Genomic DNA, 57,671 nt, shown 5'->3' with positions numbered 1-57,671 from the left:
GGCCGTGTTCAGCGAGAAGGCGCGCTTGCACTCCTCCACGATCCGCTGCTTCTCCAGGTCGTCCGCGTTCACCGCGTCCAGCAGCTCGCGGTAACCCCGCTTGAAGGCGGCCGGGTTGGTGATCTCCTCGAAGACGTAGAACCGCACGCCGTCGCCCTTGCGCTCGAAGCCCCAGGTCTTCTCCGCCTTGTCGCGGATGATCTGGCCGCCGGAGAGGTCGCCGAGGTAACGGGTGTAGTGGTGCGCGATGTACCCGGCGGGCCAGGTGCGGGCGCACTCGGCGACCCGGGCGGCGTACGCGGCGGTGGCGGGCAGCGGCTCCAGGCCCTCGCGCCAGTCGGCCCCGCGCAGGTGCGCGAGGTCGCGCTCCAGCTCGGTGGAGCGCATCAGCTCGGGCTGTATGAAGGGCCCCGCGACCGGGTCGTTGCGCAGAGCCTCCGCGCCCTCCTCCAGCGCCCGGTACACGAACCACAGCTGCTCGGTGTAGCGCGTGTACGCGTCCACTCCCAGCCGCCCGCCCAGCAGGTCACTCATGAAGGTCGAGGTCTCGGCCTCGGTGTGCTGCTCGTGGGACGCGGTGCGGATCAGCGTGGAGAAGGGAGTGACGGTGGCGGTTGCGTCCAAGGCGGGCCTCCGGGGCCGAGGGGGACGGGAAGTCCAGAAAGAAACGGAAAAGAGTGAGGAAAGAGGCGAAAACACCGGCAGGCGACCGCCGCGGTGATGCGGGCGGCGCGCGCCGGTACGCCCGATCCTCCTACTTAGGCTTACCTAAGTCAACTGGTTCCCGACTGTCTGTCGGTAAAAAAATACGCCCCGAGGGCCCGAGGTGGGCGGTTAGGGATGATTAAGGGTGATTGATGACGAGGGGGCCGGTGACTACGGAAGGGTGAGGATCTCCGCCCCGGTCTCCGTCACGACCAGCGTCTCTTCGAACTGCGCCGTCCGCTTCCGGTCCTTCGTCACCACGGTCCAGCCGTCCTCCCACAGGTCGTACTCGTGGGTGCCCAGCGTCAGCATCGGCTCGATGGTGAACGTCATGCCCGGCTGCATCACCGTGGTCGCGTTGGGGCTGTCGTAGTGCGGGATGATCAGACCGGAGTGGAACGAGGAATTGATCCCGTGCCCGGTGAAGTCGCGCACGACCCCGTACCCGAACCGCTTCGCGTACGACTCGATGACCCGGCCGATGACGTTGATCTGCCGCCCGGGCTTCACCGCCTTGATGGCCCGGTTCAGCGACTCCCGGGTGCGCTCCACGAGCAGCCGGGACTCCTCGTCCACGTCGCCGCAGAGGTAGGTGGCGTTGTTGTCGCCGTGCACGCCGTTGATGTACGCGGTGACGTCGAGGTTCACGATGTCGCCGTCGCGCAGCACGGTGGAGTCCGGGATGCCGTGGCAGATGACCTCGTTGAGCGAGCTGCACAGCGACTTCGGGAAGCCCCGGTAGCCGAGGGTCGAGGGGTACGCGCCGTGGTCGATCATGAACTCGTGCGCGACCCGGTCGAGTTCGTCGGTGGTGACGCCCGGGGCGATGTGCTTGGCGGCCTCCTCCATCGCCTGAGCGGCGATACGGCCGGCGATCCGCATCCGCTCCACGGTGTCGGCGTCCTGGATCTCCGGGCCGGTGTACGGCTTCGGGGCCGGCTTCCCCACGTACTCGGGGCGCCGGATGTTTCCGGGTACGGAACGGACGGGAGTGATCTCCCCTGGTACGAGAAGCGACTGGCCAGACATGCTAGCGAGTCTAACCAGCGACCTCGGGGCACCATGGCGATAAGGAAAGGAGCCGTCGATGGCCCTGTTCAAGAAGCGCACGGTGGGCAAACCGGGCGAGTGGTACTACTGCCTGGAGCACAAGAAGGTCGAGGAGGGCCCCGAGTGCCCCGCCCAGAACCGGTTCGGCCCCTACACCTCCCGCGAGGCGGCACAACACGCGATGGACACGGCCCGCGACCGCAACCTGGAGTGGGACACGGACCCGAAGTGGCACGACGAGGACAAGGGCGACCGCCCCAACCGCCCGTCCGGCGGCACCTCCAGCCCGTCCGGCGATTGAGGACGCCTTTGAGCCGCGCCGCCGCTTGAGGCCGTACCTCCAGCCCCTTGGGCGCTTGAGGCCGCACCCCCAGCCCGTCCGGCGTTTGAGGCCGCACTCCAGCCCCTCCGGCGCTTGAGGAGCGGGGTACGGGGCGGAGCCCCGGGACCCGGGCCACCCGGCCCGCCCCGGGTCACCCCTCCACCCGGGCCTCCCGCCTCCGCACCGCGTCCTCATCCGTCTCCGAGTCATACCGCACCAACTTCGGCAACGCCGCCGTCAGCAGCACCACCGACGCCACACACGCCACCCCGCCCGTCCAGATCGCCGACCGGGTCCCCGTCCAGCCCGCCATCGCCCCGGCCCGCACCTGCCCCAGCTGCGGCCCCACGCTGTACGAGAGCACCTCGATGCCCGCCAGCCGCCCCCGCAGCTCCTCCGGAATGGTCTGGTTCCAGATGGTCGAGCGCCCCAGCCCGCTCAGCATGTCCCCCGCCCCCGCCACGCCCAGGCACAGCAGCACCACCCACACGCTGGAGAACCAGCCCGCCGCCGCGATCGCCAGCCCCCACACCGCCGCCCCGAACACCACGAACAGCCCGTGCCTGCGCACCCGGGACGTCCAGCCGCTGGTCAGCCCCAGCACCAGCGAGCCCACCGAGCCCGCCGCGTACATCAGCCCCAGCGACCACTGAGCGTCCAGCTCGTCCGCCAGGAACGGGAAGATGGTGTTCGGGAAGGCGAAGAACATCGCCGCCAGGTCGATCGCGTACGTCCCCAGCAGCACCGGCCGGCTCCAGGCGTACCGGGCCCCCTCCACGATCCCGCGCAGCGACGGCTTCGCCGCGTCCCTGGCGGGCGGCGCGGGGGAGAGCCGCAGACAGAGCAGCACGGAGGCGGCGAACGTGCACACCGTCACCGCGTACGCCGTGCCGTGACCCGCGTACGCCACCACCAGCCCGGCCAGCGCCGGGCCCGCGATCGCTCCGATCTGCCACCGCAGCGAGTTCAGGGCGGCCGCCGCCGTCTGCTGGGCGTGCGGCACGATCCGGGCCATCAGGGAGTCCAGCGCGGGCCGCTGGAGCCCGGCCAGGGCGGCGACCCCGCCGGCCACCACGTACAGCGGCCACAGCAGCGGCTCCGGCAGCAGGGCGTTCACCAGCAGGATCGCGGCGAGCACGCCGAGCCCGGCCTCGGTGAGCAGGATGACCCGCCGCCGGTCCACGGAATCGGCGAGCGCACCGCCGTAGAGACCGAAGAGCACCAGCGGCACCAGCTCCACCGCGCCCATCGCCCCGACCGCGAGCGGCGAGCCGGTGAGGTCCTTGATCTGGAGCGGCAGCGCGATGAGCGCCATGAAGCTGCCGAAGTACGTGATCAGCCCCTGGACCCACAGCAACCGGAAGTCGGGCGAGGAACGCCACGGCGAGAGGTCCGGCAGCAGGGCGCGGAACCGCGACGGGGGAGGGGCGGCGGGGGAGTCGGGAGAGCCAGGGGACCCGGGAGAGTCGGGAGAATCGGGAGAGGCAGGGGGAGCTTCGGTCACGAAGGGCCATGATCGGCACTACCGGGCGCTCCGGGCAAACCGATTTCGCCGGGCCCGCTCCGGACCGAGCCACCACGGGCCGGGGCACGGGCCCCCACGGACCAAGGGCCGAGGCAAAGGCCCCCGCCGACCACAGGCCGGGGCAGAGGCCCCGCCCCCGCCTCACCACCGCCCCGCCCTCGCCTCACCACCGCCCCGGCGGCGGCTCCGTCAGGCGGTCCGCGAGGCGGGAGAGCCGGTCCCGGAAGGTGTGGCCGCCGCGCGCCGCCGGCCTGCCGTTCTCCCCCGCCGCCGCGCTCACCAGGTGCTGCACGATGTCCAGGTCCACGTCGTCGTCCCCCGCGACCACCAGCGACTCGTGGGCCAGCCCGCCGACCTCGGGATCGCCGCCGCCCAGGGCCAGCACCCGCGCCCCGGCCCGCCGGGCGTCGTGCACCCGCTCCAGCAGCCCGCCGCCCGGCCGCTCCGGCGCGACCAGCAGCACCGTCTCCCCCCGCCCCGCCGCCTCGATCCGCCCCAGCCCGACCGCCAGATGCGCGGGATCGCCCGGCTCCACCCGGTGCCGTACCAGCGTGGGCGTCAGCTCCGGCAGCCCCGACCAGGTGGACTCGTCGGCCAGGTGGGCCGCCAGATGCCACGGCTCGTACGCCTCGGTCCCCACCAGCAGGAGCCCGCCGCCCCGGGTCCCCCGCCCCCGCGGACCGCGCCCCGGCGACCCGCCTCCCTCCGGTACGAGGGACGAGCGCAGCGCCAGCGCGAACCGGCGGGCGGCGGCCGGCCACTGGGTCCCGGCCAGTACGTCACGGAGCAGGGCGACACGTACGGCATCCATGGCCCGGCATCCTGCCCCCGCACCCCGCCCGGCGGGACGCCTGTCCCCTCGGCTCACCCGAAAGGGGGACCGCCGGAGAGCCGGCGGAGGACCGTACGGCGAGGGAGACCGCAGGCCCGCGGGACGGGATTCCGGGCGCTACCTGGCAGTAGGGTCGGCCCATGACTACACAGGACAGCGGCAGCGCGCCCAAGCCCCCCGCCAAGGACCCCTGGGACCTCCCCGACGTCTCCGGCCTGAGCGTCGGCGTACTCGGCGGCACCGGCCCCCAGGGGCGGGGCCTCGCCTACCGGCTCGCCCGCGCCGGACAGCGGGTCACCCTCGGCTCCCGGGACGCCGGACGCGCCGCCGCAGCGGCGGCGGAGCTCGGCCACGGCGTCGAGGGCGCGGACAACGCGGAGTGCGCCCGGCGCAGCGACATCGTGATCATCGCCGTGCCGTGGGACGGCCACGCCAAGACCCTGGAGTCCCTGCGCGAGGAGCTCGCGGGCAAGCTCGTCATCGACTGCGTCAACCCGCTCGGCTTCGACAAGAAGGGCGCCTACGCCCTCAAGCCGGAGGAGGGCAGCGCCGCCGAACAGGCCGCCGCCCTGCTGCCCGACTCGCGGGTCACCGCCGCCTTCCACCACCTCTCGGCGGTGCTGCTCCAGGACGAGTCGATCGAGGAGATCGACACCGACGTCCTGGTCCTCGGCGAGGCGCGGGCCGACACGGACGTCGTGCAGGCGCTGGCGGGCCGCATCCCCGGGATGCGCGGCATCTTCGCGGGCCGGCTGCGCAACGCCCACCAGGTCGAGTCGCTGGTGGCGAACCTGATCTCGGTCAACCGCCGCTACAAGGCCCACGCCGGACTGCGCACCACCGACGTCTGACCTGCCGCGCACCACGGAGAGCTCCCCGAGGCGGGGCACAACGGGGCATGGGGGACACTGGACGCGACCGCGACCGTTCCCCGACAGGAGCCGCCCCCCATGCCCCGCCTCGCTCTCTACGCCCTCGTCGTCTGCGCCCTCGCCGTCACGGCGGCCGTGGTCTCCTTCGTCCAGGGCAGCCTGCTCGGGATCATCTGGGTGCTGGTCGCGGGGCTCTCGTCGAACATGGTGTGGTTCTACGTGCGCAAGCAGCGCATGGAGGCGTCCGCCGACGCCGGCTGAACCCTCCCCGCCGCACCCTTCGTGGGCCCTCCGCCGTTCGGGTCGAGGGCCCTTCCCCGTGGGCGCGCCCCCGGAGACCGGACGCCGCCCGGGGCCGACCATGTGACGGCCGCGCCACGGCCGTGGCGCGGCCGACGAGGGAGGACCGCGTGGCAGACGCGAGGGACGACGGGGCCCGGGACAACGGGGCCCGGGACGAAGGGGCCCGGGGCGACGGGGCCCGGGGCGACGGGGCGCGGGGTGACGGTCGGGGGTCGACGGTACGGGCGGACACCGGGGCGAGGGGCTTCCTCGGGGAGGTGCGCGACGCCGTCTCCACCCGCTCCGCGCTCGTCATGCTCGGAGTGCTCCTGCTCCAGCTGGGCTTCGCCCTCTCCTACATGGGCGCCTTCCACGCGCCCAAGCCGCACCAGGTGCCGATCACCCTCGTCGCGCCGCCCGCCGTCGAGCGGGACCTTGTGGCCCGCCTCGACGCGCTGCCCGGCGACCCCCTCCACGTCACCCCCGTCGCCAACCGTGCCGAGGCCCGGGCGCGGCTGCTGGACCGGAGCACCGACGCCGCGCTCGTCGTGGACCCGGCAGGGCGCACCGACACCCTGATCGTCGCCTCGGCGGGCGGCCCTTCGGCCACCACGGCGGCCACGGAGATCCTTCAGGAGGTCGCCCGCGCGCAGGACCGCGCGATCGTCGTCCGGGACATCCGCCCACCCGCCGCCGGCGACTCGCGGGGCCTGTCGTCCTTCTACCTCGTCCTCAGCTGGACCATCGGCGGCTATCTCGCCGCATCGGCCCTGAACATGGCGGCCGGCTCCAAGAAGCCCACCCTGCGCCGCACCCTGGTCCGGCTGACGGCGATGCTGCCGTACGGCCTCGTCTCGGGCATCGGCGGCGCGATCATCGTGGGCCCGGTGCTGGACTGCCTGCCGGGCGCGTTCTGGGAGCTGGTCGGCATCGGCGCCCTGGTGGTGTTCGCCTCCGGGGCGGTGGGCGTCGCCCTCCAGTCGGTGGCGGGGACGGTCGGCCTGGGCCTGACCATCCTGATCTTCACGATCCTGGGCAACCCCAGCTCGGGAGGGGTGTACCCGTCCTCGCTGCTGCCGCCGTTCTGGAGCGCGATCGGCCAGGCCCTGCCGCCGGGAGCCGGTACCACGGTGGTCCGCAACACCGTCTACTTCGACGGCAACGCCACCACCGGGGCCCTGTGGATCCTCGGCGCGTGGGCGTTCGGCGGGGTGGCGGTGGCGATCCTGGCCGCCGCCCTGCGCGAGGGGCGGCGGTCAGGACCCCGTACGGAGCCCGCGACCGCCGCCGTGTGAGGGCGCGCCGCGGGCTCAGCCCACCGCGCACACCGGGTTCTGCTCGTCGAAGAACGCCCGCCAGAAGCGGTAGAGGTCATAGCCGCAGTACCGCTGAGCCCCGTCGACGCCCAGGCCGCGCAGCAGCGCGTCGATCCCGTCGAAGAACACGATGTTCACCCCGGGGATCCACAGGATGGCGAACACGGCGATGAGCCCGAACGGCGCGATCGGCTCCACCTGACGCCGGATCCGGTACGAGAGCCAGGGCTCGATCACGCCGTAGCCGTCCAGCCCCGGGATCGGCAGGGAGTTCAGGATCGCCGCCGTGACCTGGAGCATCGCCAGGAACGCCAGCGCGTACCGGAAGGCGAGCGGCACCCCGTCGAGCGCGTCCAGCCAGAACGGGGCCGTGCAGACGATCGCGAACGCCACGTTCGTCAGCGGGCCCGCCGCTGAGATCAGGCTGTGCTTCCAGCGGCCGTGGATCCGGCCCCGCTCGATGTAGACGGCCCCGCCGGGCAGCCCGATCCCGCCCATGATCACGAAGAGGACCGGCAGCACGACGCTCAGCAGCGCATGGGTGTACTTGAGGGGGTTGAGCGTCAGATAGCCCTTCGCCCCGACCGAGAGGTCCCCGCTGTGCAGCGCCGTGCGGGCGTGCGCGTACTCGTGGAGACAGAGCGAGACGATCCAGGCCCCGGTGACGAAGAGGAAGACCGCGAAGCCGGTGGCGCCCGCGAAGCCCGTCCATACGGCCCAGCCCGCGACGGCGGTGACGGCGGTGATCCCGAGGAAGACCGGGCTGATCCTCCGGTCCCCGCGGGTGGCTGCGGTGGTCATCGGCATGCAACTCCTGGGGCTGGGCTGGGCTGGGCTGGGCTGGGCTGGGCTGGGCGGGACGGCGACGGCGACGGCTGACGGTTGCGGATACGCCGGCACGGCGGGAACGACGACGGCCCGGCCGGGAGTTCCCCCGGTCAACCCCACGACCCTTCAGCACCGCGACGCGGCGACCCTTCAACGCGGCGGCCCGGCCACCACGGCGACCCTTCCACGCGGCTACCCTTCAGCACGGCGACGCCACCACCACGGGCGACCCGGCCCCCCTGCCCCGGCCACCCCCGAACCCCGGTCAACCCCGAACCCGGCCAACCCCGCACCCCTGTCAACACCGCGACCGCGCCCGTCGCGGACAATGGGCCCGTGCGCTACTGCATCCTCGGCACCACCCGGGCACTCCGCGACGACGGTACGGCCGTCGCCCTCGGCGGGGCGCGGCTGCGCGCCCTGCTCACCGTTCTCGCGCTGCACCCCGGGCGGGCCGTCCCGGCCGGGGTGCTCGTCGACGAGGTGTGGGACGGCGACCCGCCCGCCGACGCGGCCGGTGCGCTCCAGGCGCTGGTCGGGCGGCTGCGGCGGGCGCTCGGCCGCAGCGCCGTCGAGTCCGTGGAGAGCGGCTACCGGCTCGCCGCCGCGCCCGACGCCGTGGACCTGCACCGCTTCGAGCGGCTGGCGGGGGAGGGGAGCCGGGCGCTGGAGCAGGGCGAGGCGGACCGGGCCGTCGCCGTCCTGGACGAGGCCCTCGCGCTTTGGGACGGGCCGCCGCTCGCCGACCTGCCCGACCGTACGGCGTCCGCCTCCCGTCTGGAGTCCCGCAGGCTGGATGCCCGGCGGGCCCGGCTGGACGCGCTGCGCACCCTCGGCCGGGGCGAGGAGGCGCTGTGGGAGCTGGCCGCGCTCTGCGCCGCCCACCCGCTGGACGAACCGCTCCAGGCCCTGCGCGTCAGGGCCCTGCGGGACACCGGGCGTACGGCCGAGGCGCTGGCGGCGTACGACGAGGTCCGCACCGTACTCTCCGAACGCCTCGGCACCGACCCGGGGCCGGAACTGCGCGGCCTGTACGGGGAGCTCCTCCACCAGGAAGCCGGGCCCGGGCCCCTGAAGCCTTCCGCGCCGCGGCCCGCTCCCGGCGAGCCGCCCACCGCCCGCCCGGCCTCCCCGCCCGCGCGCCCGGCCTCCCCGCCCCCGCCCGGCAACCTCCGCGCCCGGCTCACCAGCTTCGTCGGCCGCGACCCCGACATCGCCGCCCTGCGCGAGGACCTGACCCGCACCCGCCTCGTCACCCTCCTCGGCCCCGGCGGCGCGGGCAAGACGCGGCTGTCGCAGGAGACGGCGGAGGCCGTCGCCGGAGACTGGCCCGACGGGGTCTGGCTGGCGGAACTGGCCCCCGTCGACGAACCCGACGCCGTGCCCGAGGCGGTCCTCAGCGCGCTCGGGGCCCGGGAGACCGTGCTGCGCGGGGCCGGGGCCGAGGAGCTGCGGGCCGTCGCCGAACACGACACCGGCGACCCCCTCGTACGGCTCACCGAGTACTGCTCCCGGCGGCGGCTGCTCCTCCTGCTGGACAACTGCGAGCACGTCATCGAGGCGGCCGCCGCCCTCACCGACCACCTCCTCGCCCACTGCCCCCAGCTCACCGTCCTCGCCACCAGCCGCGAACCCCTCGGCGTGCCGGGCGAGTTCGTCCGCCCCGTCGAACCGCTGCCCGACCCGATGGCGCTGCGGCTCCTCGCCGAGCGCGGGGCCGCCGCCCGGCCCGGGTTCCGCACCGACGCGGACGAGGAGACCGCCGCCGCCTGCGCCGAGATCTGCCGCCGGCTCGACGGGCTGCCGCTCGCCATCGAACTGGCCGCCGCCCGGCTGCGGATGCTCAACCCCCGCCAGATCGCGGACCGGCTGGACGACCGCTTCCGCCTCCTCACCAACGGCAGCCGGACCGTGCTGCCCCGCCAGCAGACCCTGCGCGCGGTCGTCGACTGGTCCTGGGAGCTGCTGGACGGAGCCGAACGGGCCGTCCTGCGCCGGCTCTCCGTCTTCGCCGGCGGCTGCGGGATCGCCGCCGCCGAGGAGGTCTGCGCGCTGCCCGCCCCGGGCGACGGCGTGAGCGTCGACTCCCTCGACGTCGCGGCCCTGCTCGGGTCCCTGGTCGACAAGTCCCTCGTCGTCGCCGCGCCCGGCGAGGACGCCGAGATGCGCTACCGGCTGCTGGAGACCGTGGGCGAGTACGCCGCCGAGCGGCTGGCGGACGCGGGCGAGCGGGACGCCGTGGAGCGCCGCCACCTGGTCCACTACCGGGAGTTCGCCCGGACCACCGGACCGAAGCTGCGCGGCGCCGGCCAGCGGGAGGCCATCGAGCTCTTCCGGCGCGAGTACGAGAACCTGCGCACCGCGCTCCGCCACGCCGTCGCCGCCCGGGAGGAGCAGGAGGGGCTCTGCCTCGTGCTGTCGCTGTCCTGGTACTGGATGATGCGCGACCTGAGCGCCGACGCCCGCCAGTGGGCGGCGGCGGTGGCCGCGCTCGGCCCCGACCCCTTCGCCCCGCCCGGCGTCCGGGCCCCCTCCCTGCTGGAGCGGACCACCGACCTGCCGCCGCCGTGGAAGCCCGAGCAGGTGGCGGAGGCGCGGCGCGGGGTGGGACTGATCCAGCTGGTCAGCGTGGACCACGCGATGGACGAGTGGCTGACCCCGCAGGGCCAGGAGCGGATGCGGATCATCGCCCGCACCTACCGGCCCGGGCAGCCGCAGACCTGCCGTACGCCCGGTTCGCTCTGGATGTTCGCGGTCCTGATGGCCGGCGAGGTCGACGAGCTGCGCGAGCTGATGAGCGAGACCGTGCGCGCCTCCCGGGAGTTCGGTTACGAGTGGGAGCTCGGCGCGGCGCTGGAGATGCGCGCCAAGATCCTGGCCAACCGCCCCGACTGGGCGGGCGAGGCGCTGGCCGACGCCGACGAGAGCCTGGAGATCTTCGCCCGGCTCGGCGACGCCTGGGGGGCCGCCGAGGCGCTCTCCTCGCGGGGCGAGGCGAACGAACGCGGGGGCCGGTTCACCGAGGCCGCCGAGGACTACCTCGCCGCGATCGACTACGCCCAGGCGCTCGGCGCCCGGGCCCAGGTGGCGGTGTTGCGGGCCCGCTACGCCGGAGCCCTCACCGAACTCGACCGCTTCGACGAGGCCGAGGCCATCCTGCGCGAGATCGTCCACGGCGTGCGGTCCGCGGGCCACGAGGCGATGCCGACCGCCCGGCTGCACCTGGGGTTCCTGCTCGGACGCCAGGGCCGTGTGGCGGAGGCGCGTGAGCAAGTGGACCTGCTGCGCGAGGAGTTCAGCTCCCGTACGGTCGGTGTCTTCGACGGATTCGTGCTCGGGGTGCTGGCCTGGCTGGACAACCTCACCGGCGCGTACGCCTCTGCGCTCACCGCCGCCCTGACCGCGCTGGGCCGCTCCCAGGAACGGCTGTCGATGATGATGGCCCCGCAGATGGCGTCCATGCAGCTGATGACCATCGCCAGGGCGCTCGCCGGACTCGACGCCCCCGGGGCCCCGGAGACCGCCGCCCGGATGCTCGGCCTCCAGGCGGCGCTCCTGCCTCCGGGGCACGTGCTGACCGCGATGGAGCGCCGGACCCTGGCCGAGGCCGAGGAGGCCGTACGCGCCCGGCTCGACGACGAGACGTACACGGCGGCGTACGAGGAGGGCGGCGGCCTCACCCTCGACGAGGCCACCGCCCTGGCGCAGGCGTACCGCTGACGCCTTCGGCATCCCGCCGGGCTCAGGTCTTCCTGCGGAACTTGGCGACCGCCAGCGGCGCCATCACCACCGTGATCCCGGCGGCCCAGGCGAGCGTCCACCAGACCGAGTTCCCGACCGGGAGGCCCTGCATGAGCGCGCGCGCCGCGTCCGCCAGATTGGAGAGCGGGTTGTAGTCGGTGAACGCCTGGAGCCAGCCCGGCATGGTCTGCGTCGGCGCGAAGATCGACGAGCCGAACTGGAGCGGCATCAGCACGAGCATCGTCGTGCCCTGGACCGCCTGGGCCGTCTTCATGGTCAGCCCGAGCAGGATGAAGATCCACATGATGGCCGCGCCGAAGGCCGCCGCCAGCGCGACCGCTCCGATGAGCCCGAACACCGAGCCGTTCAGCTCCATGCCGAGGGCGAACCCCATGGTCAGCAGGATGAGCGTGGCGACCATCAGCCGGCCCATCTCGACCACGATCTTGGCGACGAGCACCGAGGAGCGGGAGATGGGCATCGTCCGGAACCGGTCCATGACCCCCTTGCGGAAGTCGTCGTTGACGCCCGTGCCCACCGCCATGGCGATGTTCATGCCCATCATCGCCATCAACCCCGGCACCAGGTAGTTCACATACTCCTGCCGGTTCCCGCCGAGGCTGGCGCCGACCGAGCCGCCGAAGACGTACACGAAGAGCACGATGAAGACGATCGGCATCAGAAGGACGTCGAACATCGACTCCGGGTCCTTCTTGATCTGGAGCAGATTGCGCCGCACCAGGGCCCCGATGTGCCGCAGGTTGGCCCGCGGCCCGATCCGGCCCTCCTCGGCCGCCACGGCCTTCGACGGTGCGCCGCCCGCGGACCCGGCGGGTGCGGGGGTCAGGGTGGTGGTGCTCATGCGGCGACCTCCTGGATAGCCGGGTCGGTGAGGGGGGACGCCTTGTCGCCGGTGATCGCGAGGAACACCTCGTCCAGGCTGGGCAGGGCGGTGGAGATATGGGCGAGGGAGAACCCCCGGGCGCCCAGCAGCCCCACGACGGCGGTCAGTTGCTGGTCGCTGAGGATGGGCACGTACAGCAGCCCCTCATCCGGCACGGCCTGCGCCCCGGCGACCCCGTCGAGTCCGGCCTCCCGGACCGCCCGGGCCATCGCGGCCAGCTCGGCCGGGTCGGAGGGCCGGATGTGCAGGGTGCGGCCGCCGACCTTGGCCTTCAGCTCGTCGACCCCGCCCCGGGCGATGATCTTCCCCTTGTCGATGACCGTCAGCTCCTTGGCGAGCTGTTCGGCCTCCTCCATGTACTGGGTGGTCAGCAGGACGGTCGCGCCCTCGGCCACCATCCGCTGCACCTCGTCCCAGACCTCGTTGCGGGTACGGGGGTCGAGCCCGGTCGTCGGCTCGTCCAGGTACAGCACGGACGGGCTGCCGATCATCGAGGCGGCCAGGTCGAGCCGGCGGCGCATTCCGCCGCTGTACTCCATGGAGGCGCGCTTGGCGGCGTCGGTGAGCGAGAACCGCTCCAGCAGCTCGTCCGCGCGGGCCCGCGCCTGCTTGCGGGGCAGGTCGAGCAGCCGCCCGATCATGTAGAGGTTCTCCCAGCCGGAGAGCTTCTCGTCGACGGAGGCGTACTGCCCGGTCAGCCCTATCCGGCGGCGCAGTTGACGGGGCTGCTTCACCACGTCGTAGCCCGCGACGACCGCGTGTCCGGCGTCGGGGGTGATCAGGGTGGAGAGGCAGCGTACGAGGGTGGTCTTGCCCGCGCCGTTGGGGCCGAGCACGCCGAGGACGGTGCCTTCGCGGACGTCGAGGTCCACGCCGTCCAGTGCCTTGGTCTCGCCGTAGTGCTTGACCAGCCCCCGTACCTCGACGGCGTTCCTGCCGCTCCCGGGGTTCGTGTCGATTCGTTCCATGTCCACCATGGGACCAGCGCCCGCCGACAGCTCACCGACAGTCCGCCGACACGGGTCCGGACGCGCGCGACAGCCCGCCGATGGGGGATGTCGGCGGGCTGTCGGTGGTGCGGGAAATGGCTGGTGCGGGCCCCGGAGGGCCGGTGGATCAGTGGAAGGTGTGCTCCGGCGCGGGGAACGCGCCGCCCACGACCTCGTCGGCGAACTCCTTCGCCGCGTCCCCGAGCACCTTGCGCAGGTTCGCGTACTGCTTGGTGAAGCGCGGCGTCCTGCCGCCGGTCAGCCCGACCATGTCGGTGTAGACGAGCACCTGCGCGTCGGTCGCGGAACCCGCGCCGATGCCGACGGTCGGGATGTGCAGCGTGCGGGTGACCTCGGCGGCCAGCTCCTCCGGTACGAGCTCCAGCACGACGGCGAACGCCCCCGCGTCCTGGACCGCCTTGGCGTCGCGCAGCAGCTGCTGGGCCGCCTCCTCGCCCCGCCCCTGCACCCGGTAGCCCATGGCGTTGACCGACTGGGGGGTCAGGCCGATGTGGGCCATGACCGGGATGCCCGACTCGACCAGCAGCCGGATCTGCTCGTGGGACCGCTCGCCGCCCTCCAGCTTGACCGCGCCGACGCCCGCCTCCTTGACCAGCCGGGTCGCGTTGCGCAGCGCCTGGACGGGGCCTTCCTGGTACGAGCCGAAGGGGAGGTCACCGACGATGAGGGCGCGCTTGGTGCCGCGTACGACGGCTGCGGACAGCATGGCCATCTCGTCCATGGTGACGGGCACGGTGGTCTCGTAGCCGAGGTGACAGTTGCCCATCGAGTCCCCGACGAGCATGACCGGGATGCCCGCCTCGTCGAAGACGGACGCGGTCATCGCGTCGTAGGCGGTGAGCATCGGCCACTTCTCGCCGCGCTCGGTGGCGGCGGCGATGTCGTGGACGGTGATGCGGCGGGTGGACTTCCCTCCGTACAGCGCCTTGCCGTTGTCGGGGGAGGCGCCTGCGGGCGAGGGCGGGGTCTGTGCGGGCGAGTCCTGTGCGGAAGGGATCTGTCCGGGCGAGTCCTGTGCGGACGGATTCGGTGCGGACGGATTCTGTGCAGCCTGAAGCGACATGGCTGGTGAACTCCTTCGTCATCTCGAGGCGCCCTGACGGCGTCCCCGGATCCCTTCCATGGTGGCATCCCGCCCGGGCAAACGGGAAGTGGGCCCGCAAGGCCCCCTGTCGGCCGGAGACTGTTGGGCAAAGCTTTTACAATACGAGACGGTCTCGTATCGAAATGGCGTTAGGCTCGCTCCCATGTCCCTACCGTCCTCCTCCGCCTCGGCCTCCGCCGGCTCGGCTCCCTCGTCCGCGCCCGCCGCCGAGCCCCGCATACCCGAGGCGGTCCACCGCCGCCGCTGGTGGATCCTCACCGTCCTGATGTTCAGCCTGCTCATCGTGGTGCTGGACAACTCGATCCTGAACGTCGCGGTCAAGACGATCGCCAGCCCCGCGCCCACCGGCGTCGGCGCCACCCAGAGCGAGCTGGAGTGGGCGATCAACTCCTACACGCTCGTCTTCGCCGGGCTCCTGTTCACCGCCGGTCTGCTCGGCGACCGCGTCGGCCGCAAGAAAGTGCTCCTCTTCGGCATCCTGGTCTTCGGCCTCGGCTCGGCCCTGGCCGCGTTCTCCGCCTCGCCCGGGGAGCTCATCACCTGGCGCGCGCTGATGGGCTTCGGCGCGGCCTTCGTGATGCCCGCCACCCTCGCGGTCCTGATGAACGTCTTCGAGCGCGACGAACAGCCCAAGGCCATCGGCATCTGGGCGGGCAGCGTCGGCCTCGGCATCGCGATCGGCCCGATCACCGGCGGGCTGCTCCTGGAGCACTTCTGGTGGGGCTCGATCTTCCTCGTCAACGTCCCGGTGGTGGTGCTCGCCCTGGTCGCCATGGTGATCCTGGTCCCGGACTCCCGCGACCCGAAGCCCGGCAAGGTCGACCCGCCGGGCGTGGTGCTCTCCATCGTCGGGCTGGTCCTGCTGGTGTACGGGATCATCCGGGGCGGCGAGCTGGCCGACTTCACCGACGCCACCGTGCTGCTCTCCATCGCCGGCGGACTGCTGGTGCTGGCCGGATTCGTCTGGCACGAGAAGCGCAGCAGCCACCCGGCGATCGACATCACGTACTTCAGGAAGCCCGCGTTCTCCGCCGCCGTCGCCGCCATAGCGCTGGTCTTCTTCGCGCTCATGGGCGTGACCTTCTTCTCCGCCTTCTACCTCCAGAGCGTGCGCGGCTACAGCGCCCTCCAGTCCGGCCTGCTGATCCTTCCGCTCGCCGTCGCCCAGATGATCTTCGCGCCTCGGGCCCGGCTGGTCGTGGACCGCTTCGGGGCCCGCGCGGTCTGCACGGTCGGCATGCTGCTGGTCGCCGCCGGGCTCGCGTCGTTCGCCCTGTTCGACGCCGGTACGCCGGTGTGGGTGCTGTGCCTCGTCTTCTTCGTCCAGGGCGCCGGGATGGCGCACATCATGCCGCCCGTCACGGTGGCCGTGATGCAGGCGCTGCCCCGCGAGAAGGCCGGTTCCGGATCCGCCGTCAACAACACCTTCCGCCAGGTCGGCGGCGCGCTCGGGATCGCGGTCCTCGGCTCGGTGCTCTCCACCGTCTACCGGGGGGACATCGAGGGCCACCTCGGCGCGGTCCCGGCCGGGGCCAGGGACGTGGCGGGGGAGTCCATCGAGGCCACGCTCGGCGTCGCCGCGAAGCTCGGCCCAGTGGCCGGAAAGCCTCTGGCCGCCGCCGCTGCCGACGCGTTCATCAGCGCCATGCACGTGACCGCGCTCGGCTCGGCGGCCGTCGCCCTGGTCGGCGCGCTGGTGGTGGGCCTGTACCTGCCGGGCCGGGAGCCGGCCGTCACCGAGGAGCCCGCGGACCGGCCGGCGAAGGAGCCGGTGGGCCGCTGACGGGCCGGCGGACGTCGTCCCGGGCGTCGGGGCGTCGCCGTCCCGAGCGCCGAGCGCGGCCGTCCGGCGCACCGGGTCTCGTCGTCCGGCTTGCGGCGGCCGTCGTCCCGTGCCTCGCCGGTCGGCGAGAATCGGGGCGACGGTCGTACGACGGCACGGCGAAAGGCGGCTTCAGGTGCGGGACCAGGACGGCGAGCAGGACCGGCACGACGCGCGGGAGGACTGTGACGCGCGGGGCGACGGGGCGCAGGACCCCGAGCCCCGCCGGGGCCGCCCCCGCAGCGCCGCCGTGGAGCGGGCGATCCTGGACGCCGTCATCGCCCTCCTGGAGGCGGGCGAACCCCTGGCCGGCCTCTCCATCGAACGCATCGCGCGCACGGCGGGCGTCGGCAAGGCCACCATCTACCGCCGGTGGGCCGGAAAGGAAGAGCTCTTCGTCGACGTCGTACGGGACATGGAGCCCGTCGACCCGCCCGTCTCCGGCACCGCCGGCCTCGCGGACCTGCGCGTCCTGCTGGAGTCCCTGCGCACCCGGGGCCTCGCCCAGCGCTCCTCGGTGCTCCTGCACAACATCTTCGCCCAGATGAAGAGCCACCCGAAGCTGTGGGACGAGTACCACGCCACGGTGATCGGCCCCCGGCGCCTCGCGATCCTGGAGGCGGTGCGGCGGGCCGTCGCCGCGGGGGAGCTGCGCGGCGACCTCGACGTGGAGTTGATCGACGACCTCTTCGTCGGCCCGATGCTCGTCCGTACCGTGCACCGCCCCGACGCCCCCCTCCCCGAGGACCTCGCCGACCGCATCATCACGGCGCTGCTCCAGGGACTCGCCCCCGCCGCGGCGACCGGCGGCCGAAGAGCCTCCGAGGAGGGGCCGGGCGGGGCGCGTTCCGGGGCGGCGCGCCGAGTGTGATCGTTCTGTCACAAGCCCCCGCCGACCGCCCCGGACCGGAACCTCTCATCCCGCTCCGCTCGTCCTGCTGACGGAAGGGCCGTCGTCGGCGGCAGGAAAGACGCCGTTCATCGCCTAGGGTCGAGGGCGCGGCGATGGTGCGGAGCAAGGCAGTGAGGACGAGTGCGATGGTGCAGGCGTACGGAGCGGACACGGGCAACGGAAGCGCGGAGCAGCCGAAGCCCACCGGATCCCGCTTCCGGGACCTGCGCGACAGACTCGCCCGGGACCGGGGGATCTGGCGGCGCGGGATCGTGCTGGCGATCTGCTCGGTGCTGCTGGCCCTGCTGATGATCGTCCACGCGCGGGTCCCGAACCGGGTCGGCAACCTCGGCAGCCTCATCGAGACGTTCCTGCCGTGGATAGCGCTGTTCGTCCCGGTGCTGCTGCTCCTGGCGCTGGTGCGGCGCTCCGCGACCGCGCTGATCGCCCTGCTGCTGCCCGCCGTGGTCTGGCTCAACATCTTCGGCGGCCTGATCACCGACAAGTCCGGCACCGGCGGCGATCTCACCGTCGCCACCCACAACGTGAACGCGGGCAACCCCGACCCCGCCGGCACCGCCCAGCAGGTCGCGGGCTCCGGGGCGGACGTCGTGGCCCTCCAGGAACTGCCGGGCGGGCAGGTGTCGACGTACGAGAAGTCGCTCGCCGTCCGCTACCCGTACCACTCGGTCCAGGGCACGGTCGGGCTGTGGAGCAAGTACCCGCTCAGCAACACCAGGCCCGTCGACATCAAGATGGGCTGGACCCGGGCGATGCGCTCCACGGTCAAGGCGCCCCAGGGCGAGGTCGCGGTGTACGTGGCCCACCTGCCCTCGGTCCGGGTGAAACTGCACGCCGGGTTCACCGCCAACCAGCGCGACGACAGCGCCGACGCCCTCGGCGAGGCCATCGCCGACGAGCGGGTCGAGCGCGTCGTCCTGCTCGGCGACCTCAACGGCACGATGAACGACCGCTCCCTGAACGCCGTCACCTCCCAGATGCGCTCCACCCAGGGCGCGGCGGGCGACGGCTTCGGGTTCAGCTGGCCCGCCTCGTTCCCGATGGCCCGGATCGACCAGATCATGGTCAAGGGCGTCGAGCCGAAGTCCTCCTGGACCCTGGCGGCCACCGACAGCGACCACCTGCCGATCGCGGCGCGCGTGGAGCTGTGACCACGGCCGCGCAACCGGCCGTTCACCTCGCGGCACAAAACGTCTGCGACAATTTGTTCCAGTCACTTACATAAGCGGTACCAGCCGTCGCCCGGAGCCAGCTCCGAGGCGACGGCTCTGTTCTGCCCGTACTCCGCCTCCGGGCGCCCCCGCTCCACCGTGAAAGGTCCCTCCCCATGCCTCTGGCCCTGCTGGCCCTGGCCGTGAGCGCCTTCGGCATCGGCACGACCGAGTTCGTCATGATGGGCCTGCTGCCCAACGTGGCGGACGACCTGGGCACGTCCGTGCCGACCGCCGGCTACCTCGTATCGGCGTACGCGATCGGCGTCGTCCTGGGCGCGCCCCTGCTCACCGGCCTCGGCTCCCGCATCCCGCGCAAGAAGATGCTGCTGCTCCTGATGGCGCTGTTCACCATCGGCAACCTGGCCTCGGCGCTCGCCCCCGACTTCGGCTGGCTGCTCGCGGGCCGCTTCCTCGCCGGACTCCCGCACGGGGCGTTCTTCGGCGTCGGCGCGGTCGTCGCCGCCCGGCTGGTCGCCGAGGGCCGCCAGGCGCGGGCGGTGGCGACGATGTTCCTCGGCCTGACGGTCGCCAACATCGTCGGCGTGCCCGCCGCCACCCTGCTCGGCCAGCACCTCGGCTGGCGGGCCACCTTCCTGGTCGTCGCCCTGATCGGCCTCACCGCGATGGCGGCCCTGGCCCGCCTGGTGCCCCGTATCCCGGTCGAGGCCCACCAGGACGTCCGCCGCGAGCTGCGCGCCCTCGGCAACCGCCAGGTGCTCCTGGGCCTGCTCACGGCCGTCTTCGGCTTCGCCGGGGTCTTCGCGGTGTACTCGTACCTCTCGGCCATGACCACGAAGGCGATGGGCTTCGGCGAGTCCTCCGTCACCGTGGTCCTCGCCCTCTTCGGCATCGGGATGACCCTGGGCGCACTGGCGGCCGGCCCGCTCACGGACCGGGCGCTGCGCCCGACGCTGTACGGCTCGCTCGGCGCGCTGGCGGTGGTCCTGGTGGTGTTCCCGTTCACGGTGCACGTGCAGTGGGCGGCACTGGTGATGGTGGTGCTGCTGGGCGGCGTCGGGTTCATGACGACGACCCCGCTCCAGATGCTGGTCATGAACAAGGCGAAGGACGCCCCGACCCTGGCCTCCGCCTCCAACCACTCGGCCTTCAACCTCGCCAACGCGGGCGGCGCGTGGCTGGGCGGCGTGGCGATCGCGGCGGGCTGGGGCTGGACGTCCCCGGCGTTCGTGGGCGCGGTCCTGGCGGTCATCGGCCTGACAGTGGCGGCCACGGCGGGCTGCCTGGACCGGGGGACGGGCCGGACGTCGAGGGTGGTGGCCCACCAAGCCGGTCCGGCACCCGAGGACAAGCCCCCGGCCCGGGCGGCCGCAACCTCCAGCCGGTCCGGCACCCCTTCCAGCCCGTCCGGCGTTTGAGGACGGAACCGTTGGGCCGGGCGGGCCTGAGGCGACGTCGCCTCCGAGCCAGTCGGGCCATCCCAGCCGGTCCGGCACCCCTTCAAGCCGGTCCGGCGTTTGAGGACGGACCCGTTAGGCCGGGCGGGCCCGCGGCCACGTCGCCCCCGGGGCAAGTCGGGCCACCCCAGCCCGTCCGGCGCTTGAGGACGAAGAGCGGCCACCGGACGCCCCCGGTGACCACCCCCCGCTACGACGACTCGCGCCAACGATTCGTGATCGGCAACCGCCGGTCCTTCCCGAACCCCTTCGGCGAGATCTTCGTCCCCGGCGGATACTGCCGCCGCTTGTACTCCGCCGTATCCACCATCCGCAACGTCTTCGCCACCAGCTCCGCGTCGAACCCGGCCGCCACGATCGCGTCCATCCCCTGATCCCGGTCCACATACAGCTCCAGGATCGCGTCGAGCACGTCGTAGTCCGGCAGCGAGTCCGTGTCGACCTGCCCCGGCCTCAGCTCCGCGCTCGGCGGCTTGGTGATCGACGCCTCCGGGATCGGCGGGGTCTGGCCCCGCTCCTCGGCGGCCCGGTTGCGCCACTTCGCCAGCCGGAAGACCCACGACTTGTAGACGTCCTTGATCGGCCCGTACGCGCCGACCGCGTCCCCGTACAGCGTGGAGTAACCGACCGCCAGCTCCGACTTGTTGCCCGGCGCCAGCACGATCTGCCCCTCCTGGTTGGAGATGGCCATCAGCGTCGTACCGCGCAGCCGCGCCTGGAGGTTCTCCTCCGCGAGCCCGCTGAGCTCCAGCGACCCCATGTACGCGTCGAACATCGGCGCGATCGGCACCGTACGGAAGTTGAGCCCGGTCCGCCGCGCCAGCTCGGCCGCGTCGCCCTTGGAGTGGTCCGAGGAGTACTTCGACGGCATCGAGACGCCGTACACGTTCCCCGCGCCGAGCGCGTCGCACGCGATGGCCGCGCAGAGCGCCGAGTCGATCCCGCCGGAGAGCCCGAGCAGCACACTGCTGAAACCGTTCTTCGCGGCGTACGCGCGGAGCCCGACGACCAGCGCCGAGTAGACCTCCTCCTCGTCGTCCAGCCGCTCCGCGTATCCGCCCGCGAGCTCCGGCTCGTACGCGTCCAGGGGCCGGTCGGACAGCACCACGTGGTCGATGCGCAGCCCGTCGTCCACCACGCCCGAGGGTGCGACGGCGTCGGCGGCGGGCAGTTCCAGGTCGAGGATGACACTGCCCTCGGAGAACTGCGGGGCGCGGGCGACGACCTCGCCCTCCTTGTCGACGACGATCGAGTCGCCGTCGAAGACCAGCTCGTCCTGCCCGCCGATCATCGCCAGGTACGCGGTCGTGCAGCCGGCCTCCTGGGCCCGCTTGCGGACCAGATCCAGCCGGCTGTCGTCCTTGTCCCGCTCGTACGGCGAGGCGTTGACCGACAGCAGCAGCCCCGCCCCGGCGGACCGGGCGGCGGGGACGCGCCCGCCGTCCTGCCAGAGGTCCTCGCAGATCGCGAGGGCCACGTCGATGCCGTGGACCCGTACGACGGGCATCGTGTCGCCCGGCACGAAGTACCGGAACTCGTCGAACACCCCGTAGTTCGGCAGGTGGTGCTTGGCGAAGTTGAGCGCGATCCGCCCCCGGTGCAGCACGGCCGCCGCGTTGCGCGGGGAACCGGCCGGCTGCCCGAACCGCTCGGCGGTCTCTTCGGAGCGGTCCAGGTAGCCGACGACGACCGGCAGCTCGCCGAAGCCCTCCGCTTCGAGCCGGGCGGCCAGCGCACGCAGCGCCTGACGCGAGGCTTCCACGAAGGACGACCGCAGGGCCAGGTCCTCGACGGGGTATCCGGTCAGCGCCATCTCGGGGAACGCCACCAGGTGGGCGCCCTGTTCGGCGGCGTGCCGGGTCCAGTGGACGATCGCCTCCGAGTTGCCGGAGAGGTCACCGACGGTCGAGTCGATCTGATTCAGTGCGAGGCGTAGTTGAGGCACGCGGCCCAGTGTAATCGTCTTTCTGACGCGATGTCCTGGCGGGCCGGGCAAAATCTCACCCGGCCCACCGAAGGCGCAGGTCAGAGGTGCTTTCCGGCCTGACCTGCTGAAGACGTCACATCAGTCGCGATAGCCGAGAACCGTTCAGTCGCGATAGCCGAGAACCGTTCAGTGGCGATAGCCGAGGACCGTCATCATCCCCGCCTCCGCGTGGTAGACGTTGTGGCAGTGGACCATCCACAGCCCCGGGTTGTCGGCGTCGAACTCCACGGTCAGCGACCGGTGCGGCAGCACGATCGCGGTGTCCTTGCGCGCCCCGGCGGCGTTCCCCGCCAGCGCGAAGGTGTGCCCGTGCAGATGCAGCGGGTGCCACATGGCCGTCCCGTTGTCGAAGACGAGCCGCACGCGTTCGCCCGCCTCCATCGGCCTGCGCTGCCCGGCGGCGTACGGCTGTCCGTCGAAGGCCCAGTCGTACTCCGCCATCCCGCCGGTGAGCCGCATCCGGATGGTCCGGTCCGGCGCACGTGCCGCGAGCGCCGCCGACTCGTCCGGAACCAGCCGCCCCGCCTCGACCAGCTTCCCGTCCAGCTCCCTGGGCCGTACGGAGGCGGTGGGCGCGGCGCCGCTCCCGGTCGTCCGCAGCACGGCGAGGGCCGACGCCTCCTTCCCTCCGGCCTTCTTGCCCTCCGCGAGGGCGGTCAGAGGGAAGACCCCGTCCCCGGCGGTGACGAGGACGTCGTACCGCTCGCCCATCCCCAGCAGCAGCGCGTCCCCCGTGGTGTGCCGGACGGGGAAGCCGTCGGTGTGGGTGACCGTCAGCCGGTGCCCGCCGAGCGCGACGCGGAAGGCGGTGTCGCCGCCGGCGTTGATGATCCGCAGCCGAACGCGCTCACCGGGCCGCGCCCGGAACGTCTCCGGATCGTCCGCCACCCGCCCGTTGACGAGGTAGTACGGATAGGCCACATCACCGGCGTCGCCGCCGAGCAGCTCACTGCGGGCGTCCATCGTCATCCGCGAGGGCCCACGGCCGTCCGGATCGTCCTCGCCGGAACCGGACATGGAGTGCGCGCCATGATCCATCCCGCCGCCGTCGCCCATCCCCCCGGACAGCTCCTCCAGCACGGCGTCCGGAGTGGACCCCGCCACCCCGTCGACCCAGTCGTCGAGGACGACGACCCACTCCTTGTCGTACGCCAACGGCTCCTTCGGGTCCTCGACGATCAGCGGCGCGTAGAGCCCCCGGTCCTGCTGGACGCCGGAGTGCGGGTGGAACCAGTACGTCCCCGGATGCGGCACCGCGAACCGGTAGCGGAAGCCGGCCCCCGGCGCGATGTCCCGCTGGGTGAGCCCGGGGACCCCGTCCATGTCGTTGCGCAGGGCGAGGCCGTGCCAGTGCATCGAGGTGGGCTGCGGGAGGTGGTTGGCCAGGGTGAGGTCGAGCGTGTCGCCGGCGGTCACCCGCACCTCGCGCCCGGGCAGCCGGTCGCCGTACGCCCAGGAGGGGACGGTGACGCCGCCGCCGAGGTCCAGCCGGGTACGGGTGGCGGTGAGGGAGACCTTGCGCACGGGGCCGGAGCCGCGCGCCGCCTCGGCCGCCGCGACCTCCTTGCCGCCGGGGGAGACGTACGTACCGCCCGGGTCCTGGACACCGCCGGGGGAGTGGGAGCCGTCGTGGCCGCCACCGCCGGAACAGGCGGCGAGGACTCCCGTACCGGCGACGGCGAGAGCGGCGCCGAGCAGGGCGCGTCGGGTGGGTTGCGTGGGGCGGGTGGAGTGCGTGGGTCGGGTGGGGTCCATGGGCATGCTGAAGACACCTCTGAAGAGCAGCTGTTGGTTGGTTCGGGAAGGGGCGGAGGTGAGACGCCCCGTCCTAAATGCGCAGCACCGAAATGCCGGCGAGCACCGATATCGGGGGAGGAGGGTTCGGCCGCGGCACGCGCAGGAGTCCCGCACCGATGGGCGTACCGCCCGTCCGCCCGTCCGCGCGCAGCCCGAACAGCCGCGCGGTGAGGACGACGAGACCCCAGACGCCGAGGACGGCGAGACAGACGGAGAGCGGGTCCATGCCGCTCATGGGGGCGTCGTCGGGGGAGTGGTGCGAGGGGTGGCCCGCGTCGGAGGAGGCCCCGGCGGCCGGCGCGGTCGCTGCTTCAACCACGGGCACGGGCACGGGCATCGGGTGCGCGGCGCCGGACACGGCCACGGGCATCGGGTGCGCGGTGTCGGACACGGCCACGGGCATCGGGGGTGCTGCGCCGGCCACGGGCAGTGCGGGCATGGCCACGGCCGCTGGGGGTGCGGCGGCCCCACGGTCCGCGTGCTCGGCCGGATGTCCGACCGTATGCATGGTGACGATGCCGAAGAGCAGCGCGGCGAGCAGCAGGAGCTGCCCGTACATCACGCTCCCGCTCCCGCTCCGCACCCCGCCACCCGTGCCGGCCATGGCGCCACCCTACCCCCGGTGGGTATAAGGACAGGCGGCGGCCCGGCACCCCTGGGGATGCCGGGCCGCGAAAGGCGGGGGCGCTCAGCTGCGGGAGTAGACCTTCTCCGCCCAGGCCGCGATCTGCTCCTCGGTGAGGTGCTGCGCGAGATCGGCCTCGCTGATCATGCCGACCAGCTTCTTGTTCTCCACGACGGGCAGCCGGCGGATGCGGTGGTTCTGCATCTCCTCCAGGACCGCGTTCACATCCGCCCCCGCGTCGATCCAGCGCGGCGTGCCCTGGGCGAGATCGCCCGCGGTCACCTTCGAGGGGTCGTGGCCCATGGCCACACAGCCGACGACGATGTCGCGGTCCGTGATGATGCCGACCATCCGGTCGGAATCACCGTTGGCCGAGACGGGCAGCGCGCCCACGTTGTGCTCACGCATCAGCTGCGCCGCACGGTCGAGCGTCTCGTGGGCGGGGATCCAGCGGGCCCCGCTGTGCATGATGTCTTTGGCGGTCGTCATGGGGTTTTCCTCCTGCGTGCCGATGGCACTGCCGTACGGCCCCGAGCGCAACCCATCGTCACGGGCCCGCTCCGGGCGCGCGACCGCAATCACCCGTTCGGGTGTACTGGTACGAGGGCGAAGGCTGACGCCCGGCGTACGGCCACGCCTCAGGTACGGGGCTTCGCCCCGCGCGCGGCCAGCATGTCGCGCATGAGCCCCAACTCGGACTGCTGACCCTCGACCATGCCCCCGGCGAGCCGCTTCTCCGCCGGGACGGTGCACAGCGAAGCGCACGCCTCCGCCATGGCGACGTCGCCCTTGTGGTGGTCGGTCATCAACTGGAGGAAGAAGACCTCGGCCCGCGCACCCTTGAGGCTCCCGAGCCGCTTGAGCTCGTCCTTGCCGGCCATGCCCGGCATCAACGCCCCCGCGGGGCCCCCGTGATGCTCCCCGTGGCCACCGTGCCCCTGAGCGCCGTCGCCCATCCAGGCCATGGGCTTCTCCCCGCCCGGGGCGACCTTCGGCAGCTCCCACAGGTCGAGCCAGCCCAGCAGCATGCCGCGCTGGTTGGCCTGGGTGTTGGCGATGTCGTAGGCGAGGCGGCGTACGTCCTCGTCGTCCGTGCGGTCGCGGACGATGAAGGACATCTCCACGGCCTGCTGGTGGTGCACGGCCATGTCCCGGGCGAACCCGGCGTCGGCGGAACCGGTGGCCGGCACACCGGGCTCCCCGTCACCGCGCGCGGAGGCGACGGTGGCGGCCCCCGCCAGGAGCAGGGCGAGCACCACGGCGGCTCCGGCCACCCACCGCACCCGCCGGGTCCGCCGGGTCCGAAGCCGCTCCCCGCTCTCGCCGTCGCCGTCGCTCTCGCCGTGGCCCTCGCCCCGCTCCGCACGCCCTCGTACGGCGGTCACTGCGGCACCGTCGCCAGCCCGCCGGTGCACGGGGCGCCGAACTCCGGGGTCTGCTTGCCCTGGACGTACTGCGCGAGGAACTGGTCCACGCGCCCGTCCTCGGCGCTGTCCACCGTCACCTGCTTCCCCCACGCGCTGAGCATGATCGCGCCTTCCTGGCCCGGGTAGGGGCTCATCAGGGTGAACGGGGTGCTCCGGACCCGCTCGGCGAGCTTGGCGACGTCCGCGGCGGCGGCCCGGTCGTTGTAGGTGATCCAGACCGCGCCGTGTTCCAGGGAGTGGACCGCGTTGACGTCCGGGACGGCCTTTTCGTATACGTCGCCGTCGCAGTTGAGCCAGGACTGGTTGTGGTCGCCGCCGACAGGAGGCTTCATCGGATAGTCCACGGCCCCGGCCACGTGCTTGCGCCCGAGCTCGCTCGCGTCCCAGGACTCGAGCCCCTCGATGGCTCCGCCGGTGTCGCTCCCGTTCCCGCCGGGCTGCTTGTCGTCCTGCGCGGGGGAGCCGCCCGCACGGTTCTCCCCCGTCTGCTCCCCCGACTTCTCCTGCGCCCCGTTCCGTGCCTCGGCCGTGTCCAGCATCAGGTACGTGCCGAAGCCCACCGCGGCGGCCACGACGGCTGCGCCGAGCCCCAGGACGAGGGCCCGGGCACGGGAGGAGCGCGCACTGCCGCCGGCCTGCGGAGGGTGCGGGGGCTGAGGGGGGTACGGGGGGTGGGCGCCGTACCGGGGGTCGTGGGGGGCGCTGGGACCACGGGGGTCGCGGGGATCACGGGGGTCGAAACTCATGGCGTCGAGTCCTTCTGCGAAAGGGTGGGGGAGACGGCCGGAGGCGCGCTGACCGATGCGCGCGGACGGGCGGGGAAGGCGGCCACCGCCCCCGCGCGCCACGGTCGCCGATCGTAGTGGGTGGCCGGGTGCTCCCTCTCACACCGTGTGCGTAATCTGGGGGAAATCCCGGGTCGCGATACTGAAGTGTCCCCCTACCCCGGGCGGTGGTGCACGGACCGTCTGAACTGCAAGGATGTGGCAATGGACAAGCAGCAGGAATTCGTCCTCAGGACCCTTGAGGAGCGCGACATCCGCTTCGTGCGGCTGTGGTTCACCGACGTCCTCGGGTTCCTCAAGTCCGTCGCCGTGGCCCCGGCAGAGCTGGAGCAGGCATTCGACGAAGGCATCGGCTTCGACGGCTCCGCCATCGAGGGCTTCGCCCGGGTGTACGAATCGGACATGATCGCCAAGCCGGACCCGGGCACCTTCCAGATCCTGCCCTGGCGTGCGGAGGCCCCCGGCACCGCGCGGATGTTCTGCGACATCCTGATGCCGGACGGCTCCCCGTCCTTCGCCGACCCGCGTTACGTGCTCAAGCGCATCCTCGCCAAGACCTCGGACCTCGGCTTCACCTTCTACACCCACCCCGAGATCGAGTTCTTCCTCCTGAAGAACAAGCCGGTCGACGGCACGCGCCCGACCCCGGCGGACAGCTCCGGCTACTTCGACCACACCCCGCAGAACGTGGGCATGGACTTCCGCCGCCAGGCGATCACGATGCTCGAATCGATGGGCATCTCGGTCGAGTTCAGCCACCACGAGGGCGCACCCGGCCAGCAGGAGATCGACCTGCGGTACGCGGACGCGCTCTCCACGGCGGACAACATCATGACGTTCCGCCTGGTGATGAAGCAGGTGGCGCTGGAGCAGGGCGTGCAGGCCACGTTCATGCCCAAGCCCTTCTCGGAGTACCCGGGTTCGGGCATGCACACCCACCTCTCCCTCTTCGAGGGCGACCGCAACGCGTTCTACGAGTCGGGCGCGGAGTACCAACTCTCCAAGGTGGGCCGCTCGTTCATCGCGGGCCTGCTGACGCACGCGGCGGAGATCTCGGCCGTCACCAACCAGTGGGTCAACTCCTACAAGCGCATCTGGGGCGGCTCCTCCCGCGCGGCCGGCGCGGGCGGCGAGGCCCCCTCGTACATCTGCTGGGGCCACAACAACCGCTCCGCCCTCATCCGCGTCCCGATGTACAAGCCCGGCAAGACCGGCTCGGCCCGCGTGGAGGTCCGCTCCATCGACTCCGGCGCCAACCCCTACCTCACCTACGCGGTCCTGCTCGCCGCGGGCCTCAAGGGCATCGAGGAGGGCTACGAACTCCCGGCCGGCGCCGACGACGACGTCTGGGCCCTCTCCGACGCGGAGCGCCGCGCGATGGGCATCGAGCCGCTCCCGCAGAACCTGGGCGAGGCGATCTCCCTCATGGAGAAGAGCGAACTGGTCGCCGAGACACTGGGCGAGCACGTCTTCGACTTCTTCCTCCGCAACAAGAAGCAGGAGTGGGAGGAGTACCGCAGCGAGGTCACGGCCTTCGAGCTGAAGAACCTGCTGCCGGTGCTGTAGCGGCGGGGGCGGACAGGCCGGGCGCTGTCGCAGCGCCTGTTACGCGGCTTCGGGCCGGCGGTGACTCCACCGCCGGCCCGAAGTGGTCCACCGCCCCGCCCTCGCCCTCCCCTCATCCCCCGACAACCGCCGGTGGCAAGGGAATCCATGCGCCATCATGGGGCAGGACCGCAGGGTGCAGTTCACGTGCTTTCGCCCGGCAGGGGAGAGTGCGAGTGGCAAGGGGAGCCGCAGTGGCTGGAGTATCCGGGCAGGCCAGGGTGTGGGTGTGGGCGACGGCCGTGCTGTCGGGGGTGGCGGTCGTCGCTCTCGTTCTCGTGGCGATCTTCGCCGACCTGGATTCGGCGGACCGGCTCGCGAGCGTGGCCGGGGCTGCCTTCGCCGCGCTCGGCCTCGTCGTCGCCGTCGTACAGCTCGCCCGTTCCGGCAGTGCCGCACCACCGGTCACGGGAGCCCGCTCGGTCCAGGCCGGGGGCAGTATCGGACGCGCCGTCACCGGTGACCACAACCGCCTGTACGGATCGGCGCCCGCGGTGCCGGCCACGCCCGTACCGACTCCTCCGCCGGCCGGCCCGACGCCTCCGGGGGAGCGGGGGGTCTCCGCCGCCGGGAACATCGGCGAGGCGGTCACGGGCGACGGGAACGAACAGCGGTGACATGGTGGCGCCGCTTCAGCAAGACTGCCGCCGCCGCCCACGACTTCGCCTGTGACACGGCTGAAGACTCACCCGGGCCACGGGCGATCACGGCTGAAGGCTCACCCGGGCCACGCGCGATCACGGCGGACGGCGATGTGGGGTGGGCCGTGACCGGGGACAACAACCACACGGTCGTCAACAACCTCGTCCTCGGCAGCGGCCCCAAGACGCTGTCGTCGGTCTACGAGGAGGAGATCAGGTACTTGGCGGCGGCTCATTTCCAGGGGCGCGAGAGCGAACTCGCCGCCATGGACGCCTTCGCCGCCGGTGAGGACCCGGCCGGCACCGGCTACTGGCGGTGGCTCGCGCCGGCCTGGTCGGGCAAGACCGCCCTCATGGCCCAGTTCGCTCTGCGCGGCCGGGAGGGAGTGGACGTGATCGCCTTCTTCATCACCGCACGTATGGCAGGCCGGTCCGACCGCACCGCCTTCCTGACCACCGTTCAGAATCAGCTGCGCGCCTACCTCCAGGACGGTGACGTCGACTGCACCGGCTACGGCGGCTTCTCCGACGCGCTGAACCGGGCCGCCCGGCAGGCGCGGTCCCACGGCAGACGGCTCGTCCTGATGATCGACGGGATGGACGAGGACAGCGGTGTGGAGTCGGCCGCCAGCGGCTACAGCATCGCGGGCCTTCTCCCGCGCACGCTGCCGGACGGCCTCCACGTGATCGTCGCGGGCCGCCCCAACCCTCCCGTCCCCAGCGACGTGGCTCCCGACCACCCCCTGCGCTCGCCCACGATCAGTCACCGCCTGGCCGACTCCGCCGCCGCACGCGCCGTCCGCGCGGACGCGGAACGCAGCCTCGAAGCACTCAACGCCGCCGGAGGGATCTCCCTGGATCTCGTCGGCCTGACGGCAGCGGCGGGCGGTGGTCTCAGCGCCGCCGATCTCTCGCTCCTCACCAAGGAATACACGGCGCGACGCATCGAGGTCGTCCTCGGTGGCGCCACAGGGCGCTCGTTTCAGCTTCGTCCCGCTCAATGGGCGACGACACACGACGGTTCGCCCGTCCCGCTCTATTCCTTCGCGCACCAGGAACTCCTTTCCGGCGCCCGCCAGCTCCTCCCCGTCCCGCTGCTCGACGGCTACCGGGACCGGGTTCATGAATTCGCGGAAATCTACCGAAAGAAGGGATGGCCGGCCGATACGCCCGAGTACATGTTGACGGGTTACCCGCAGATGGTTCGCGAACAGCGGGACGCCCCGCGCCTCACCGCGCTGGCGACGGATTCGGCGCGGCACGAGCGGCTGTGGCAGACGACCGGCACCGACACACGTGCTCTCACCGAGATCGGCGACGCCTTCACCCTGCACCTGGCGTCGACCGAACCCGACCTGCGTTCCTGCGTTCAGCTCGCTCACTGTCGCGACGGGCTCGAACAGAAGGTCCTCAACGTTCCGGAGGCGGCGATTCGGGCCTGGGCCAGGGCCGGGTACATCCGCAAAGCCGTGGCTCTGGCCGCCGCCCGGGCTGAGTTCTCTGCTCACGGCAGTGGTTTCGGTGACATCCTTCGTGAGGCTTTGAAGGCGGCTGAATCCGGAATGGTCATGGAGGCCGTGCACGCCATCCCCGAGAACAGGGGACGGGACTCGGTACTCCGTGATTGTGTCGCGGTCTTCGCGAAGGAGAACCACCTGCGAGAGGCCGCGGACGCGGCCCGTGCGCTGACCGATCACCACGCCCGTGCCCAGGCGCTGACGGAGGTGGCGGAAGCGCTGGTGAAGGCAGGTGAATCGGATCAAGGCGCGGAACTCGCGCAGGCCGCCGCCGAGATATTCCGCACCATCGCCGACCCCGGCTATCGAGCGGAGGGTATGGCCTGTGCGACGGCGGCGATCGCGAAGGCGGGCCGGAAGGACCGAGCTGGAGAACTCGCTCGCGCCGCCGTCGAAGCAGCCCGCGCCGTCGGCGACCCCGAGGACCGGGTCAACGCTCTGGTGAGTGCGGCGGTGGCGCTCGCTCAGGCCGGTGAGACGGAGGAAGCCGTGGAACTCGCCCGAGCCGCCGCAGACATAGCCCGCGCCCTCGGCGAACCCGAGGAGCAGGCGTCGGCGCTGGGCGAAGCGGCAAAGGGCTTGCTGGTGCTGAACAGGACGGACGAGGCGGCCCGTCTGCCCCGGCTCATCGCTGCCCCCGGCCTTCGCTGCACGGAACTACTGGATCTGGCGCGGTTCCTCGTCACGGAAGGCAGGGCGGACGAAGCCGCCGACTTCGCCCGACTCCTCGCCGAGGCGGTCGGTGCCATGACCGACGCCGAGCAGCGGGTGCCGACACTGGCCGCTGCGGCCGGGGTGCTGGCGCGGGCGGGGAAGGCGGACGAAGCCTCAGAACTCGCCCGCGAGGCCATCGGACTGGCGCGCACCACCATCGACGCCGATGGCCGAGTCCCAGCACTGGAAGGTGTGGCGCGCCTCCTGGCGGTTACCGGAGAGGCGGAGAATGCTGCCCACCTGGCTCACGCGATCACGGACCCTCGTTCCCGGGCAACGGCGCTGACGGCCGTGGTGCGGGAGCAGGCCACAGCGGGGAAAACGGACGAAGCCGCCCGTCTGGCCCGTACGATCGTTGATCCCGGTCAGCGGGCCTTGGCGCTGTCGGCCGTGGCGGTGGCGCTGGCGGACGCCGGGGAGAGCGCACGGGGGAGGGAGCTGGCACAGGCCGCCGCCGAAGCGGTCCGTTCCGTCAATGTCTCCGAACGCCGGGCCGGGGCCTTGGCACAGGTGGCAGAGGCTTTCGCCAAGGCCGGCGAGCCGCAACAAGCCGCCCACCGTGCTCAGGAGGCTGCCGAAGCGGCCCGGGCCACCACCGATCCCGACTGGCATGCCACGGTCCTGACACGGGTGGCACGGGCGCTGGCGGGGGTGGGGAGAGCAGACGAAGCGGCAGAACTGGCCCACGGAGCCGCCAGAGTGCTCACCACGAGCGAAGATCCGCGCGATCGGGCCTTCGGTGTGGCACAGGCGGCAGAAGTGCTGGCGAGGGCGGGCCGGAACGAGCAAGCTGTGGAACTCGCCCGCATCGCTGTCGAAGCGGCCTGCGCGGGCGAACGGTATCTGCATACCGCAGGGCTGATGGCTGTGGTGCAAGCGCTGCTGGTGGCGGAGAGAACGGATGAAGCCGGCCGCGTCGCCCGCACGATCGCCGACGCCGACCATCGGACGTCGGCGCTGGCGATCGTGGTGGCGTCGCTGACGGAGGCGGGAGAGACGGAACGGGGGATGGAGCTGGCGCAGGCCGCCGCTGAATCGGCCCGTACCGTCACCGGCCCCGAAGCCCGGTCGGGGGCCCTGGTGCAGGCGGCGGAAGCGATCGCGAAGGCGGGTGGAACGGATCAGGCCGCGGAACTCCTGCGGGCTGCGGCGGAAGCGGCTCGCACCGTCACCGCCGCCGACGAGCGGGCCAGGGCGATGGCGGGAGTGGCGACATCGCTGGTGAAGACCGGCGAGACGGAACAAGCCGTGCAACTCGCGGAGGCCGCTGCCGAGGTGGCCCGCGGCGCCACCAACCCCCGGTGGCGTGCCTGGGCCCTGAGAGAGGTGGCTCAGGCACTGATGATGGCGGGAAGGGCGGACCAGGCGATCCGCCTCGCCCACACCATCACGGAACCGAATGATCGGGCCTCAGCACTGGCGGACGCCGCCCACACGCTCGCGATCACCGGCCAGGCGGACCGCGCCGCCGAAGTCGCCCGCGCCGCCGCCGAGACAGCCCGAGCGACCGGGAGCCCTCAGCGGCGAGCCATGGCCCTGTTGGCTGTGGTGCACGCGCTGGTGGCGGCTGGAAGGGCGGACGAGGCAGGGAAGATCGCCTATGCCATCGTCGAATCGAAACCGCGAGCCGCCGCACTCTCGGGCATCGCCCGGCACTGCGCCGGGACGCCTCGCGGAAGAGAGCTGCTCGCGTGGTCCCTCTCCCTGGAATCACTGAGCAGCCTGGCCGAAGAGGTGGCGCTCCTGGCGCCGGACGTCCTGGACGAGATGGTGCGCTGTACGCGTCAGTCGCTGGGAGGCGCTCAGCCCTGAATCCGCCGTGGGCCGGTGCGGCCCCGTGGAACCGGCCGCACCGCCGCGCGGACCTCGGCGCAGGCGGGCCCGCACCCCCGCGCCCACGCCTGGACCGCGCATCCGGCCCGAGTCAACGGGTCGGCCCCCGCTCGTCGACGAGAACGGTGGGCGCGGACAGAAACACATCGGCGCTCACCGGGCCGTAGGCGATGTTGAACGTGTCCAGCCAGTACGACCAGTCGCGAATCCCCGCCGCACTGCTGAACCGGTAGTTGAGCTGCCAGCGCACCCACTGCCCGGGGGCGAGCCGCACGGCCGGAGGGCGTCGCGGCCGGGGAGGAAGGCCGAACAGGGGCTGCACACGGGGGAAGACCCGCAGCCGCCCGTCCGCCTCCCGGAGCCGGACGTCGACTTCGCCGTGGTCTTCCTGGCACTCGTGGGGCTCAAAGCCGTCCTGCACGGCCCGGGCTCGGCCGCCGGGATGGCTGACCGGCCCAGGCCGACCGCTCGGGCCCGCCCCCGTACAGCGTCGAGAACGGGCTCGAAGGGCGAGTACGGGCCCGAAGGGCGCTACACCGGCGGCGTCCCCGGCGGCGACGGTGCCGGGGGCGGGTTGGGCAGGGGCGGGCCCGGGTCGGGCGGGGTCTTCGGGGGGCCGCTGCCGTGTCTGCCGTCGTTCAGGATCTTGCGGGCCGACAGGCCGTAGATGCCGAACGGCGGGAAGAGGTCGACGCGGCGCGGATAGTCGCCCTCCGCGCACTCCTCGCACAGCAGGTCACGGCCGCCGTTGCGGTGCCGGGCGGCGGTGACCGGGGCGTTCCAGCACGCCTCGCAGGTGCGGACGTCCGTCGCGGACAGGGCGATCATCGACGCCTCCCGGGCGGGGCCGGTAAAGCGTGACGGGTGGTACGCATGAGGTGCCTCCGTCTCTCGTGGATGGGTGGCGACCCGTCCCGGCCACTGTCGCCGGGGAGCGAGTGGCGGCGGCGGGGCGGCAGCTGGGGAGCAGGCGGGGCGCCCGGTCGAGCAGAAAGTCAGGAAGTCAGGAGCTCAGGGGGTCGGGGAGCCGGGAAGCCGGGAAGCTAGCGGGCGGGGAGGCCAGGGAGCCCGGCGGTGCGGGAGCCAGGCAGTGCGGGAGTCCGGCGGTGCGATGACCCGGCGGTGCGATGACCCCGCGGGCTTCGCGGGGCCCCGCGGGCCTCCCGCGCGTCGCCCGACGCACCCGGTCTCATCCGCGGGTCTCGCGCCATATGCGGACGAGCTTCGTCGCGGTGGGGCAGACCGTGCCCTCGCGGCAGGCGCCGCACGTCATCGTGTGGCCGAGCAGGTCGCGGTAGGCCGCGTCGGGGGAATCGGTCGTGGTCACGGTCGCCTCTCTGCTGATCTCGGCCCAGACGAATTCGGCGGTGCGGGTGAGGGTGTGCCCGAAGTGGTCGGCCGTGGCCAGGGCGGCGAGGACCGCCGCGTGCTCGACCTCGGTGAGCGTGCTGGGGAGGTCCGCCTCGACACGGATGCCGGCCGCGACGTCGGTGACGCGCGGCTCGGTACCGATGGCCGCGGTGAGCATGCCGGTCAGTGCCGCTGCCCGCGCTTGTGCTGAGCGCACAATTCTCCCCTGGTGAAGCTGATGTCACTCCATGTAATGCTGAATACTCAGCTTCAACCTGATGGGTTAGCTTTGTCAATATCGAGCCCTGAACGCCGCACCCTCACGGAGCCGCCGAAATGCCTCGCGATACCCCGTACTTGCAGGTGGCCGACGAGATCCGTGCCCGGGTGCTGGCGGGTGAATGGGCCGTCGGCGACAAGCTGCCGTCCCGCGCCCGGTTCGCCGAGGAGTACGGCGTGGGCCAGTCCGTCGCCCAGCGGGCGATGGAGCGGCTGATCATCGAGGGCATCCTCGAAGGCCGCGCCGGTTCCGGTACGTATGTCCGCAAAGCCCGCGAGCGCCGCAGGATGATCCGCTCACGCATCCACCGGGAGGGTGGCGGCTCCCCGTTCCGCTCCGCCCTGAAGGACCAGGGCTCCGCGGGCACCTGGGAGTGCAACAGCAGGGCGCGGATCCCCGCCACCGAGGACATCGCCGCACGGCTGGCGATCGAGCCCGGCGACTTCTGCGTCATGACCCACTACGAGTTCCTGGCGGACGGTCAGCCCGCCCAGCTCGCCACGAGCTGGGAGCCGATGGCCATCACCGGCGGCACCGACGTCCTGCTCCCGGAGATGGGACCGCGGGGCAAGATCGGCGTCGTCGCCCGTATGCGCTCCATCGGCGTGGAAATCTCCACCGCCATCGAAATGCCGCGACCGGCCCGCGCCACGCGCGAGCAGGCCAATTTCCTCGGCATCTCCGTGGGCGATCTGGTCACCCAGTTGGAGCGCATCTACTTCGACTCCGAGGGCCGCCCGGTGGAGACCGCCGACATCATCGTCCCGGACATCCGCTGGGAGATCGCGTACGAGATCGAGGTCGACGACTCCCGGTTCTGAGCCACGGCCCTCGCGGTGCCGCCCCGCGGCCCGGCTCCGAAGAGCGGCTCCCGCGCGACGGCGCGGTGAGCCGCCTTCGGTCTGTCGGGCCGCGATCGGCGACGGGCCCGCGAAGTCCGTCGCCAGCGCGTCCGTATACCGGGGAGACGGGCCGGGCCCGCGGGGTGAACGGCCTGTTGTACTGTTACCACCCCTCGTGCACCGGCGCGGGGACGGACCGAGGAGGTGAGACCCATTACCGCTGGATCAGACTGGGTGCTCACCTCGTACGATCGCGTCGCCGCCCGACCGGCAGCAGTGGTCGGCCGGACGGCATAGCCGATCGCGGAGCGCCCATCGGATTTCCCGAAAGGCTTCTCCCCGTATGCCGGTTCACTCCTTCAGCTCCCTCTCCTCCACCGTCGCCACCCTGCGCCGCGCCGGGTGCGTCTTCGCCGAGGACGAGGCGGAGCTCCTCCACACCACGGCCGCTTCCCCGGACGAGCTCGCCGCCATGGTCGAGCGCCGCGTCGCCGGGCTTCCGCTCGAACACGTCCTGGGCTGGGCCGAGTTCTGCGGCCGGCGGTTCGCCGTGGACGCCGGGGTCTTCGTGCCCCGGCGGCGTACCGAGTTCCTGGTGGCGCAGGCCGCCGGTCTCGCGCCGGACCGGGCCGTCGTCGTCGACCTCTGCTGCGGTACGGGGGCGCTCGGCGTCGTCCTCGCCGCCACCCTGGACCGGGTCGAGCTGCACGCCTGCGACGTCGAACCCGCCGCCGTGCGGTGCGCCCGGCACAACGTCGGCGACCTCGGGCGGGTCTACCGGGGCGACCTGTTCGACCCCCTCCCCGCCGCCCTGCGCGGCCGTGTCGACGTGCTGCTCGCCAACGTGCCGTACGTACCCACTGCCGACGTCGAACTCCTCCCCGCCGAGGCCCGTGTCCATGAACCCCGGGTCGCCCTCGACGGGGGCGGCGACGGGCTCGACGTCATGCGCCGGGTCGCCGCCGAGGCCCCCGGGTGGCTCGCCCCCGGCGGCAGCCTGCTGGTGGAGGCCAGTGAGCGGCAGCGGGACGCGGCGGTGCGGGTCCTGCGCGATGCCGGGCTCGCCCCGCGCGTGGTGGACTGCGAGGAGCTGTACGCCACCGTCGTCATCGGGACCGCCGGGGCGGGACCCGTGAAGGCGGGGCGGGTCACGTGAAGCGGTACCGCGTCTGGCTGAACGGTTCCCCGGAATGCGCGGGGGACCGCTCCGGGGGCTGCCCGGTCGTGGACATGGTTCCTCCGGTGGGTGCTCGGGAGTGCTGCCGCGGCATTCTCCGTGGGCGGACTCCGCCGCTGCCTCGAATTCATCGGTACAGGACTAGGCTCGAAGAGTTGAGGCGCGGCGACGGGGCGGCGCGCTCAGCCAGGCAGGCAGATCGGTTCGGCGGGCAGGAGAGCATGCGATGACGACGGTGCCGGGACGCAGGAGCAGTACGTTCACCAGGCTGCTGCGACACGGATTCACCGACCCCTCCGCCGCCGAACAGCTCCTGGAGCTCGACGCGCTCGCCTCCGTACGGTCCGATCCGGTCCTCCTGGAGGCCCTCGGCGCCACCGCCGACCCCGATCTGGCCCTGCGCGGGCTCGTCCGGATCGTGGAGGCCGAGGAGGACGGCGAGCGGCAGGTGCTGCTGGACACGCTCGTCACCGCCAAGCCCCTGCGCGACCGGCTCCTCGGCGTCCTCGGGGCGTCCGAGGCGCTCGGGGACCACCTGGCCCGGCACCCGCGCGACTGGCAGGCGCTCGTCACGTACGAGGCCGTCGACCTGCACCCCGGGGTGGCCGAGTTCGAGCGCGGGCTCGCCGAGGCCGTCGACCCGGACTCGCTGCGCGTCGCCTACCGCCGCTGTCTGCTCACCCTCGCCGCCCGCGACGTCTGCGGGACCACCGGCCTCGCCCAGACCGCCGCCGAACTGGCCGACCTCGCCACCGCCACCCTGCGCGCCGCCCTCGCCATCGCCCGTACGGCGGCCCCCGAGGACGCCGCGCAGTGCCGGCTGGCCGTCGTCGCGATGGGCAAGTGCGGCGGGCACGAGCTGAACTACGTCTCCGACGTCGACGTCATCTTCGTGGGCGAGGCGCGCGACGGGGTCGACGAGAACAAGGCCATGCAGGCCGCCACCCGGCTGGCCGCCCACATGATGCGGATCTGCTCCGACAACACTCCCGAGGGCACCATCTGGCCGGTCGACGCCAACCTCCGCCCCGAGGGCCGCAACGGGCCCCTGGTGCGGACCCTCACCTCGCACCTCGCGTACTACCAGCGGTGGGCGAAGACCTGGGAGTTCCAGGCGCTGCTGAAGGCCCGCGCCGTCGCCGGCGACCCGGAGCTCGGCGCGGAGTACGTCGACGCCGTCTCCCCGCTCGTCTGGCAGGCCGCCGACCGGGAGAACTTCGTCCCCGACGTGCAGAAGATGCGCCGCCGCGTCGTCGACAACATCCCCGCCGACCGGATAGACCGTGAGCTGAAGCTCGGGCCCGGCGGGCTGCGGGACGTCGAATTCGCCGTCCAGCTCCTCCAGTTGGTGCACGGGCGCAGTGACGCCTCACTGCACAGCGGCACCACCCTGGAGGCCCTGCGGGCGCTCGCCGAGGGTGGGTACGTGGGGCGCGCGGACGCCGCCCAGCTCGATGAGGCGTACCGCTTCCTGCGCTCCATGGAGCACCGCATCCAGCTCTACCGCCTGCGCCGCACCCACCTCGTCCCCGAGGACGAAGCCGATCTGCGGCGGCTCGGGCGGTCCCTCGGGATGCGGACCGACCCGGTCACCGAGCTCAACAAGGCGTGGCGGCGGCACGCCTCCGTCGTACGGCGGCTGCACGAGAAGATCTTCTACCGGCCGCTGCTCGACGCCGTCGCCCAACTGGCCCCCGCCGAGTCCCGGCTCAGCGCGAAGGCCGCCGCGATCCGGCTGGAGGCCCTCGGGTACGCCGACCCCGGCGCGGCCCTGCGCCACCTGGAGGCCCTGTCCTCCGGGGTCTCCCGCAAGGCGGCGATCCAGCGCACGCTGCTGCCGGTGCTGCTCGGCTGGTTCGCGGACTCCGCCGACCCGGACGCCGGGCTCCTCGGCTTCCGCAAGGTGTCCGACGCGCTCGGCAAGACCCCGTGGTACCTGCGGCTCCTGCGCGACGAGGGGGCGGCGGCGGAGAACCTCGCCCGGGTCCTCTCCGCCGGCCGCCTCGCCCCCGACCTGCTGCTCCGCGCCCCGGAGGCGGTGGCGATCCTCGGCGACCCGGAGGGGCTCAAGCCCCGCACCCGCGAGCACCTGGAGCAGGAGGTGCTGGCGGCGGTGGGGCGTGCGGGGGGCGCGGAGTCGGCGGTCGCGGTGGTGCGGGGGGTGCGGCGGCGGGAGCTGTTCCGTACGACGGCCGCCGACATCATCGGCTCGTACGGCACCGAGGACAGCCCCGCCGAGCAGGACCACGGGGCCCTCGTCGACCGGGTCGGCTCCGCCGTCACCGACCTCAACGCCGCCACCGTCGCGGGCGCGCTGCGGGCCGCCGTACGCGAGCGGTGGGGCGACACCCTGCCGACCCGGTTCGCCGTCATCGGCATGGGCCGCTTCGGCGGGCACGAGCTGAATTACGGCTCCGACGCCGACGTCCTCTTCGTGCACCGGCCGCGCGAGGGCGTGAGCGACGAGGAGGCGAGCAAGGCGGCGAACGCGGTCGTGGGGGAGATGCGGCGGTTGCTGCAACTGCCCACCGCTGATCCGCCGTTGCTGATCGATGCCGACTTGCGGCCCGAGGGTAAGACCGGGCCGTTGGTGCGGACGTTGAAGTCGTACGAGGCGTACTACCGGCGCTGGGCGCTGATCTGGGAGAGCCAGGCGCTGCTGAGGGCCGAACCCATGGCGGGCGACGCGGAGTTGGGGCGCGACTTCATCGAGCTGGTGAACCCGTTGCGGTATCCGGCGGAAGGGCTCGGGGAGGACGCCGTACGCGAGATCCGCCGGCTCAAGGCGCGGATGGAGTCCGAGCGGATGCCGCGCGGCGCGGACCCCACGCTCCACGCGAAGCTGGGGCGCGGCGGGCTCAGCGACGTCGAGTGGACCGTGCAGTTGATGCAGATGCAGCACGGGTGGGCGGAGCCGGGGCTGCGGACGACGCGTACGCGTGAGGCGCTGGCGGCGGCGTGTGCGGCGGGGCTGATCCCGGGTGAGGACGCGCAGATGCTGGACGAGGCGTGGGTGCTGGCGACGCGGGTGCGGAACGCGGTGATGCTCGTGCGGGGGCGGGCGAGCGACACGTTCCCGTCCGATCCTCGGGAGATGACGGCGGTGGGGCGGTACCTCGGGTACGAGCCGGGGCATGTCGGGGACATGTTGGACGACTATCGGCGGATCACTCGTCGGGCTCGGGCGGTGGTGGAGGAGCGGTTCTACGGGGCGGTGGTCTAGGCGCGACCCCGCTCCCTCGCGGGGCTCCGCCCCGGACCCCGCTCCTCAAGCGCCGGAGGGGCTGGTTCGGGCCTCCGCCGGTGTCGCGCGTCACGTGCGTGGGCGAAAAGATGTCCTCAAGCGCCGGACGGGCTGGGGGTGCCGGAGGGGCTGGTTCGGGCCTCCGCCGGTGTCGCGCGTCACGTGCGCGGGCGGAAAGGATGTCCTCAAGCCCCGGACGGGCTGGATTTGGCGCCGGGCGGGCTGGAATGGGCGGACGGGCTGGGGTGGGCGGACAGGCTGACGTGGGTTCGGCAGTGGTCCGTGAACGCTCCCAGGGCCAGTTCGAACGCCGCGTCCGCCCTTCTCGAGCCCACCGCCGCCAGCGCCTCCGCCAGTTTCTCCGTGTCCGGGGAGTCCGGCGGGAGCTCCCACATCGTGTCCGGGGCCGCCAGGTCCAGCGCCGAGCCCAGCACCAGGTTCTCCAGGGCCGTGATCACCGTCATCACCTCCGCCACCGGGAAGCCCACCTCCAGGAGCAGGCGTACCGCGCGCTCGTACTGCTCCAGCACCTTCGGGGCGCGTACCGGGGACGTCATGAGCAGCGGGATCGCGTGCGGGTGGGCGGCGAAGGCGGCGCGGTAGGAGCGGGCCCAGGCGGTGAGGGCCGTGTCCCAGGGGCGCAGGTCGAGCGTGGCCGTGTCGATCGACGCGCTGACCCGTTCGCGTACGAGCTCGATCACTCCCGCCCGGCCGTCCACATGGTGGTACACCGAACCCGTCTGCACCCCCAGCCTGCGGGCCACCTGCGGGACGCTGAACTCGCCCTGTTCGTCGATGAGTTCGAGCGCCGTGGCGCCGATGCGCTCCCGGTCGAGCAGCGGCGTGCGCGGCCGTCCCATGTGCGGTTCTCCTGATCTGCGTCTGATCTGCGTCTGATCCGCGTCGACGGAAGGTCTTCCCCGATGGCCCCTGGTGAGGCTACATTCCCCGAAACCGAAAGCCTTTAGGTTTATCCGTCCGGGGGACGAACCGGGGCCGCCCGCCTGCCGCAGAAGGGCTCCTCTCGAACATGTCTGCGCCCACCCTCAGGAAAGGCACGCTCGGCACCGCCGACATCGCCTTCTTCGTCATCTCCGCCGCCGCCCCGCTCACCGTCATGGCCGGCGTCGCCCCCATCGCCCTCCTGCTCGGCGGCATCGGCGCCCCGGTCGGGTACCTGGTCGCCGGGGTGACCCTCGCGGTCTTCGCCGTCGGGTTCACCACGATGAGCCGGCACGTCCGCAGCGCCGGGGCCTTCTACGCGTACATCACGCGCGGGCTCGGCAAACCCGTCGGGATCGCCGCCGCGCTCATCGCCATGCTCGGCTACAACGGGATGGAGATCGGCGTCTACGGGCTCCTCGGCTCCGCGAGCGCCGACACCGCCCACGCCCTGTGGGGCCTCGACGTGCCCTGGCTGCCCGTCTCGCTCCTCGGGCTGGTGCTCATCTGGTACGGCGGATTCCGCTCCATCGACTTCGGCGCCAAGGTGCTCGGCGTCCTGCTCGTCGCCGAGACGGGGATCCTCGTCCTGCTCGCGGGGGGCGTCCTCATCGACGGGGGCGCGTCCGGTCTCTCCCTCGCCTCCTTCTCGCCCGGCAACGTCTTCGTGCCCGGCACGGCCGCCGTCCTGGCCTGCGCGTTCGCCGCCTTCACCGGCTTCGAGTCCACCGTCATCTACCGCCGCGAGGCCCGGAACCCGGAACGGACCGTCCCCCGCGCCACCTACATCGCCGTCGCCTTCCTCGGCCTCTTCTACGCCTTCATCGTCTGGGCCGTCATCCAGGCGTTCGGGGACGAGAAGGTCGTCCAGGCCGCCGCCGACGACCCCGGCGGGCTCTTCTTCTCCGCCATCACCGCCTACGTCGGGCCCTGGGCCGCCGACCTGATGCACGTCCTCATCGTCACCAGCGTGCTCGCCTCGCTGCTCGCCTTCCACAACGCGATCAACCGGTACGGTCTCGCGCTGGCCGAAGAGGGGGTCCTGCCCGCCGTCCTCGGCCGTGTCCACCCGCGCCACCGCTCCCCGTACGTCGCCGGGGCCGCGCAGACCGTGCTGGGGGCGATCGTCGTGATCGGGTTCGCCGCCGCCGGGGCCGACCCGTACGCGCAGCTCCTGCTCTGGGTCAACACCCCGGGCATGATCGGGCTCATGGTCCTCCAGCTGCTCGCCGCACTGGCGGTGTTCCTGTTCTTCCGGCGCGTTCCGCACCAGGAGGGCGTGCTGCGAACCGTCGTCGCCCCGCTGGCGGCGGCCGTGCTGCTGACCGGGGCCATCGGGCTCGTCGCGTACAACGTGGACCTGTTCACCGGCGCCTCGACCGGCGTGAACCTCCTGCTCGTCGCGCTCGTGCCCGGCGTCTTCCTGCTGGGGCTCCTCCTCGCCCGCCGCCTCCGGCGCCGGCGGCCCGAGGTGTACGCCTCCTTCGCCGCCGAGCCCCGGGAGGACCGGGACCAGCCCGCCGAGCCCGCCGACGCCACCTCCGTAACCCTCTGACGACCATGCAAGGAGCCACCACCGTGCCCGCAGCCGATCTTCTGATCACCGGAGCCCGTGTCCGCACCCTCGACCCGGACCGGCCCACCGCCACCGCCGTCGCCGTCAGGGGCGGGACCATCATCGGGGTCGGGGACGCCGACGACCTGCGCGAGCTGCGCGGGAGCGGCACCGAACACCTCGACCTCGGCGGCGCGACCCTCACCCCCGGGCTGACCGACGCCCACAGCCACCCCGTGTGGGGCCTGGAGATGGCCACCGGCGCCGACCTCACCGCCGTCCGCGACCTGGACCAGCTCCGCGCCGCCCTCGCCGCCGCCCCGCGCACCGAGGGGTGGGTCATCGGGTGGGGGCTGGACCACAACGCCTTCGGGGAGCTGCCCGTCAGCCATGCCCGCATCGAGGAGGCCCTCGGCGGCGCGCCCGCCTTCATCCGCCTCTACGACGGGCACTCCGCCCTCGCCTCGGCCGCCGCCCTCCAGCGGGCGGGCATCACCGGGCCCCGGACCTTCGCCCAGCGGTCCGAGGTCGTCTGCGACCCGGGCGGGCGGCCCACCGGGCACCTGATCGAGCATGCCGCGATGGACCTCCTCACCCCGTTCCTGCCCCGGCCCTCCCTGAGCGAGCGGCGGGCCGGGCTGGTGGAGCTGCTCTCCGCGATGGCCGCCACCGGGCTGACCGGGGCGCATGTGATGGACCTGGGGGACGGTTCCGTACCCGATTTCCTGGCCGCCGTGGAGGAGGACGCCGACCTGCCCGTACGGCTCCGGCTCGCGCCCTGGTGCATGCCGGGCGCGGACAAGGAGGCGCTGGAGGAGCTCGTACGGCTCCAGAGCGAGGCGGGGCGGCTCTGGAGGGTCGGCGGGGTCAAGTTCTTCATGGACGGGACCGTCGAGGGCGGCACCGCCTGGCTGGAGGAGGCCGACTGCCACGGCCAGGGCACCGAGGCGTTCTGGCCGGACCCGGCCGCGTACACCGAAGCCGTCGCCCACCTGCACCGCGCCGGCGTCCGCACCGCCACCCACGCCATCGGGGACGCGGCCGTGCGGCACGTCCTGGACACCGTGGAGGGGCTCGGCGGAAGCGGGCGGCTCCGCCACCGCGTCGAGCACATCGAGTCGGTCCCGCACGCGGTGGCGGAGCGGTTCGTCCGGCTCGGGGTGATCGCCTCCATGCAGCCCACCCACACCGCGTACACCCGCGCCGACCACACCGACGCCTGGTCCCGGCGGCTCGGCGACGAGCGCGCCGCCCGCGCCTGGCGCTGCCGGGACCTGCGGGACGCGGGGGCCTATCTGGCGCTCGGCTCGGACTGGCCGATCGCCCACTACGACGTACGCCAGGTGCTGGCCACGGCACGGCTGCGGCGGCTTCCGGGGGCGTACGACACCGAGCCCGTCGCCCCGGAACAGGCGCTGACCGGGCTGATGGCGCTGGAGGGCTGCACCTCGCACGCGGCCGTCGCGGCGGGGGAGCAGGCGGTGGCGGGGCGGATCGCGGCCGGGTTCCGGGCCGACCTGACGGCCTTCGGGGTGGACCCGGTTCAGGCCCCGGCGGACGAGCTGGGGGAGGCCCCGGTCCGGCTCACGGTGACCGGGGGGCGCGTCGTGCACCGGGGGTGAGACGCGGAAGCAGGCGGGGTGCGGGCGGACATCCCGTCCGCCCGCACCCCGCCCGCGTACCGTCCACGGCCTTCGTTCCCGTGCCGTCTACGGCCTTCGCGCGCCCGCCGCCTCCGGCTCGGGCTCCCGGGCGGGTTCCCCGGCCGGGTGCGGCAAGCGGGCCGAGCGCACTCCCGTCAGTCGGCCGGCGGCCTTCGGCGAGGGCACCCATTTCGGCAGGTGGTGCGGCAGCGAGCCGTACCAGGTGCGGGAGACCGCGTAGCCGAACGCGAGGCAGACCATGCCGCCCACCGCGTCCAGCCAGAAGTGGTTGGCGGTGGCCACGATGACGACCAGGGTGAGCGTCGGGTAGAGCAGGCCGAGGATGCGGGCCCAGGGGGCCGAGGCCAGGGCGAATATCGTCAGCCCGCACCAGAGGGACCAGCCGATGTGCATCGAGGGCATCGCCGCGTACTGGTTGGACATGTTCTTGAAGTTGCCCGAGGCCATCGAGCCCCAGGTCTCGTGCACGAGCACCGTGTCGATGAAGTTCGCGCCGTTCATCAGACGGGGCGGCGCCAGCGGGTAGAGGTAGTAGCCGAGCAGGGCGACCGCCGTCGTCGCGAAGAGGACGAGCCGGGTCGCCGCGTAACGGCCCGGGTGGCGGCGGAACAGCCAGACGAGGACGCCGATGGTCACGACGAAGTGCAGGGTCGCGTAGTAGTAGTTCATCGAGACGATCAGCCATGTCACGGAATTGACCGCGTGATTGACCGTTTCCTCGAACGCGAGGCCCAGGAACTTCTCCGCCGACCAGATCCAGTCCGCGTTCCGCAGGGCCTGGGCCTTCTGCTCCGGCACGGCGTTGCGCACGAGCGAGTACAGCCAGTAACTGACCGCGATGAGCAGGATCTCGAACCAGAGCCGGGGACGGCCGGGCGACCGGAGCGATCGCAGGCGCGCCGCCCAGCCGGTCCTCCCGGCGTCCGGCGAAGTGGCGGGGGCCGCGGGGGCCGCCTCGGCCACGATGGGTGAAGGACCGGCCGCAGACCGGCCTTCCTGTGCTGTCACGTCCATTTCACCCATAGGCAGAGAGTCTTCCATAGAGATTCCCCTGCCTTCGATCATCCTCCGGTCGGGTTCCGGTCGCACACTCTGCGCCTCAAGGATGAGTGTGCGACCCTGAGCCCGTTCCGGGACCGGATGCCGTCGTCCCGCGAACCACCAGCTCGGGCATGAAGACGAACTCGCTGTGCGGGGCCGGGGTTCCGCCGATCTCCTCCAGCAGCGTGCGCACCGCGGCCTGGCCCATCGCCGTCACCGGCTGCCGGATGGTGGTCAGCGGCGGATCGGTGAACGCTATGAGGGGCGAGTCGTCGTAGCCCACCACGGAGAGGTCCCGCGGCACTTCCTTCGACAGCCGGCGGGCCGCCCGGATCGCCCCGAGCGCCATCATGTCGCTCGCGCACACGACCGCCGTGCAGCCGCGTTCCATCAGGGCGGAGGCGGCGGCCTGGCCGCCCTCCAGCGTGTACAGAGAGTGCTGGACCAACTCCTCGACCTCGTCCGGGGTGAGGCCCAGTTGCTCCCGCATCGTCGCGTGGAAGCCCTCGATCTTGCGGAGCACCGGCACGAAGCGCTTGGGGCCTACCGCCAGGCCGATACGGGTGTGGCCCAGCGCCACCAGGTGGGTCACCGCCAGCCGCATCGCCGCCCGGTCGTCGGGGGAGATGAAGGGGGCCCGGACCTTGGCGGAGAAGCCGTTCACCAGGACGAAGGGGACACCCTTGGCGCGCAGTTGCTCGTAGCGCTGCATGTCGGCCGAGGTGTCGGCGTGCAGACCGGAGACGAAGATGATGCCGGAGACGCCCCGGTCCACCAGCATCTCGGTGAGCTCGTCCTCGGTGGAGCCGCCGGGGGTCTGGGTGGCGAGGACCGGGGTGTAGCCCTGGCGGGTCAGCGCCTGGCCGATGACCTGGGCCAGCGCCGGGAAGATCGGGTTCTCCAGCTCGGGCGTGATCAGGCCGACCAGGCCCGCGCTGCGCCGGCGCAGCCGTACGGGACGTTCGTAGCCCAGTACGTCGAGCGCCGCGAGGACGGATTCGCGGGTGGTCGCGGCGACCCCGGGCTTGCCGTTCAGGACTCGGCTGACCGTCGCCTCGCTGACCCCCGCCTGAGTTGCGATATCGGCAAGCCGTGCGGTCATGTGAGTGGACTGTACCGGGCCGGTGTCGGATTGCCCACTGTGCGCGGGCCCGCCGGGAGCCGTACGCCTCGCCGGGCGGACGCGCGGCGTGCGCCTCCCCGGCAGACCCGGCGTGCGCCCCTCCGGAGGACCTGGCGCGCGTACCTCCCGGAGCACGCGTACGCCTCCTTTCCTCAGGCCCGCGTCTGCCCTTCCGCAAGCCCCGCGCAGGTCTCTCCTCCCTTCCGCGGGCCCCGCTCGGGTCTCCCCCCACCGAGCCTCCCGGCAAGGTCTTGCAAGCTCTTGCGGCCCGGGATCGCGGGCTGCGGTCGGATCGTCGCACTGCGGTCATGCGGTGCGCGGCCTGCCCCTGCCAGGGTTTCTCCGGTCTCGTCAAGTGGCTTGACGGCAACCTTGAGGACACGCGAATGTAACGATCAACAGGGCTTGCAGAAATCTTCCGCAAGGTCTTTCGGCGGTCTTTCATCCTTGTTACGTTCACGTCGACCCGGCGCCGCGACGGAGCGGTACGGCAGTTGAAGGAGTTCAGATGCGACGTGGCATAACGGCCACCGCCCTGGTCGCGGCCCTGGCGCTCGCGGCGACCGCCTGCGGCAGCGACAGCAAGACCGAAGGCGGCACGAGCTCGGGTGGCGAGCTCTCCGGCACCGTGACGTGGTGGGACACCTCGAACGTCGGCGAGGACAAGGTCTTCAAGAAGCTGGCCGAGGGCTTCACGAAGAAGCACCCGAAGGTCAAGGTCAAGTACGTCACCGTGCCCTTCGGCGAGGCGCAGAACAAGTTCAAGAACGCCGCCGAGGCCGGCGACGCCCCCGACGTCATCCGCTCCGAGGTCGCCTGGACGCCGGACTTCGCCAGCCTCAGCTACCTGGCCCCGCTGGACGGCACCCCCGCCCTGAAGAACCAGGACGACTTCCTGAAGCAGGCGGTCGGCTCGACGAAGTACGACGGCAAGACCTACGCCGTGCCCCAGGTCATCGACTCGATGGGCATCTTCTACAACAAGAAGCTGCTGGACAAGGCGGGCGTCAAGCCCCCCGCCGACCTGGACGAGCTCAAGAGCGCCGCCGCGAAGATCAAGGACAAGACCGGCAAGACCGGCCTCTACCTGCGCGGCGACGACCCGTACTTCTTCCTCTCCTTCCTGTACGGCGAGGGCGGCGACCTGGTCGACGCCGACTCCAAGACCGTCACCGTGGACAAGCCCGAGGGCGTCAAGGCGTTCAAGGCCGTCAAGGACCTGGTCGACTCCGGCACCGCGAAGACGGACGCGTCGGACGGCTGGGAGAACATGATGCAGTCGTTCAAGAACGGCGACGTCGCGATGATGATCAACGGCCCCTGGGCCGTCGCCGACACCCTCACCGGCAAGGAGTTCACGGACAAGGACAACCTGGGCATCGCCCCGGTCCCGGCCGGCTCCGCCGCCCAGGGCGCCCCGCAGGGCGGTCACAACCTCGCCGTCTACGCCGCGTCCAAGAACCTCGACGCCTCCTACGCCTTCGTCGAGTACATGACGTCCGTCGAGAGCCAGGCCCACATCGCCGGCGAGCTGAACCTGCTGCCGACGCGCACCTCCGCGTACGCCAAGAAGGAGGCCGTCAACAGCGAGATCGTCGGCTTCTTCAAGCCGGTCGTCGAGACCGCCGTCCAGCGCCCCTGGATCCCCGAGGGCGGCAGCCTCTTCGCCCCGCTCGGCATCGAGTACACCAAGGTCCTCACCGGCCAGACGACCCCGGAGAAGGCGGCGAAGTCCACCGGCGACGCCTACCGCAAGCTCCTCAAGGACTGGAAGTAACAGGAAGGCTGGCCGGCTGATGGCTGTTCACACCAGCCAGTCGGTGGCGAAGGCCGCGGGCGAGAACGTCGCCCGCGGCCGGAGCCGCGGTACTGGCACCCCGACACCGGGCAAGGTCCGCCGGTGGCTGTCGACGCACTGGTACGCCTGGGCCATGGTCGCCCCTGTCGTGATCGTGATCGGCGTGATCATCGGCTACCCGCTGGTCCGCGGCATCTACCTGTCACTGACCGACGCCACCGAGCGCAACGTCGCCCGCTCCATCGGCGTCAACGAACTGCCCGCCACCTACAAGTTCGTCGGCGCGGACAACTACATCGACGCACTGACCGGTTCGCAGTTCCTCGGCACGCTCGGCTGGACGCTGGTGTGGACGATCTCCTGCGTGAGCATCACGTTCGTCCTCGGCATGAGCCTGGCCAACATCCTCAACCGCCGCATCGCCGGGCGCTCCGCCTACCGCATGGCCCTCATCCTGCCCTGGGCCATCCCCGGTTTCGTCTCCGTCTTCGCCTGGCGCTTCCTCTACAACCAGGACCGCGGCCTGCTCAACCAGATCCTCGGCGGGGCCGGCATCGACGCCGTCCCGTGGCTGAACGACCCCGCCTGGGCCAAGTTCTCCGTCATCGCCGTCAACGTGTGGCTCGGCATCCCGTTCATGATGGTCGCCCTGCTCGGCGGACTCCAGTCGATCCCCTCCGAGCAGTACGAGGCCGCCGAGATGGACGGCGCCACCGCCTGGCAGCGCTTTTGCCACATCACGCTGCCCGGACTGCGCCCGGTCTCCACCACGGTGATCCTGCTCTCCACCATCTGGACCTTCAACATGTTCCCGGTGATCTTCCTGCTGACCCGCGGCGGACCCGGCGAGTCCACCCAGATCCTCGTCACCCAGGCGTACAAGTTCTCCTTCGAGATCAGCCCGCGCGACTACGCCCAGTCCTCCACCTGGGGCGTGCTGATCCTCGTCATTCTGATGCTCTTCGCCGTGGTCTACCGGCGAGTCCTGCGCACCCAGGGAGACAAGTGGTGACCACCGCGCCCCAGACCACCGCGCCCCGGACCGCCGTATCCCGGGCCGCCGACCGGCACGCCGTGCCCAGGGTCCGGCCGCGCGGCGAGCGCTCCCCGCTCGCCTCGGTCGCCCTGCACCTGACCCTGATCATCGCGTCGGTGATCGCGGTCTTCCCGGTGCTGTGGGTCCTGCTGACCTCGCTGAAGCCCGCCAAGTACGCGACGACCACGGACTTCTTCCGCGAGACGACCTTCGTCAACTACACCAACCTGATCCGGGACACCGAGTTCCTGCGCTGGTTCGCCAACTCCGTGATCGTCGCCGGGTTCTCCACCGTCCTTGGCGTCTTCGTCGCCGCCACCACCGGCTACGCCGTCAGCCGCTTCCGCTTCCCCGGCAAGCGCGGGCTGATGTGGACGCTGCTGATCACCCAGATGTTCCCGGTGGCCGTCCTCATCGTGCCGATCTACACGATCATGTCGAACCTGGGGCTGCTGAACCAGCCCGCCGGTCTCGTCATCACCTACCTCACCATCTCGGTGCCGTTCTGCGCCTGGATGATGAAGGGCTTCTTCGACACCATCCCGCGCGAGATCGACGAGTCGGGCGAGGTCGACGGCCTCACCCCGTTCGGCACCTTCTGGCGGCTGATCCTGCCGCTGGCCAAGCCGGGCCTCGCGGTCACCGCGTTCTACTCCTTCATCACCGCCTGGGGCGAAGTGGCGTACGCCTCCGCCTTCCTGGTCGGTGACGAGAACCTGACGCTCGCCGGCGGGCTCCAGAAGTTCGTCAACCAGTACGGCGCGCAGTGGGGCCCGATGACCGCGGCCTCCGTGCTCATCGCCATCCCGGCCGCCCTGGTGTTCCTGTTCGCGCAGAAGCACCTGGTCACCGGCGTCTCCGCCGGAGCCGTCAAGGGCTGACGACCTCCGGACGCCAGCACCCGCACGCACCACCGCAACTGTCACGGCGGCGCCGGAAACCCCGACCCGGCCACCGGCGCCGCTCCCCACCCAGACACCCCAGGGACGACATGACCCAGCACCTCGCTGCCCCCTCCACCGGCACGTCCGACGACGCCCCGGGCCACCGCACCGGCTGGTGGCAGGACGCGGTGATCTACCAGGTCTATCCGCGGAGCTTCGCCGACGGCAACGGCGACGGCATGGGCGACCTCGCCGGCGTCACCGCCCGCCTGCCCTACCTGAGGGACCTCGGCGTCGACGCGGTCTGGCTCTCCCCCTTCTACGCCTCCCCGCAGGCCGACGCCGGGTACGACGTCGCGGACTACCGGGCCATCGACCCGATGTTCGGCACCCTGCTGGACGCCGACGCGCTGATCCGCGAGGCGCACGGCCTGGGCCTGCGCATCATCGTCGACCTGGTCCCCAACCACTCCTCCGACCAGCACGAGTGGTTCAAGCGCGCCCTGGCCGAGGGCCCCGGCTCCGCCCTGCGTGAGCGCTACCACTTCCGCCCCGGAAAGGGCGCGGACGGCGAACTCCCGCCCAACGACTGGGAGTCCATCTTCGGCGGCCCCGCCTGGACCCGTACGACGAACCCGGACGGGACCCCGGGCGACTGGTATCTCCACCTCTTCGCCCCCGAGCAGCCCGACTTCAACTGGGAGCACCCGGCCGTCGCCGACGAGTTCCGCTCCATCCTGCGCTTCTGGCTCGACATGGGCGTCGACGGCTTCCGCGTCGACGTCGCCCACGGCCTCGTCAAGGCGGACGGTCTGCCCGACCTCGGCTCCCACGACCAGCTCAAGCTGCTCGGCAACGACGTCATGCCGTTCTTCGACCAGGACGGCGTGCACGCGATCTACCGCAGCTGGCGCACCATCCTGGACGAGTACCCGGACGCGATGGGGCCCGGAGGGCCTTCCTCGGACGGGCGGCGGGTGACGGGCGGGCGCATCGCCGTGGCCGAGGCGTGGACGCCGACCGTCGAGCGCACCGCCAACTACGTGCGCCCCGACGAGATGCACCAGGCGTTCAACTTCCAGTACCTGGCGACCGCCTGGGACGCCGAGGAGCTCCGCAGGGTCATCGACGTCTCGCTGGACGCGATGCGCCCGGTCGGGGCCCCCGCCACCTGGGTCCTGTCCAACCACGACGTCACCCGGCACACCACCCGGTTCGGGAACCCGGCGGGCCTGGGCACCCAGATCCGTACCCCCGGCGACCGTGAACTCGGCCTGCGCCGGGCCCGCGCCGCCACCCTGCTGATGCTCGCCCTGCCCGGCTCGGCCTACGTCTACCAGGGCGAGGAGCTCGGCCTGCCCGACGTCACCGACCTGCCCGACGAAGCACGCCAGGACCCGTCCTTCTTCCGCGCCGCCGGCCAGGACGGCTTCCGCGACGGCTGCCGCGTCCCGATCCCCTGGAACCGTGAGGGAACGTCGTACGGATTCGGCGACGGCGGCAGCTGGCTCCCGCAGCCCGCCGGCTGGGGCGAGCTCTCCGTCGAGGCGCAGACCGGCGTGGCGGGCTCCACGCTGGAGCTGTACCGGGCCGCGATCGCCGCCCGCCGCGAGCACCCGGGCCTCGGCGCGGGCACGGACGTGGAGTGGCTGGACGGCCCCGAGGGCGTCCTCGTCCTCGCCCGCCCCGGCTTCGTCTGCACCGTCAACACCACCGCCGCCCCCGTCCGCATCGCCGCCCGCGGCCGGGTGCTGCTCGCCAGCTCCCCGGTCACCGTGGACGGCGCGGAGATGGAGCTGCCCGCCGACACCACGGTGTGGTGGACGGTGTGACACTGCCCGCACCCAGGACCACGGCAGCCCCCCGCCTCTCCGACATCGCCGGCCAGGCGGCGGTCAGCGAGGCGACGGTCAGTCGGGTCCTGAACGGGAAGCAGGGCGTCGCGGACACCACGCGTCAGCGGGTGCTCGCGGCGCTCGACATCCTGGGCTACGAGCGGCCGCTGCGGCTGCGGCAGCGCAGCGCCGGACTGATCGGCCTGGTGACGCCCGAACTCACCAACCCGATCTTCCCGGCGTTCGCGCAGTCCGTCGAACAGGTGCTGGCCGGACACGGCTACACCCCCGTGCTCTGCACTCAACTCCCGGGCGGGGCGACGGAGGACGAGCTCGTCGAACAGCTCGTGGAGCGGGGCGTCGGGGGCATCGTCTTCCTGTCCGGGCTGCACGCCGACACCTCGGCCGACCCGGCGCGGTACGCCGCGCTCACCGAGCGCGGTGTCCCGTTCGTCCTGATCAACGGCTACAACGAGCGGATCAGCGCCCCGTTCGTGTCACCCGATGACAACGCTGCCGTACGGATGGCGGTGAGCCATCTCGCGGACCTCGGCCACCGCCGGATCGGCCTGGCCATCGGCCCGCAGCGGTACGTCCCCTCGCGCCGCAAACGCGACGGGTTCGTGGAGGCGGCCGTCTCCCTGCTCGGCATGGACCGCTCCGAAGCCGAACTCCTCGTCTGCTCCACCCTGTTCGGCGTCGAGGGCGGCCAGGTGGCGGCGGGCGCGCTGCTGGACGCCGGGTGCACCGGCATCGTCTGCGGCAGCGACCTGATGGCCCTCGGCGTGGTCCGTACGGCCCGGGGGAGGGGGCTCGACGTCCCGCGCGACGTCTCGGTCGTCGGCTTCGACGACTCGCAGCTCATCGCCTTCACCGACCCGCCGCTGACCACGGTGCGCCAGCCCGTCCAGGCGATGGCCGCGGCGGCGGTGGGCGCGCTCCTGGAGGAGATCGGCGGGAGCCCGGTGCAGCGCACCGAGTACGTCTTCCAGCCGGAGCTGGTGGTACGGGGCTCGACGGCTGCGGTACGGGGCGGCTGAGCCGGTACGGGGCGGTGCCGGCCGGTACGGAAGCGGGCCGGGGCAGGGGCGGGTCCGGGTCCGGAGGGGGGACCCGGACCATGGCGTCCAGGGCGGCCAGCTCCGCCCGGTGCGGGGCCAGTGGGGAATCCGGGGTGTCCGCGGCGGACCGGACCGTCTCCGTCTCGTCGGCGGTCGGCCCGGGGGCGAATCCCTCCGCCCAGAGGTCGTGCGCGACGACGTCGCCCCCTCGCTCGCCGCCCCTTATGTCCAGCGGTCCGCGACGCGGCGGGCGGACAGAGCTGTTGAAGAGGTCCGCCACGTACAGGAGAGGCGCCCGGGAGTCGGCCCAGGAAGGGCCGGCGGGGAGTTGCAGCGACTCCCGGGCGCCTCTGGTGTACGTGACCGGCCCGGCCGGCCGGGCGCGTGCATACGGCCGACCGGACCGGAGTCGGATGAAACGTAACAGGCCCGCAATATCTTGCGAAAGACCTTGCAGCAAGAAACCGCGAAGAAAAACGGCTTGTTTCATGGATGTGAGCGCGGGATGTCCAAAGGGTTGACCAGTTCCTGACGGCCTCGTACGGTCTGCTCCGCGGCAAGGTTTGCATTCTTGCAGCAAGAACCTTCAGGAGCCTTGAGGGCATGGCGCGTTGCCGGCTGAGGCTGCACCGTCACCCGCGTTTCCCCCACCCCGCAGGAGGAAAGACATGGCACGCAGATCCCCGTCCGCGGCGCTCGCCCTCGCGGCCGGCGTCGTCGCCGCCTTCGTCATCCCCACCGGATTCGGCGCCGCGTCCCCCGCGCGGGCCGCCGCTCCGGGCGACAAGGACGTCACCGCCGTGCTGTTCGAGTGGAAGTTCGCCTCCATAGCCAGGGCCTGCACGGACACGCTCGGTCCGGCGGGCTACGGATACGTCCAGGTCTCACCGCCCCAGGAGCACATCCAGGGCGGCCAGTGGTGGACGTCGTACCAGCCCGTCAGCTACAAGATCGCCGGTCGTCTCGGTGACCGGGCCGCCTTCTCCGCCATGGTGAACACGTGTCACTCGGCCGGGGTCAAGGTCATCGCGGACTCCGTCATCAACCACATGGCGGCGGGCAACGGCACGGGCACCGGCGGCTCGTCGTACACGAAGTACGACTACCCGGGGCTCTACTCCGGCAATGACATGGACGACTGCCGCGCCCAGATCACCAACTACAACGACCGCGCCAACGTCCAGAACTGCGAACTGGTCGGCCTGGCCGACCTGGACACCGGCGAGGACTACGTACGCGGCAAGATCGCCGGCTACCTCAACGACCTGCTCTCGCTCGGCGTCGATGGCTTCCGGATCGACGCGGCCAAGCACATGCCCGCCGCCGACCTCGCTGACATCAAGACCCGGCTCACCAACCCGAACGTCTACTGGAAGCACGAGGCGATCCACGGGGCCGGTGAGGCCGTCTCACCCTCCGAGTACCTCGGCAGCGGAGACGTCCAGGAGTTCCGTTACGGGCGGAGCCTGAAGCAGGTCTTCCTCAACGAGAACCTGGCCCACCTGAAGAACTTCGGCGAGGGCTGGGGCTTCATGGAGTCCGGCAAGTCCGCCGTCTTCGTCGACAACCACGACACCGAGCGCGGCGGCGACACCCTCAACTACAGACACGGCTCCGCCTACACCCTCGCCAACGTCTTCATGCTGGCCTGGCCCTACGGCTCCCCGGACGTCCACTCCGGCTACGAGTTCAGCAACCACGACGCCGGACCGCCCAACGGCGGCCAGGTGAACGCCTGTTACAGCGACGGCTGGAAGTGCCAGCACGACTGGCGCGAGATCTCCTCCATGGTCGGCTTCCGCAACGCGGCACGCGGCCAGGCCGTCACCCACTGGTGGGACAACGGCGGCGACCAGATCGCCTTCGGCCGGGGCAACAAGGCGTACGTGGCCATCAACCACGAGGGCTCCTCGCTGACCCGGACCTTCCAGACCTCGCTGCCGGCCGGTGACTACTGCGACGTGCAGAGCGGCCGGGGTGTCACGGTCAACGGCTCCGGCCAGTTCACCGCCACGCTCGGCGCCGGTACGGCGGTGGCCCTGCACGCCAATGCCCGTACGTGCTCCGGTGGCGGCGGCTCCAACCCCGACCCGGGCCCCGGCAACGGCCGGTCCGGCGCCTCCTTCGGCGTCAACGCCACCACCCAGCTCGGCCAGAACATCCACGTCACCGGCGACCAGGCGGCCCTCGGCAACTGGAACCCGGCGAACGCGCCGAAGCTCGACCCGGCCGCGTACCCCGTGTGGAAGCTGGACGTGAACCTGCCCGCCGGGACGTCGTTCGCGTACAAGTACGTCCGCAAGGACGCGAGCGGCAACGTCACCTGGGAGAGCGGCGCCAACCGCACCGCCACCGTCCCGTCCTCCGGGAAGGTCACGCTGACCGCCGACGTGTGGCGCGGCTGACCTCTTGATGAACCCGCGGGCCGGCGGCCTCGGTCGCCGGCCCGCGGCCCACCCTCCTGACACCAGCCGAGGAGCACCCTCCCGTGTCCCGAACCACCACCCTCGGGCGAGGGGTCGCCGCCGCGCTCTGCGCCGCGCTGCTGCCCCTCGTCCCGGCGGCCACCGCCGCCGCGTCGCCCCGACCACCCGCCCCGCCATCGGACGCGAAGCTCGCGCGCGAGGCGGCCCGGCACGACCTCACGCGGGAGCAGTTCTACTTCGTGCTGCCGGACCGGTTCGCCAACGGATCCACCGCCAACGACCGCGGCGGGCTCAAGGGTTCACGCCTGGAGCACGGCTTCGACCCCACCGACAAGGGGTTCTACCAGGGCGGCGACCTCAAGGGCCTCACCCAGAAGCTCGACTACATCAAGGGCCTCGGCACCACCGCGATCTGGCTGGCCCCGATCTTCAAGAACCGGCCCGTCCAGGGCGCCGGCAAGGACGCCTCGGCCGGCTACCACGGCTACTGGATCACCGACTTCACCCAGGTCGACCCGCACTTCGGCACCAACGCCGACCTGGAGAAGCTGATCGACAAGGCCCACGCCAAGGGCATGAAGGTCTTCTTCGACGTCATCACCAACCACACCGCCGACACCGTCGACTACGCGGAGAAGACCTACGGCTACAAGCCCAAGGGCGCCTTCCCCTACCTCGACAGGACCGGCCGCCCCTTCGACGACCGGGACGGCGTCAAGAAGGTGGACGAGGACTCCTTCCCGTACACCCCGGTGAAGACGCCGAACACCGGCAAGAAGGTCCCGTCCTGGCTCAACGACCCGGCCATGTACCACAATCGGGGCGACTCGACCTGGGCCGGCGAGTCCAACGAGTACGGCGACTTCTCCGGGCTCGACGACCTGTGGACCGAGCGTCCCGAGGTCGTGAAGGGCATGGAGAAGATCTACGAGAAGTGGGTCCGCGACTTCGACATCGACGGGTTCCGCATCGACACCGTCAAGCATGTGGACCTGGACTTCTGGACCCAGTGGGCCACCGCGCTCGACGCGTACGCGGCGAAGCGCGGCCGGGACGACTTCTTCATGTTCGGTGAGGTCTACTCCGCCGACCCGGCGATCACCTCGCCCTACGTCACCCGGGGCCGGCTGGACTCGACGCTGGACTTCCCCTTCCAGGAGGCCGCCCGGCAGTTCGCCTCCCAGGGCGCTCCGGCCGCGCGGCTCGCCTCGGTGTACGGCGACGACTACCGCTACACCACCGACAAGGCCAACGCCTACGAGCAGGTCACCTTCCTCGGCAACCACGACATGGGCCGCATCGGGACCTTCCTCAAGCAGGACAACCCGGACGCCGATGACGCGGAGCTGCTGAAGCGGGCCCGGCTCGCCAACGAGCTGATGTTCCTCGGCCGGGGCAACCCGGTGATCTACTACGGCGACGAGCAGGGCTTCACCGGAGCGGGCGGCGACAAGGACGCCCGCCAGACCCTCTTCGCCTCGAAGACCGCCGACTACCTGGACGACGACCAGCTCGGCACCGACCGCACCCACGCCTCGGACGCGTACGACGCCGGGCACCCGGTCTACCGCTCCATCGCCGGGCTCTCGAAGCTCACCAAGGACCACCCGGCGCTGCGGGACGGTGTGCAGAGCGAGCGGTACGCGCAGGGCTCGGTGTACGCCACCTCGCGCATCGACGCCGAGCGGCCCCACGAGTACCTGGTCGCCTCCAACAACGCGCGCGCCCCGAAGGAGGTCCGGCTGGCCACCGAGTCGGCCGGGATGAACTTCCGTACGCTCTACGGTGGTTCCGGCACGGTCCGCAGCGGTACGGACAAGAAGGTCACGGTCACCGTGCCCGCCCTCTCCAGCGTCGTGCTGCGGGCGGACAAGCCGCTCGGTGCACCCGCCGCCAAGCCGGCGATCGCGCTGAAGGCCCCGGCCGCCGGAGCCACCGGCACCGTCGAGATCTCCGCCGACGTGGACGGCGGCCAGCTCAACCGGGTCGTCTTCGCCGCCCAGGCGGGCAACGGGAAGTGGCAGACGCTCGGTTCGGCCGACCACGCCCCGTACAAGGTGACGCAGTACCTCGACGCGTCGGTGAAGGCGGGAACGCCCCTGCGCTACAAGGCCGTTGTCGTGGACCGGGCGGGCCGCACCTCCAGCGCCCTCGCCGCGACCACCGCAGGACAGGCCCCGCCGACGCCGAAGCCCGTCGCCGTCGAGCGCGACCGGGCCGTCGTCCACTACCACCGCCCGGACGGCGACTACGCGGGCTGGCAGCTCAAGTCCGGTGACAGGACTGCCGACTTCATCGGGCGGGACGCGTTCGGCGCGTTCGCCTGGGTCGACCTGGCGGAGGGCACGGGCTCCCTCCCGTACACCGTCGAGAAGAACGGTGCGGCCGACGGACCGGAGCGGACCATCGACCTCTCCGCGGCTGGGCAGGTCTGGATCGAGCAGGGCGAGGACGAGCAGGCGGTCGAGGCCCCCGAGGCCCCGCCGCAGGACACCACGAAAGCCGTCCTCAACTACCACCGCCCGGACGGGAATTACGAGGGCTGGGGGCTGCACGCCTGGACCGGGGCCAAGGAGCCCACCGACTGGGCCAAGCCGCTGATGCCGGTCAGGAAGGACGCCTACGG

At 72.1% G+C, this 57,671-nt stretch carries 44 protein-coding genes (2 of these 44 running past the window's edge); 24 read left to right on the top strand and 20 right to left on the bottom strand.

From position 1 onward, the window contains the following. Positions 1–624: the 5' portion of a heme oxygenase (biliverdin-producing) gene (locus ACLJPL_RS01235; RefSeq protein ID WP_411078752.1), read on the bottom strand. The gene continues 42 nt to the left of window position 1, outside the view; only the first 624 of its 666 coding nucleotides appear in the window; it begins with the start codon at positions 622–624; its stop codon lies beyond the left edge, outside the window. Between the two features lie 252 nt (positions 625–876). Next, positions 877–1,734, bottom strand: coding sequence for a type I methionyl aminopeptidase (gene map / locus ACLJPL_RS01230; protein ID WP_411078751.1), 858 nt, complete (start codon positions 1,732–1,734; stop codon positions 877–879). A 58-nt stretch (positions 1,735–1,792) separates the two neighbouring features. Between map and ACLJPL_RS01225 the strand changes: the two genes are divergently transcribed. Beyond that, positions 1,793–2,056, top strand: coding sequence for a hypothetical protein (locus tag ACLJPL_RS01225; protein ID WP_411078750.1), 264 nt, complete (start codon positions 1,793–1,795; stop codon positions 2,054–2,056). A 172-nt stretch (positions 2,057–2,228) separates the two neighbouring features. On the opposite strand, the gene ACLJPL_RS01220 is transcribed toward ACLJPL_RS01225, so the two are convergent. Beyond that, positions 2,229–3,581: an MFS transporter gene (locus ACLJPL_RS01220; protein ID WP_411078749.1), complete on the bottom strand. Its 1,353-nt coding sequence runs from the start codon at positions 3,579–3,581 to the stop codon at positions 2,229–2,231. A 184-nt stretch (positions 3,582–3,765) separates the two neighbouring features. Continuing rightward, positions 3,766–4,413 carry a hypothetical protein gene (locus ACLJPL_RS01215; protein WP_411078748.1) on the bottom strand — a complete coding sequence of 216 codons (648 nt, stop codon included), beginning with the start codon at positions 4,411–4,413 and terminating at the stop codon, positions 3,766–3,768. Positions 4,414–4,574: 161 nt separating this feature from the next. Between ACLJPL_RS01215 and npdG the strand changes: the two genes are divergently transcribed. The 3 genes from npdG (at position 4,575) to ACLJPL_RS01200 (ending at position 6,883) form a co-directional block, all read left to right on the top strand. Next, complete coding sequence (npdG, locus tag ACLJPL_RS01210) at positions 4,575–5,285, top strand: NADPH-dependent F420 reductase (protein WP_411078747.1); 711 nt, start codon at positions 4,575–4,577, stop codon at positions 5,283–5,285. A gap of 99 nt (positions 5,286–5,384) precedes the next feature. Further along, the gene (locus ACLJPL_RS01205) at positions 5,385–5,567 is read left to right on the top strand and encodes a hypothetical protein (protein WP_411078746.1); all 183 of its coding nucleotides are present in this window, start codon (positions 5,385–5,387) and stop codon (positions 5,565–5,567) included. A 299-nt stretch (positions 5,568–5,866) separates the two neighbouring features. Beyond that, positions 5,867–6,883, top strand: a complete 1,017-nt coding sequence (locus tag ACLJPL_RS01200) for a DUF3533 domain-containing protein (protein WP_411079431.1) — start codon at positions 5,867–5,869, stop codon at positions 6,881–6,883. Positions 6,884–6,898: 15 nt separating this feature from the next. Here the strand turns inward: ACLJPL_RS01200 and ACLJPL_RS01195 are convergent, their stop codons facing one another. After that, a complete protein-coding gene (locus ACLJPL_RS01195) occupies positions 6,899–7,705 on the bottom strand; it encodes a site-2 protease family protein (RefSeq protein WP_411078745.1) in 807 nt (268 codons plus the stop codon). A 363-nt stretch (positions 7,706–8,068) separates the two neighbouring features. On the opposite strand from ACLJPL_RS01195, the gene ACLJPL_RS01190 reads away from it, so the two are divergent. Beyond that, positions 8,069–11,452: a BTAD domain-containing putative transcriptional regulator gene (locus ACLJPL_RS01190; protein WP_411078744.1), complete on the top strand. Its 3,384-nt coding sequence runs from the start codon at positions 8,069–8,071 to the stop codon at positions 11,450–11,452. A gap of 22 nt (positions 11,453–11,474) precedes the next feature. On the opposite strand, the gene ACLJPL_RS01185 is transcribed toward ACLJPL_RS01190, so the two are convergent. From ACLJPL_RS01185 to panB, 3 genes are all read right to left on the bottom strand, one after another. Continuing rightward, a complete protein-coding gene (locus ACLJPL_RS01185; RefSeq protein ID WP_411078743.1) occupies positions 11,475–12,335 on the bottom strand; it encodes an ABC transporter permease in 861 nt (286 codons plus the stop codon). Then, the gene (locus ACLJPL_RS01180) at positions 12,332–13,354 is read right to left on the bottom strand and encodes an ATP-binding cassette domain-containing protein (protein ID WP_411078742.1); all 1,023 of its coding nucleotides are present in this window, start codon (positions 13,352–13,354) and stop codon (positions 12,332–12,334) included. Before ACLJPL_RS01180 ends, ACLJPL_RS01185 begins: the two co-directional genes overlap by 4 nt. A 139-nt stretch (positions 13,355–13,493) precedes the next feature. Further along, entirely contained in the window at positions 13,494–14,450 is a 957-nt protein-coding gene (gene panB / locus ACLJPL_RS01175; RefSeq protein ID WP_411078741.1) for a 3-methyl-2-oxobutanoate hydroxymethyltransferase, read from the bottom strand. A gap of 184 nt (positions 14,451–14,634) precedes the next feature. Here panB and ACLJPL_RS01170 point away from each other — a divergent pair, with 184 nt between their 5' ends. The 4 genes from ACLJPL_RS01170 (at position 14,635) to ACLJPL_RS01155 (ending at position 19,817) form a co-directional block, all read left to right on the top strand. Continuing rightward, positions 14,635–16,275: an MFS transporter gene (locus ACLJPL_RS01170; protein ID WP_411078740.1), complete on the top strand. Its 1,641-nt coding sequence runs from the start codon at positions 14,635–14,637 to the stop codon at positions 16,273–16,275. A 175-nt stretch (positions 16,276–16,450) separates the two neighbouring features. Continuing rightward, on the top strand, positions 16,451–17,185 hold the full coding sequence (locus ACLJPL_RS01165; protein ID WP_411078739.1) for a TetR/AcrR family transcriptional regulator: 735 nt from the start codon (positions 16,451–16,453) through the stop codon (positions 17,183–17,185). Positions 17,186–17,352: 167 nt separating this feature from the next. Beyond that, positions 17,353–18,378: an endonuclease/exonuclease/phosphatase family protein gene (locus tag ACLJPL_RS01160; protein WP_411078738.1), complete on the top strand. Its 1,026-nt coding sequence runs from the start codon at positions 17,353–17,355 to the stop codon at positions 18,376–18,378. A gap of 176 nt (positions 18,379–18,554) precedes the next feature. Next, positions 18,555–19,817: an MFS transporter gene (locus ACLJPL_RS01155; protein WP_411078737.1), complete on the top strand. Its 1,263-nt coding sequence runs from the start codon at positions 18,555–18,557 to the stop codon at positions 19,815–19,817. Positions 19,818–20,046: 229 nt separating this feature from the next. On the opposite strand, the gene ACLJPL_RS01150 is transcribed toward ACLJPL_RS01155, so the two are convergent. The 6 genes from ACLJPL_RS01150 to ACLJPL_RS01125 form a co-directional block, all read right to left on the bottom strand. After that, positions 20,047–21,801: an NAD+ synthase gene (locus ACLJPL_RS01150; RefSeq protein WP_411078736.1), complete on the bottom strand. Its 1,755-nt coding sequence runs from the start codon at positions 21,799–21,801 to the stop codon at positions 20,047–20,049. A 168-nt stretch (positions 21,802–21,969) separates the two neighbouring features. Continuing rightward, positions 21,970–23,598: a multicopper oxidase family protein gene (locus tag ACLJPL_RS01145; protein WP_411079430.1), complete on the bottom strand. Its 1,629-nt coding sequence runs from the start codon at positions 23,596–23,598 to the stop codon at positions 21,970–21,972. A 73-nt stretch (positions 23,599–23,671) separates the two neighbouring features. Beyond that, on the bottom strand, positions 23,672–24,244 hold the full coding sequence (locus ACLJPL_RS01140; RefSeq protein WP_411078735.1) for a hypothetical protein: 573 nt from the start codon (positions 24,242–24,244) through the stop codon (positions 23,672–23,674). Between the two features lie 84 nt (positions 24,245–24,328). Further along, a complete protein-coding gene (locus ACLJPL_RS01135; RefSeq protein ID WP_411078734.1) occupies positions 24,329–24,754 on the bottom strand; it encodes a CBS domain-containing protein in 426 nt (141 codons plus the stop codon). Between the two features lie 149 nt (positions 24,755–24,903). Next, complete coding sequence (locus ACLJPL_RS01130; RefSeq protein ID WP_411079429.1) at positions 24,904–25,548, bottom strand: DUF305 domain-containing protein; 645 nt, start codon at positions 25,546–25,548, stop codon at positions 24,904–24,906. Positions 25,549–25,646: 98 nt separating this feature from the next. Continuing rightward, positions 25,647–26,438, bottom strand: coding sequence for a DUF3105 domain-containing protein (locus tag ACLJPL_RS01125; protein WP_411078733.1), 792 nt, complete (start codon positions 26,436–26,438; stop codon positions 25,647–25,649). Between the two features lie 243 nt (positions 26,439–26,681). Here ACLJPL_RS01125 and glnA point away from each other — a divergent pair, with 243 nt between their 5' ends. The 3 genes from glnA (at position 26,682) to ACLJPL_RS01110 (ending at position 32,766) form a co-directional block, all read left to right on the top strand. Beyond that, positions 26,682–28,043 carry a type I glutamate--ammonia ligase gene (gene glnA / locus ACLJPL_RS01120; RefSeq protein ID WP_003969536.1) on the top strand — a complete coding sequence of 454 codons (1,362 nt, stop codon included), beginning with the start codon at positions 26,682–26,684 and terminating at the stop codon, positions 28,041–28,043. A 233-nt stretch (positions 28,044–28,276) separates the two neighbouring features. Next, positions 28,277–28,699, top strand: a complete 423-nt coding sequence (locus tag ACLJPL_RS01115) for a hypothetical protein (RefSeq protein WP_411078732.1) — start codon at positions 28,277–28,279, stop codon at positions 28,697–28,699. 290 nt (positions 28,700–28,989) lie between these two features. Further along, complete coding sequence (locus tag ACLJPL_RS01110; protein WP_411078731.1) at positions 28,990–32,766, top strand: hypothetical protein; 3,777 nt, start codon at positions 28,990–28,992, stop codon at positions 32,764–32,766. Between the two features lie 112 nt (positions 32,767–32,878). Here the strand turns inward: ACLJPL_RS01110 and ACLJPL_RS01105 are convergent, their stop codons facing one another. From ACLJPL_RS01105 to ACLJPL_RS01095, 3 genes are all read right to left on the bottom strand, one after another. Continuing rightward, the gene (locus ACLJPL_RS01105; RefSeq protein ID WP_411078730.1) at positions 32,879–33,208 is read right to left on the bottom strand and encodes a hypothetical protein; all 330 of its coding nucleotides are present in this window, start codon (positions 33,206–33,208) and stop codon (positions 32,879–32,881) included. A gap of 110 nt (positions 33,209–33,318) precedes the next feature. Further along, on the bottom strand, positions 33,319–33,615 hold the full coding sequence (locus ACLJPL_RS01100) for a hypothetical protein (RefSeq protein WP_411078729.1): 297 nt from the start codon (positions 33,613–33,615) through the stop codon (positions 33,319–33,321). 361 nt (positions 33,616–33,976) lie between these two features. Further along, on the bottom strand, positions 33,977–34,315 hold the full coding sequence (locus tag ACLJPL_RS01095; RefSeq protein WP_411079428.1) for a hypothetical protein: 339 nt from the start codon (positions 34,313–34,315) through the stop codon (positions 33,977–33,979). Positions 34,316–34,473: 158 nt separating this feature from the next. Between ACLJPL_RS01095 and ACLJPL_RS01090 the strand changes: the two genes are divergently transcribed. The 3 genes from ACLJPL_RS01090 to ACLJPL_RS01080 all read left to right on the top strand — a co-directional run bounded on the left by ACLJPL_RS01090 (position 34,474) and on the right by ACLJPL_RS01080 (position 39,659). After that, entirely contained in the window at positions 34,474–35,238 is a 765-nt protein-coding gene (locus ACLJPL_RS01090) for a GntR family transcriptional regulator (protein ID WP_411078728.1), read from the top strand. A 364-nt stretch (positions 35,239–35,602) separates the two neighbouring features. Continuing rightward, positions 35,603–36,415 (top strand): putative protein N(5)-glutamine methyltransferase, encoded by an 813-nt coding sequence (locus tag ACLJPL_RS01085; protein WP_411078727.1) that lies wholly within the window; start codon positions 35,603–35,605, stop codon positions 36,413–36,415. Positions 36,416–36,662: 247 nt separating this feature from the next. Beyond that, entirely contained in the window at positions 36,663–39,659 is a 2,997-nt protein-coding gene (locus ACLJPL_RS01080; RefSeq protein ID WP_411078726.1) for a bifunctional [glutamine synthetase] adenylyltransferase/[glutamine synthetase]-adenylyl-L-tyrosine phosphorylase, read from the top strand. Positions 39,660–39,865: 206 nt separating this feature from the next. On the opposite strand, the gene ACLJPL_RS01075 is transcribed toward ACLJPL_RS01080, so the two are convergent. Continuing rightward, a complete protein-coding gene (locus ACLJPL_RS01075; protein ID WP_411078725.1) occupies positions 39,866–40,540 on the bottom strand; it encodes a TetR/AcrR family transcriptional regulator in 675 nt (224 codons plus the stop codon). 170 nt (positions 40,541–40,710) lie between these two features. On the opposite strand from ACLJPL_RS01075, the gene ACLJPL_RS01070 reads away from it, so the two are divergent. Further along, entirely contained in the window at positions 40,711–42,177 is a 1,467-nt protein-coding gene (locus ACLJPL_RS01070; RefSeq protein WP_411078724.1) for an APC family permease, read from the top strand. 23 nt (positions 42,178–42,200) lie between these two features. Continuing rightward, on the top strand, positions 42,201–43,799 hold the full coding sequence (locus ACLJPL_RS01065; protein WP_411078723.1) for an amidohydrolase: 1,599 nt from the start codon (positions 42,201–42,203) through the stop codon (positions 43,797–43,799). An 87-nt stretch (positions 43,800–43,886) separates the two neighbouring features. Here ACLJPL_RS01065 and ACLJPL_RS01060 read toward each other — a convergent pair whose 3' ends face one another. After that, on the bottom strand, positions 43,887–44,864 hold the full coding sequence (locus ACLJPL_RS01060) for a phosphatase PAP2 family protein (protein WP_411078722.1): 978 nt from the start codon (positions 44,862–44,864) through the stop codon (positions 43,887–43,889). Positions 44,865–44,940: 76 nt separating this feature from the next. Further along, on the bottom strand, positions 44,941–45,984 hold the full coding sequence (locus ACLJPL_RS01055) for a LacI family DNA-binding transcriptional regulator (protein WP_411078721.1): 1,044 nt from the start codon (positions 45,982–45,984) through the stop codon (positions 44,941–44,943). A gap of 529 nt (positions 45,985–46,513) precedes the next feature. Between ACLJPL_RS01055 and ACLJPL_RS01050 the strand changes: the two genes are divergently transcribed. From ACLJPL_RS01050 to pulA, 7 genes are all read left to right on the top strand, one after another. Continuing rightward, complete coding sequence (locus ACLJPL_RS01050) at positions 46,514–47,782, top strand: extracellular solute-binding protein (protein WP_411078720.1); 1,269 nt, start codon at positions 46,514–46,516, stop codon at positions 47,780–47,782. 19 nt (positions 47,783–47,801) lie between these two features. After that, a complete protein-coding gene (locus ACLJPL_RS01045; RefSeq protein ID WP_411078719.1) occupies positions 47,802–48,815 on the top strand; it encodes a carbohydrate ABC transporter permease in 1,014 nt (337 codons plus the stop codon). 62 nt (positions 48,816–48,877) lie between these two features. Then, positions 48,878–49,720: a sugar ABC transporter permease gene (locus ACLJPL_RS01040; protein ID WP_411079427.1), complete on the top strand. Its 843-nt coding sequence runs from the start codon at positions 48,878–48,880 to the stop codon at positions 49,718–49,720. A 110-nt stretch (positions 49,721–49,830) separates the two neighbouring features. After that, on the top strand, positions 49,831–51,555 hold the full coding sequence (locus ACLJPL_RS01035) for a glycoside hydrolase family 13 protein (protein ID WP_411078718.1): 1,725 nt from the start codon (positions 49,831–49,833) through the stop codon (positions 51,553–51,555). Then, positions 51,540–52,598, top strand: coding sequence for a LacI family DNA-binding transcriptional regulator (locus ACLJPL_RS01030; RefSeq protein ID WP_411078717.1), 1,059 nt, complete (start codon positions 51,540–51,542; stop codon positions 52,596–52,598). Before ACLJPL_RS01035 ends, ACLJPL_RS01030 begins: the two co-directional genes overlap by 16 nt. Positions 52,599–53,287: 689 nt before the next feature. Then, positions 53,288–55,024 carry a carbohydrate-binding module family 20 domain-containing protein gene (locus ACLJPL_RS01025; RefSeq protein ID WP_411078716.1) on the top strand — a complete coding sequence of 579 codons (1,737 nt, stop codon included), beginning with the start codon at positions 53,288–53,290 and terminating at the stop codon, positions 55,022–55,024. Between the two features lie 83 nt (positions 55,025–55,107). Further along, positions 55,108–57,671 carry the 5' end (the start) of a pullulanase-type alpha-1,6-glucosidase gene (gene pulA, locus ACLJPL_RS01020; RefSeq protein WP_411078715.1) on the top strand. Its footprint extends 2,758 nt past the window's final position, so only the first 2,564 of its 5,322 coding nucleotides appear in the window; the start codon lies at positions 55,108–55,110; its stop codon lies off the right edge, out of view.

The sequence above is a fragment of the Streptomyces sp. cmx-18-6 genome, assembly GCF_046548915.1.
Taxonomy (GTDB): domain Bacteria; phylum Actinomycetota; class Actinomycetes; order Streptomycetales; family Streptomycetaceae; genus Streptomyces.
This window is presented reverse-complemented; position numbering and strand designations above follow the sequence as displayed.

Coding starts and splice junctions, on each gene's coding strand:
- map (WP_411078751.1), bottom strand. CDS start 1,734: ATGTCTGGCCAGTCGCTTCTCGTACCAGGGGAGATCACTCCCGTCCGT.
- ACLJPL_RS01110 (WP_411078731.1), top strand. CDS start 28,990: ATGGACGCCTTCGCCGCCGGTGAGGACCCGGCCGGCACCGGCTACTGG.
- ACLJPL_RS01135 (WP_411078734.1), bottom strand. CDS start 24,754: ATGACGACCGCCAAAGACATCATGCACAGCGGGGCCCGCTGGATCCCC.
- ACLJPL_RS01155 (WP_411078737.1), top strand. CDS start 18,555: ATGCCTCTGGCCCTGCTGGCCCTGGCCGTGAGCGCCTTCGGCATCGGC.
- ACLJPL_RS01160 (WP_411078738.1), top strand. CDS start 17,353: ATGGTGCAGGCGTACGGAGCGGACACGGGCAACGGAAGCGCGGAGCAG.
- glnA (WP_003969536.1), top strand. CDS start 26,682: ATGGACAAGCAGCAGGAATTCGTCCTCAGGACCCTTGAGGAGCGCGAC.
- ACLJPL_RS01125 (WP_411078733.1), bottom strand. CDS start 26,438: ATGAGTTTCGACCCCCGTGATCCCCGCGACCCCCGTGGTCCCAGCGCC.
- ACLJPL_RS01170 (WP_411078740.1), top strand. CDS start 14,635: ATGTCCCTACCGTCCTCCTCCGCCTCGGCCTCCGCCGGCTCGGCTCCC.
- ACLJPL_RS01055 (WP_411078721.1), bottom strand. CDS start 45,984: ATGACCGCACGGCTTGCCGATATCGCAACTCAGGCGGGGGTCAGCGAG.
- ACLJPL_RS01045 (WP_411078719.1), top strand. CDS start 47,802: ATGGCTGTTCACACCAGCCAGTCGGTGGCGAAGGCCGCGGGCGAGAAC.
- ACLJPL_RS01145 (WP_411079430.1), bottom strand. CDS start 23,598: ATGGACCCCACCCGACCCACGCACTCCACCCGCCCCACGCAACCCACC.
- ACLJPL_RS01195 (WP_411078745.1), bottom strand. CDS start 7,705: ATGACCACCGCAGCCACCCGCGGGGACCGGAGGATCAGCCCGGTCTTC.
- ACLJPL_RS01035 (WP_411078718.1), top strand. CDS start 49,831: ATGACCCAGCACCTCGCTGCCCCCTCCACCGGCACGTCCGACGACGCC.
- ACLJPL_RS01070 (WP_411078724.1), top strand. CDS start 40,711: ATGTCTGCGCCCACCCTCAGGAAAGGCACGCTCGGCACCGCCGACATC.
- ACLJPL_RS01100 (WP_411078729.1), bottom strand. CDS start 33,615: ATGATCGCCCTGTCCGCGACGGACGTCCGCACCTGCGAGGCGTGCTGG.
- ACLJPL_RS01225 (WP_411078750.1), top strand. CDS start 1,793: ATGGCCCTGTTCAAGAAGCGCACGGTGGGCAAACCGGGCGAGTGGTAC.
- ACLJPL_RS01185 (WP_411078743.1), bottom strand. CDS start 12,335: ATGAGCACCACCACCCTGACCCCCGCACCCGCCGGGTCCGCGGGCGGC.
- ACLJPL_RS01085 (WP_411078727.1), top strand. CDS start 35,603: ATGCCGGTTCACTCCTTCAGCTCCCTCTCCTCCACCGTCGCCACCCTG.
- ACLJPL_RS01140 (WP_411078735.1), bottom strand. CDS start 24,244: ATGGCCGGCACGGGTGGCGGGGTGCGGAGCGGGAGCGGGAGCGTGATG.
- ACLJPL_RS01050 (WP_411078720.1), top strand. CDS start 46,514: ATGCGACGTGGCATAACGGCCACCGCCCTGGTCGCGGCCCTGGCGCTC.
- ACLJPL_RS01080 (WP_411078726.1), top strand. CDS start 36,663: ATGACGACGGTGCCGGGACGCAGGAGCAGTACGTTCACCAGGCTGCTG.
- npdG (WP_411078747.1), top strand. CDS start 4,575: ATGACTACACAGGACAGCGGCAGCGCGCCCAAGCCCCCCGCCAAGGAC.
- ACLJPL_RS01180 (WP_411078742.1), bottom strand. CDS start 13,354: ATGGTGGACATGGAACGAATCGACACGAACCCCGGGAGCGGCAGGAAC.
- ACLJPL_RS01090 (WP_411078728.1), top strand. CDS start 34,474: ATGCCTCGCGATACCCCGTACTTGCAGGTGGCCGACGAGATCCGTGCC.
- ACLJPL_RS01075 (WP_411078725.1), bottom strand. CDS start 40,540: ATGGGACGGCCGCGCACGCCGCTGCTCGACCGGGAGCGCATCGGCGCC.
- ACLJPL_RS01025 (WP_411078716.1), top strand. CDS start 53,288: ATGGCACGCAGATCCCCGTCCGCGGCGCTCGCCCTCGCGGCCGGCGTC.
- ACLJPL_RS01060 (WP_411078722.1), bottom strand. CDS start 44,864: ATGGGTGAAATGGACGTGACAGCACAGGAAGGCCGGTCTGCGGCCGGT.
- panB (WP_411078741.1), bottom strand. CDS start 14,450: ATGTCGCTTCAGGCTGCACAGAATCCGTCCGCACCGAATCCGTCCGCA.
- ACLJPL_RS01095 (WP_411079428.1), bottom strand. CDS start 34,315: ATGCTCACCGCGGCCATCGGTACCGAGCCGCGCGTCACCGACGTCGCG.
- ACLJPL_RS01215 (WP_411078748.1), bottom strand. CDS start 4,413: ATGGATGCCGTACGTGTCGCCCTGCTCCGTGACGTACTGGCCGGGACC.
- ACLJPL_RS01205 (WP_411078746.1), top strand. CDS start 5,385: ATGCCCCGCCTCGCTCTCTACGCCCTCGTCGTCTGCGCCCTCGCCGTC.